The following is a 55,050-nucleotide window of genomic DNA, read 5'->3' on the forward strand; positions in this document are numbered from 1 at the left end:
CCCACGGTCCAGTTCTGCGCGGACGTCCCGTTGCAGTCGTAGAGCTGTACGGCCGTACCGTTGGCGGTGCCCGCACCGGCCACGTCCACACACTTGCCGCCGAGTCCGGTGATGCGTCCGGTGGCGGCAGCGGCGGCGCTCGCCGGGACGGAGTGGAGACCTGCCAGGAGGGCGGCGACGGCCGCCGTGCCGAGCGCGCCGCGCAGCGCGGGTCTGTTCAGAAGCGTCGTGGTCATGAGTCACTGTCCTTCTTGCCGCCGATGCCCGGCACGCGGCGGCAGTACCGCCTCCGACATGTCCAGGACATGCCAAAACGGCTGCGGACTCCGTGACGGCGGTGCGGCGGCAGGTGGGGGAGAGGATAGGAAACCTTACTTACTTCAGTCCGTGATTTAAGGAGTGACTGAAGCGCCTGTCAAGTGTTTGGTCCAGTCCAACTCGCGCCCGCGGCGCAGGAGTTCCCGAGGCCGCTCCCCGCTGTCGGTGAACGGCGCCCGCGCCCGCATCGCGTCAGGCCCTCCGCGCTTGCCTGGTCTATCGAATTTCGATAGCTTCCCATCGTAAGTCGATCGAAGCGTCCGCCTTCGACGTCCCGAAGGAGCACTCCCATGCCCACAACAGCCCGCCGCGAGGCAACCGTCGACACGGATGTCCTGGTGGTCGGCGCCGGCCTCGCCGGCCTGCACGTCGCCACCCTGCTCGCCCGGCAGGGCCACGATGTGCTCCTGGCCGAACGGCGCACCGCCCTCGGCGGCGCGATCCGCACCACCGGCATCTTCGTACGCAAGACACTCGACGACTTTCCGCTGCCCGACGAGCATCTCGGACCGCCGATCCGGCGCGTGGTGCTCTATCCGCCCGGTCTGCGCCGCCCCGTCGCTCTGGTCAGCGACCGTGACGAGTTCCGGGTGGGCGACATGGGGCCGCTGTACGAAACGGCGGCCACGGCGGCGGTCGACGCCGGTGTGCGACTGGCACTGGGCACGCGCTATGCCGGCCGGGACGGCGACACCTTCCGGCTGGTGGGGCGCGGCGGACCGGTCGCGGTCCGGGCGCGCTTCGTCGTCGGCGCCGACGGGGCCCGTTCGAGCGTCGCCCGCGACCTCGGCCTCGACCGCAACCGACACATGCTGGTCGGCGCCGAGGAGGTCTTCGCCGTACCGTCGAACGGCGAACCGCCGACCTTCCACTGCGTCCTCGACCCCTCCCTCGCCCCCGGCTACCTCGCCTGGGTGATACACGACGGGGAGCACGCCCATGTCGGGGTCGCCGGCTATGCCGAACGCTTCCCCCAGGGGCTGCGCCGCACCATGGAACGGTTCAGCGCGTCGGCCCCCGGACTGGACGGCGTACGGCGGCCCGAGTCGGTGGAACGGCGCGGCGGACCGATACCCGTCGGCGGGGTACTGCGGCGCATCGCCTGCGCCGACGGACTGCTGGTGGGGGACGCGGCGGGCGCGGTCTCCCCGCTCACCGCCGGTGGTCTTGACCCGTGTCTGCGCCTGTCGGAACTGGCCGCTTCCGTCCTCGACGAGGCACTGCGGTCGGGCGGCGCGGATTCCCTCGCCCACTACGACGGGGCCGCTCTGCGCGCCCGGTTCCGGGGCCGGCTCGGTATGCGCAGGGGCCTGGCGTACCTCCGGGCACCGGCCGCGGCCACGGCGGCGTTCGCCCTGCTGCGCACACCGCCCGGCCGGGCCGCCGCCGCCCGGGTCCTCTTCGGCGACCGCTCCTTCCCCGACCCGGCGCCGGCCGGTCAGACGCCGGTGAGCAGGGCGTCGAGCGGGGCGGGCACCCGCTCGGGCTGAAGGGCCTCGACGAGGACCCGGCCGTAGCGGATCTTGCGGCCCTTCTTGGTGCCCAGGAAGCGCCGCAGCCGTTCCTGTGCGCTACGGTCCCGTTGCGCGGGCTGGTTGAGGAAGGTCCGCAGGGGCCGCAGTTCGCCCTCCGCCCGGACCAGTTCCTCCACCCGGTCGACCCCCAGCGCGCGGATCAGCTCGTCCTCCAGATCCGCGGCACAGACGAAGAACTCCGCCCGCCCGGCACCGGCCCGCTCGAGTCCCCGGGCGTAGTAGCCGCGTTCGCCCTTGTCGCACAGCCCCGTCAGCCGCAGGCCCAGACCGGGCGGCCCCAGCAGCCGGGCGAAGCGCCCGATGTTCATCGCACCGCCCATCGGCAGGACGCAGACCCCCTCGGCCGCCAGGTCCCGGCCGCGGCGCGCGGCCAGTGCCTCGACCGCGGCGGCGTCGCTCAGCCCTTCGAGCAGGACCGCCGTCCGGACGCCGAGCCGCTCCGCCAGTTCGCGCGCCGGGTCGCCGGGACCGCCGGCGGCCCACGCGGCGACCGCGTCCCGGAACACCCTCATGTCAGCCATGAGAGGAGTCTGTCCCCTCCGAGGCCGCCGGCGACAGGTAATTACGGCCGGAGGGCGACACCGGCACCCGCGGCACCGGTGTCGCCGTCAAGGTCCGGCTATTGCACGCAGCCGATCGTGCCCACGGGGAAGTCGTTGCCCGACGACGTGGCCGTGAAGCCGAACGTCGTACTGCCGTCCGGAGCGATCACCCGGTTGTGATCGACGTTCCGTACCGTCACCGTGCCGTCGGAGCCCTTCGTCAGCGAACCGTTCCAGGCACTGCCGATCGTGGTCCCGGTACCGGGCTTCCACTGCACGGCCCAGCCGTTGAGCGGTGACGTCCCGTGGTTCATCACCTCGACGGAGCCCTGGAAACCGCCGCTCCAGGAGTTCACCACGGAGTAGACGGCCATGCACTCACCGGTGTGCGGGGGATCCGTCGGGTCCGGGTCCGTGGGGTCCGGGTCCGGGGTGCCGCCGTCGTCGCCGATGCCGGTGACCTCGCCGTTGCCGCCGTCGAAGACGACGTCGGAGCAGGAGAAGAAGTTCTCCTGGCTGTCCGAACGCACCCACTGCATGAAGATCAGCGCGTTGCCGGAACGCCCGGAGGGCAGCTTCAGATCCCAGTGATAGTGGCCGCCGTTGGCGCCCGGCGAACCCTGCTGGGGCGGGTTGGTGACGGTCTGGATGAGATCCAGGTCGTTCCAGCCCAGCTGGGAGGTGGGCGACCAGCCGGGCTTGGTGATGTAGACCCGGAAGTCACCGGGGTGGGCGGCCCAGTTGCTGTACTTCACGTTGATCGTCGCACCGGACGTCAGATGCGTGCGGGGCCAGTCGGAACGGGCCGCGTTGTAGGCGGAGAAGTCGTACGGGGACCGGTCGCCCGCGCTGCAGAGCGTGCCGTCCGGGACATAACCGGCGCCACGGCCGCCCGCGTTGGAGTCGAGCACGGCGAACCAGTTGTACAGCGCCGTCGACCCGCTCTGGTTCAGCGCGGCCTGGCACGCGGGGTTGTCCGGGTCCAGTGCGCCGGTGCCGGTGATGGCGTCCAGCTGACAGAGGTAGGTGCGCGATCCGGGCATCATCGCCACGCCGTGCGCCTGCGCGTCGTTCTGCCAGAGGAAACTCAGTCCGAGCCCTCCGAGGAGGGTGGCCAGTACCGCTGCCAGGGAGACGAATCTGCGTCGTAAGACCATGGAATCTCCTGTACCGGTGGTGGATGGGCGGGGATAGGTGGAAACCCCGCCCGTCCGGGGTGGGTGCCGACCGGACGGGCGGGGGGCTCGGATGAGCGCGGGGCCCGGGGGCCCGCCCTGCCGGCGCAGGGGGGAAGGGCGGGGCCCCGGGCCCGGGGGACGCGGCGGGGACGCGGCCCGCCGGTCGTGTCAGGCGGTCGCGCAGACGGTGCCGTTCAGGCTGAACCCGTTCGGCGGGGTGAAGGAGCCGCTGTAGGTGCCCTGGAAGCCGAAGTTCGCGCTCGCGCCGGGCGCGATCCGCCCGTTGGTGTCGAGCCCGCTCGCCGTGACCGCCCCGGAGGCGGGGGTGACGGAGGCGTTCCAGGCGTTGGTGACGCGCTGTCCGGAGGGGAGGGCGAAGGCGAGCTTCCAGCCGTCGACGGCGGACGAACCGGTGTTCCGCACGGTCACATCGGCCGTGAACCCGCCCGGCCAGACGTTCGTGGCGTACGACACCGAGCACGCGGCCGGACCACCCGGCTCCCCGGGCTCCTGCGGGCCGCCGCCACCGGTGTTCACCGTGGACGAGAAGGAGTCGACCGACAGCCCCGCACCGTTCTGCCACGGCTCGAAGCCCGCCTGGACACTCGTCAGATACCAGTCGTTCTGAGCCATCCCGCGCGCCACGGTCGCCCGGACGAAGTCCATGACGTCGAAGCTCCAGCCGCTCATCGCCGACGGCGCCACGAACGACAGAACGTCGTTGGTGCCGTTGCCGCCCGCCCACACCTCCCAGGTGCGCCCGCCGACACTCGCCGTGCCGGCCCGGGAACCGATCGGCTGGATCTGGCCCACCTTGTTCAGCCAGATCATGATCTCGGTCCGGTTCACCCCGTCGGTCCGGGGCGTCGGGTCCAGCCAGATGTCGTACGAGGCGTTGTACACGGCGTTGTCGACGAAGCCGTACGAGATGCTGCTGGGCGCGCTGGAGATGCCGCTGATCCGTGCCGGGAGGGCGGTGCCCGGCGAACAGTTGGTGTAGTGGCAGCCGTTGAAGACCGACGGATACGACTTCGGGGCCCCGTTGGTCGGCACCGAACCGTCGGCCCGGGTGACGCGGAAGCCGCTGTCCGTGGCGGTGACGCACTGGGTGGCGCTGGTGCCCCAGCGGTTGTTCTGGACGACGTAGCGCCCCTGGATCACGGTCGATCCGAACTGTTCGCAGACCGTGGTGTCGGCCTGGGCCGGCGCCGTCCCGGTCACCAGCGCCGCGAGCACGGCGAAAGCGGTGAGGAGCGTCGCCAACAGGCCGCGCGGGACCCGGGGTTGGTTCGGTAACCGTCGCATGAGGGGGACCTCTCCAGGAGGATGCGGGGGACCGGGCGGGAGCGCTCCCCTCTCCCCATTGATGGGAGCGCTCCCAGTTGTGTTTCGGAACGGGACTGTAGGAGCTACCCATGTCCCTGACAAGGCCGTGCGCGGGAAACTGTCGAATTCTTTTCGAAGCCGCAGGTCGGAGAGTTGATCCATCACGGGTTACGGCCTCGGGAGCGCTCCCGAAACATTCGGTGTGACGCGCACGGGTCAGGCGGAGTCGCGCAGCACCAGTTCGGTGCGGAGGATGACGTGCCGCCAGGCCACCTCCGGCTGCTCCATCTCCTCCAGGAGCAGCCGGACCATCGTCCGGCCGATCTCCTCCAGCGGCTGCCGCACCGTCGTCAGCTTCGGCGCCGTGTGCTGGGCGAGCGGGAAGTCGTCGAAGCCGATCACCGCCACGTCCTCCGGCACCCGGCGCCCGGCCGCCCGCAGGGCGTCGAGCGCGCCCGCGGCCATGGTGTCCGACGCGGCGAACACACCGTCGATCTCCGGTGCGCGCTCGATGAGTTCGGCCATCGCCCGGCGCCCGCTGTCCGCCGAGAAGTCCCCCTCGACGGTCCAGGAGTCCCGGTGCCCGACGCCCGCCCGTTCCAGCGCCTCGCGGTAGCCGCGCAGCCGGCACTGGGCCACGTACATGTCGAGCGGCCCCGTGATGGTGCCGACCGAGCGGCGGCCGAGTCCCAGCAGATGCGCCACCGCGCCGCGGGCGCCGCCGGTGTTGTCCGCGTCGACGTAGGTCACGCTCTCCTCGCCCGAACGCCGCCCCAGCAGCACCGTGGGCAGGCCGACCTCGGCCAGCATGTCGGGCAGCGCGTCCTCCGCGTGCACGGACATCAGCATCACGCCGTCGACCCGGCCGCCGCGCGCGTACTCCACGAGCCGCTGCCGTTCGGCGTCCGTGCGGACCAGGGTGAGCAGCAGCTGCACCTTGGTGTCGGTGAGCGCGTCGCCGACGGACCGGACGATCTCCGAGAAGAACGGCTCACCGAACTGCCGCCAGTCCGGCTCCGTCATGACCAGCGCGACGGCGTCGGCACGCCGGCCCGCCAGTGAACGGGCCGCCAGATTGGGCACGTAGCCCAGTTCGGCGATGGCACGCTGCACGGCACGGCGCGTCGAATCCTTCACGCCCGCCGCGTTGTTGATGACACGCGAGACGGTGCCCCGCCCCACACCCGCGAGCGCGGCCACCTCCTCCAGCGTCGGTGTGCCGGGACGCTGCCTGCTCATGACCACCCCCACGAGATCACTAGATCCTACGGCCACCGACGCCCCGAACGGCCTGTTCGTCGGCACACTTTGTGGCCGGCCGGTGACGGACTCTGGACAGCGGCCCCGGCGCTGTGCTGTCATCCCGACTGGTTCTTACAACGTTATAAGAGCCAGCTCTGCGCACCTCCCGGCCGGATCCAGGACGTCGAACAGGAGCCCCCCACATGCCCCTCGACAGACGCACCCTCCTCAGCGCGGGCGCCCTCGGCGTCGCCGCGCTCGGCGGCGCCCTCGCCCCGTCCGCGTCCGCCGCGCCCCGGCGGCCGGCGGCGGCGCCCGCGCCCGACGCCTTCCGCAAGCTGCCGTCCGGCAGCGTCACCGCGCGCGGCTGGCTCGCCGGCCAGCTGCGACTCCAACTCGACGGCCTGTGCGGCCGGTACGAGAGCTTCTCCCACTTCCTCGACTTCACGGCGACCGGCTGGGTGCATCCGGAGCGCGGCGGCTGGGAGGAGGTGCCGTACTGGCTGCGCGGCTATGTGCCACTGGCCGTCGCCACGGGGGACACGGCCGCCCTGGCCCGTTCCCGCGAGTGGATCGACGCGATCCTCGCCACCCAGCAGAGCGACGGCTTCTTCGGACCGCGCTCCCTGCGCACCTCACTCAACGGCGGGCCCGACTTCTGGCCGTTCCTGCCGCTCCTGCAAGCCCTGCGCACCCACGAGGAGTTCACGCACGACGAGCGTGTCGTGCCGTTCCTCGTCCGGTTCCTGCGGTTCATGAACGCCCAGGGCCCCGGCGCCTTCGACACCAGCTGGATCTCCTACCGCTGGGGCGACGGGCTCGACATCGCCGTATGGCTGTACCGGCGTACCGGGGAGCCGTTCCTGCTCGATCTGGCCGCCAAGATGCACACCCACGGCGCCGACTGGACGGGCGCCACCCCCACCCGGCACAACGTCAACATCGCCCAGGGCTTCCGCGAACCCGCCCAGTACGGACAGATCGCGGGCTTGGACGAACTGACCCGGGCGACCTACCGCGCCTACGACGACGTCATGAACGCCTACGGGCGGTTCCCCGGCGGCGGCATGGCGGGCGACGAGAACTACCGGCCCGGATTCGACGACCCCCGGCAGGGCTTCGAGACCTGCGGGATCGTCGAGTTCATGGCCAGCCACGAACTCCTCACCCGGATCACCGGCGACCCCGTCTGGGCGGACCGCTGCGAGGACCTGGCCTTCAACATGCTGCCCGCCTCCCTCGACCCGCGGGGCCGTTCCATCCACTACGTCACCAGCGCCAACAGCGTCGACCTCGACAACAGGACCAAGACACAGGGGCAGTTCCAGAACGGCTTCGCCATGCAGGCCTTCCACCCCGGTGTCGACCAGTACCGCTGCTGTCCGCACAACTACGGCATGGGCTGGCCGTACTTCACCGAGGAGCTGTGGCTCAGCAGCCCCGACGGCGGTCTCGCCGCCGCGATGTACGCGCCGAGCCGGGTGCGCGCACAGGTCGCGGGCGGCACCACCGTGACCGTCACCGAGGACACCGGCTACCCCTTCACCGAGACCGTCACCCTCACCGTGTCCACCCCGCGCCCGGTGCGCTTCCCGCTGCGGCTGCGCGTGCCCGGATGGTGCCGGGGACCCGAACTGCGCGTCGACGGCCGCCTCTCGAGTGCGCCCGACGGTCCTGCCTGGGCCTCGGTGAACCGCACCTGGCACGACGGCGACGTGGTGACCCTGCGGCTGCCCCAGCGGACCGAACTGCGCCACTGGCCCGAGCAGCACGGCGCCGTCAGCGTCCAGCACGGCCCGCTCACCTACTCCCTGAAGATCGGCGAACGGTACGACCGCTACGCGGGCGACGACACCTTCCCCGAGTACGAGGTGCACGCCACCTCCGCCTGGAACTACGGCCTCACCCCCTCGCCCCGCCTCACCCTCGACCGCGCGGGCGGGCCCGTCCCCAACAACCCCTTCACCCACGACACCACTCCGGTCCGTATCACCGCCGACGCCCGGCGTATCGACGCGTGGATCGCGGACGACGAGCATGTCGTCGCACCGCTGCAGGACGGACCCGCGCGCAGCGACGCGCCCGTGGAGACCGTCACCCTGATCCCCATGGGCGCGGCGCGACTGCGCGTCACGGCCTTCCCCACCGCGTCGCCCGACGGACGGGCCTGGACGCCGGAACCGCCGTTCAAACGGCTGCAGAACCGGAACAGCGCGAAGGTCCTCGCCGTCGACGGGATGTCCACCGAGAACAGCGCACGCGTCGTCCAGTTCGACAACACCGGCACGGGCGATCACGCCTGGCAGCTCGTGGACCGGGGCGAGGGCTGGTACCTGATCCGCAACGGGCACAGCGGCAAGGTCCTCGGCGTCGACAACATGTCCACCGCGAACAGCGCACGCGTCGTGCAGTACGAGGACAACGGCACCGCCGACCACCTCTGGACGTTCGTCGACAACGGCGACGGCTGGTACCGCGTCCGCAACCGCAACAGCGGCAAGGTCCTCGGCGTCGACAACATGTCCACCGGCAACAGCGCACAGGTCGTCCAGTACGACGACAACGGCACCGCGGACCATCTGTGGCGCTTCCTGTGAGCCGGTGACGCCACGGTCCGCCCGGCACCTCCCCGCCGGGCGGACCACGGCCGGTCAGCCGCCGTGCGTGCCGGCGCTGCGATAGCCGGTGTACGTGTACGGGTTGTCCAGCACCTTCGTCTCGGGGATGCCCGGGTTCATACCGCGCTCCCACGCCTCGCCGCCCAGCCGGTCCCGGAGGTGCCCGACCGTCGCCTCGACCGTCCGGCGTGCCTTCACCAGGTCGACGCCGACCAGCCGGTGGTCGTACTTGACGACCCGGCCGTCCACGACGACGGTGTGCACATCCGCCCGCTGCGCCTGGAAGGCCACATGGCCGTACGGGTTGAGCAGCGGGAACATCACGGGCGAGTGGTCGTTCCTGATCAGGACGACGTCGGCCTTCCTGCCGGCCTCGAGCGAACCCACCGTGCCGTCCAGGCCCAGCGCCCGTGCCCCGCCGCGCGTCGCCCACTCCACGACCTGCTCGGCCCGCAGATGGGCGTGGGTCACCGTCTCGCCGACGGCGTGCGCCTCCAGATGCTCGCGTGCCCGGTCGGCGCCGAGGGTGGCCCGCATCGCCGAGAACAGGTCACCGCTCCACCACACACTCGTGTCCATGGACAGCGAGACGGGGATGCCGTGGGCGCGCAGGGCCCAGGTAGGCGGATAGCCCTGCCCGCAGCTCTGCTCGCTCTCCGTCGACACCGACACGGAGCCGCCCGTGGCCGCGATGCGGTGGTAGGAGTCGGCGTCGAGGGTGGCGGCGTGCACATAGACGGTGCCGGGGGTCATGAAACCGTGGTCGTGCATCAGACGGATGCCGTTGTCGTCGGTGGCGCCCCACACGCCCGCGTGCGTGGTCACCGTGGCACCCAGTTCGCGGGCCACCTCGAACGCGGCCTTCTCCGGGAAGGCGGGATCGCCGGTGACGTCGAAGGCCATCTGGAAGCCCAGCATGTCGTCACCGCGGAAGCGGCGGGCGACGAAGTCGCGGAACTCCGGTGCCGCCGACCACTCCCAGGGCGCCGCCTGGATGTTGCCGTAGGCGAGGACGAACCGGCCGGGCACCTCCTCCAGGGCGTCGACGGCGGCGTCCGCGTGCTGCACCGTCTGCAGACCGTGCGACCAGTCCACGGTCGTGGTCACACCCGCGTCCAGTGCCTCGATCGCCGACAGCAGGTTGCCCGCGTACACGTCCTCGGGCCGGAAGTGCCCGCCGTGCTCGAGGTAGTACCAGACGAAGTACTGGGTGAGGGTCCAGTCGGCGCCGTAGCCGCGCATCGCGGTCTGCCACATGTGCCGATGGGTGTCGATCATGCCCGGCATCACGATGCCGCCGGTCGCGTCGATCTCGGCGGTGCCCTCCGGGACCGCCAGGGACGGGCCGACCGCCTCGACACGCTTTCCCACGACCAGGACGTCCGCCCCGGTGAGGACGGTCCTCCGGTCGTCCATGGTGAGGACGGTCCCGCCCCGGAACACCACGGGTGAGCCCGGTGCGGGGGCGCTCCCGCTTCCGCTCGGACCACTGGCCACGTTCATACGAATCCTCCGGGTCGGTGCCGCCGGGCCGCAGGTGGTGCGCCACTCCGCCCATCGGCGCGGACGATTGTCCGTGTGTCGGACAACGGAGCGATGGCGTAACGATGTGTCGGTTCCACGGAGCCTGTCAATACTCCGTGCGGACCCGCACCGCCGACACCGGCCGGGGAACGGGTGCACGGTCCGCCCTGCGGACGGCGCGGCCCCGGGGGAGCTACGCTCGGGTCCGGGCGCCCGGCGGCGTCCGGACCCCCGAGCACCAGGAGCTCCACGTGCCGCGTCGCGACGACGACCCGAACTTCATCGAGGCGATCGCCCGCGGATTCGACGTCATCAAGGCGTTCGATCCGCACACACCCGTCATGAGCCTCACCGAGGTGGCCACCGCCACCGGCCTGGCCCGCCCCACCGCACGCCGCATCCTGCTGACCCTGGAGTCACTGGGCTATGTGCGCACGCTCCCGGCCGGCGGCTTCACCCTCACCGCCCGTGTGCTCGAACTCGGACTCACCTATGTACAGGCCATGGGGTTGTGGGGGGTCGCCCGTCCGCACATGGAGCGGCTGGTCGCCCGTACCCATGAGTCGACGTCCGTCGCCCAGCTCGACGGTTCCGACGTCGTCTACGTCGCCCGGGTCGCCGTACCCAAGATCATCGCGCTGGCCGTGAGCATCGGCACCCGGTTCCCCGCCGCCCAGACCTCCCTGGGCAAGGTGCTGCTCGCCGGACTGGAGCCGGAGGAACTGGACGAGGCGCTGGCCGAGCCGAGCCGGTCCGCGGCCCTGCCCCGCCACCGGTTCGACCGCGCCGGACTGGACGCGACCCTGCAGGAGGTACGGGCCAGGGGCTGGTCCCTGACCGACCAGGAACTCGCCGCCGGGATCCGCTCGGTGGCGGCACCCCTGCGCGACGGCGACGGCCGGGTGATCGCCGCGATGAACGTCACCGTCCACGCCGCCGAGACCCCGGTGGAGAAACTCCGGGACGAGTACCTCCCCCTGCTGCTGCGGGCCGCGGGGGAGGTGAGCGCCGACTTCGCCCGCTACGGCGCGATCCCGCGCACCCCGGTGACCTGAATCTTCTGCCCCGCCCTTGACGGACCGCCCGGACCACTCCGACACTGCCGGTCAGCGGACAGTCGTCCGCACAGCGATCAAGGGAGTGCTCAAGGATGGCGGACGAAGCGTCTCGGTCCGGCGACGGCGGCGCCCCCGGGCCCCTGGACGGACTGCTGGTCGCCGACTTCTCCCGTATCCTCGCGGGCCCCTACGCCACCATGCTGCTGGCCGACCTGGGCGCCGACGTCATCAAGGTGGAGGGGCCGCGGGGCGACGACACCCGCACCTGGCTCCCCCCGGTGCGCGGAGACGTGTCCACCTACTACCTGGCCGTCAACCGCAACAAACGGTCCCTGGTCCTGGACCTGAAGGACGACACCGACGCGGCGCTGGCCCGGGAACTCGCCGCCCGCGCCGATGTGGTGATCGAGAACTTCAAACCCGGCGGACTCGACCGCTACGGCCTGGGCCACGACGCCGTCCGCTCCGCCAACCCGCGCGTCATCTACGCGTCGATCAGCGCGTTCGGCTCCCAGGCGGACCCCTCGCTGCCGGGATACGACCTGATGGTGCAGGCGATCTCCGGTCTGATGAGCCTGACCGGCGACCCGGACGGGCCGCCCTACCGGGCCGGCATCTCGGTCTTCGACGTGATGACCGGCATGCACGCCTCCATCGGCATCCTCGCCGCCCTGCACCACCGCGACCGCACCGGCGAGGGCCAGCACGTGGAGGTCGACCTCCTCTCCTCGGCCCTGTCCGGCCTGGTCAACCACTCCAGCGCCCATGTGGCCGGCGGCGAGGTCCCGCACCGGATGGGCAACGCCCACCCGAGCCTGTTCCCGTACGAGCCGCTGCCCGTCGCCGACGGCGAACTCATCGTCATCGCCGGGAACGACGGCCAGTTCGCGAAGCTGTGCGACGTACTCGGCCTCCCGGACCTCCCGGCGGATCCGCGCTTCGCCCGCAACCAGGACCGCACCGCCCACCGCGACCAGCTCCGGCCACTGCTGGTGGAGGCCCTCGCCGGGCACACCAGGAACGACCTCTTCCGCAAGCTGCTGGCCGCCGGTGTGCCCTGTGCGCCCATCAACTCCATCGCCGAAGGGGTCGCGTTCGCCGAGGAGATCGGCCTGCACCCGGTGGTCCAGGCGGGCGAGGGCCCGGCCGCGGTACCCACCGTGCGCCACCCCATCACCTTCTCGGCCACCCCGCCGCGCTACCGGCTGCCCCCGCCCGGCCTGAACGCCGACGGCGCGGAACTGCGCGCCTGGCTCACGGACCCGCGCCCGCCCGGCTGAACCGTCCCCGAACCTGTCGACCCGCCCTGCCGACCCGCCCCCGAACCCGTCGGTCCGTCCCCGAGGAGCAGCCCCCGTGCAGCATCCGGCCAACGGCCAGTCGCCGCAGTACCCCACGTCGCTGGGCACCTCCGACGCCGACACCATCACCCTGCTCGGCCACGACCTGGCCGGTGAGCTGATGGGACGGGTCGGCTTCGGGGAACTGGCGCTGTGGCTGGTCACCCAGCGCCGCCCCGAACCCGGCGAGGTCCGGGTCTTCGAGGCCGTCCTCGTCGCCCTGGCCGACCACGGATTCACCCCCACCGCCCTCGCCACCCGGCTCACCTATCTGTCCGCCCCCGACTCCGTCCAGGGAGCGCTCGCGGCGGGACTCCTCGGCGGCGGCTCACGCTTCCTCGGCGTGACCGAGGACTGCGGGGCCTTCCTGCACGAGGCCCTGACCGCGCACGAGGGACGGCTGCCCGGCGACACCGACGACGCGGGCTGGGACCGGCTCGCGCTGGAGACGGTACGGGCCGCGCGCGCCGAACGGCGGCTCGTCCCCGGACTCGGACACCCCGTGCACAAGATCCGGGACCCGCGCACCCCGGTCCTGCTGGCCATCGCGGAGGAGAACGGGCACAAGGGCCCCCATCTGCGCCTCTTCGAGGCCGTCGGCCGCGTCCACCCACAGGTGCTCGGCCGCACCCTCCCGCTCAACGGCGCCGGGGTGTGCGGCGCGGCCCTCGCCGACCTGGGACTCCCTATCGGTCTGCTGCGCGGATTCGCCCTGCTGGCCCGTACGGCCGGACTCCTCGGGCACCTCGCCGAGGAACAGCGCTCCCCGCTCGGCATGGACGTCTACCTCTCCGTCGACCGCAACGCCCGGTACGTCGCCCCGCCGGGCGACTGACCCACGTACGGCCGCGACGCGGCACCCGCAGGCACCACTCCCGACCCGTGCATCCCACGAAGGACACACCATGGCAGAGCTGGTCGCGGTCATCGCCTCCACTCATCACCCCTTCTACTACCGGGCCAGCACCGCGACCGGCGACGACCGGCCCCCGTTCGCCGACACCTGGGTGGCGAAGATCGAGAAGTTCCGGGAGACCCTGACCCGGGCCCGCCCCGACGTCCTGGTCATGGTCGGCTCCGACCACTTCCACCAGCTGTGGCTGGACAACATGCCGCAGTTCCTGGTCGGCAAGGCGCCGTTCTACGACGCCAACTTCTACAACGAGGAACGCGAGTTCGGACTGCCCCGGATGGTGCTGCGCGGGCACGAGGAACTCTCCGCGCATGTACTGCGCGAGGGCCTCGACGCGGGCTTCGACCTCGCCTTCAGCAACGAGCTGCGGATCGACCACTCGATCACCTGCCCGATCATCACCCTGCGGCCCCAGGCCGACCTGCCGATCGTGCCGGTGTACACCAACATCTTCGCGCCGCCGCTGCCCCGGCCGACACGGTTCGTCCAGCTCGGCCGCGCGCTGCGCGAGATCATCGAGAGCTGGCCGGCCGACCAGCGTGTCGCCGTCATCGGCACCGGACATCTCTCCCTCGAACTCGGCGGTCCCCGCCAGTTCGGCGAGCACGGCCCCGACCCCGAGTTCGACCGCAGGGCCGTCGAATGGATCGCGAGCGGCGACATCGAGGGCTGTCTCTCCGAGGTCACCCTCGACAGCCTGCACCGCCCGGGCAACGCCACCCACGGCTTCATGGACTTCATGCTGATGATGGGCGTCGCCGGCGAGGGCGTCCGGGCCGACCACGTCGACACCCTCGATCTGTTCCACACCATGGAGGCCTACTTCACCTGGTACCCGAAGGGGGTTCCGGCATGAGCAAGTACCTGGTGAACAAGTTCCTCTTCACCGTCGACCGAGACCCCGAGCTGGTCGAGCGCTACCGGGACGACCCGCGCGCCACCGTCACCTGGTGGGAGGCCACCCAGGCCAACACCCTGCTGAACTGCGTCGGCGCGGAGGCGTCGACCTGGCTGCGGTTCGAGGACGCGGAACGCGAGGCCCTCGCGACCCACGACCACCCGGCGCTCTTCGCGCTCGGCGCCCACCCCTTCCTCACCCTCACCCTCTTCATCGCCCTGTTCGAGCGCGATCACGAGGGGCTGGAGTACCAGAAGTGGTACGGCGAACGCCTGAGCCACTTCTCCCTCCCGTACCCGGACATCGCGACATGAACGCCGGTCTGCTGCTTCTGCGGCTGCTGCTGGCGGGACTGCTGGCCGGCCACGCGGCCCAGAAACTGCTGGGCCGGTTCCGTGGCCTGGGACCCGACGGCACCGCGCCCGTCTTCGAGAGCTGGGGCTTTCGCCCGGGCCGGCCTCTCGTCCTGCTCGCCGGCACCTGCGAACTCACCGGCGCCGCCCTGATCGCCTCGGGCACGGCCACACCGCTTGCCGCGTCCGTCGTCATGGGCACCATGATCGTCGCCGCCGCCCCCAACCACCCGAACGGCCTCTGGGCCCACCTCGGCGGCTACGAGGTCCCGTTCGTCTACGGCGCGTTGGCGTTCGTCCTGGCGACGACCGGCCCCGGCGCCTGGTCGGTCGACCACGCCGCCGGTATGGACGGCGCCTCGGGCCCCCTCTGGGCCCTCGCGGCCGCGGCCGTCGCCGTCACGGCGGCGATCCCCGCCCTGACCCTGCGCCGCCGCAACCTGCGCACCACGGCACCCGCCCCGGGAACGGCGGAGCGGGACGCATAGGAGCCCGGTCCTCTCCTACGGCCTGGCGAGCTGCTCGCGCACCCACGCGGGATCGGGGTTGACGTGCGTACGGCCCCCGACGACGACCGTCGGTACGGTCTCGTCGCCGTCGTTGGCCGCCCGTACCTCCGCCGCTCCCTCCGGGTCGCGCCAGATGTCGACCCAGTGCAGCCGCCGGGCGTCACGGCCCAGACGGGCGCGCAGGCGCAGACAGTAGGTGCAGCCGGGGCGCCAGTAGACGACCGGGCGGCCGTCGGCCGCGCTGCGGCGCCGGGCCTCCCGCGCGCCGACCGAACGCGGGAAGACCAGCGGCGAGTTCATGCCCGCGAACAGGAGCATCACCAGCAGGAGGGCCGCGCCCGCACCGGCACGGCCCGTGAGGAGCAGCCCGGCCGCGACGGCCGAGCCGCACAGCACCATCAGCATCGGCAGGATCCATGCGCGCATCATGAACACGCAGGCTACCGCCGGTCCCTCAGACCGCCCCCACCCGGAACGTGGTCGTGTACAGCCGTTCCTCGTCCGGCTCCAGGAAGGTCATCGTGCCGTCCTCGCGGGCCGCCGTCTCGCCCCGCACATGGTGCGTGGACGGCTCGAAGCCCACCGCGTAGGCGCCCTCGCGCAGATGCATCCACTGGAAGAAGGACGGGAACTGTGCCGTGTCGTACTCCAACTCGAAGTAGACGCCGAGGCGTTCGTTGACCAGCCGGGGCCTGACCAGGCCGGCCGCGTCCGGTTCCAGCGCGTGCTCGTAGACCTGCTCCACGAAACCCGGCAGCGGCCCCGGCAGGTCCGTGTTCGAGACACCCTGCTCGGCGACGCTGTCGCTCTGCCACAGCGTCCGGTGCGGCGGCAGTTCGTAGCGCGCGCCCTCGTCCAGGAAGGGCCAGCCGACGTTGACGTGGTACAGGTACATGTGCGGCGTCGGATCGAAGCCCGCGTTGCGCACCCGGTCGGTCAGCCGGATCTCCGTACCGCCGAGGTCGGCCTCGATACGGCGGGTGAGCCGCAGATGCTCGCCGAAGACCGCGGCCTGCCGCACCTCGCCCTCGGCCCACAGCACACAGCGGCCGTCGTCCTCCCACCGCTCGCCGTACCCGGTCAGCCGGGCCGGCAGATTGCCGACCCGCCCGTGCAGGGCGTGCACGGCCGTGCGCCGGGGCGGATAGCGGTACTGCGAGGCGTCCACCTCGGCGCCGAAGAGGGTGTGGTCGAGGCCCGCGGTGAGCAGCAGCCCCGAGAAGCTGCGCATCATCGACAGGCCGTCGTCGTCGCGGTACTCGTGCAGACCGGGGTGCCGGAAACCGGTCGCGGACCGCCAGCCGAAGCCCCGGCCCTCGAACTCCGCGCCGCCCAGGTCCATCGCCCGGTCCACCAGCACGTCGAAGGAGAGCCCCGCGCCCGTACGGAACTCCAGTGCGCGGATGCCGCGTTCGGTGCCGTCGTCCAGGACGACGGACCGTACGCCCCCCGCCGCGCCCAGATCGCCCGCGAGCCGTGCCAGCGACCGACGGTCGTAGGAACGTCCGTTCAGCTTCACGACATCACCCACCCTCCGTTGACCTCGACGCACTGACCGGTGACGAACGAGGCGTCCGGCCCGGCGAGGAACGACACCACCGACGCCAGCTCCTCAGGGCGCCCGCGCCGCTTCAGCGCCTGGTGGTCCAGCACATGCGCCCGGTACGCCTCCGGGTCCTCGTGGATCTCCTCGGCAGCCGTGGGGAACGCGCCGGGGGAGACGCAGTTGACGCGGATCTCCTCGGGCCCCAGCTCACGGGCGAGGGCGCGGGTGAACGCGACGGCCGCGCCCTTGGTGGAGACGTACGCGGCCAGCGAGTCCCAGCCGCCGTGCATCGTGATCGACGCGATGTTCACGATCGCCCCGCCGCCCGTGCCGGCCATGCGCCGCGCGGCGGCCTGCGCGGCCACCCAGTACGCGCGCTGGTTGACCGCCACCACCTCCTCGTACTCGGCGAGCGGCACCTCGAGGAACGGCCTGGCCGGATACACGGCGGCGTTGTTCACCAGGACACGCGGCGTGCCCAGCTCGGCCGCCGTCCGCTCGACGGCGTCCTCGATCGCCGCCGCGTCCCGCAGATCGGTGGTCAGGGCCAGTGCCCGCGCACCGGCCTTCTCCACCAGCGCGGCGGTCCGCTCCAGTGCCTCGGTGTCACGGTCCAGTACGGCGACGTCGTGGCCGTCGGCGGCCAGGCGGGCGGCGATCGCCCGGCCCAGGGCGCCGCCGGCGCCGGTCACGAGCGCTGCTCGGGGTTGTCTCATCGGTGGATCCCATCTTCCCGGTGCCGGCCGGGCGCCGAGGGGCGGATGCATGGCGTTGACACTGCGAGCGGTGCCCGCTTAGCGTGAATGTTAGCGCTACCGATAGCGCTAACAACAGGGTGCGGGACAAGGAAGGCGGCTCTCACGGGCCGCCGGTCCCGCCCACGCCGGTGCCGTCCCGCCCGCCCCAAGGAGCCTCATGACCTCGCGCGACAGACCCGGCATCCTCGCCGGGTACCGGGTTCTCGACTGTTCCATCGCCATGGCCGGCCCCTTCGCCGCCCAGCGGCTCGGCGATCTCGGCGCCGACGTCGTGAAGGTCGAGCCCGTCACGGGGGAGTGGCAGCGCCACGCCGCCGCGGGCGGGGCCGGCGGCAACCGGATCAACGTCTCCTTCCTCTCCCTGAACCGCAACAAGCGCTCCCTCGCCGTCGACCTCAAGGACCCGGCCGGCAAGGAGGTGCTGCGCCGGCTCGTCGCGGGCGCCGACGTGTTCCTGCAGAACTACCGCCCGGGCGTCGCCGACCGGCTCGGCGTCGACTACGCGTCCCTCGCCGCGATCAACCCGTCCCTCGTGTACGTCTCCATCTCCGGCTACGGCGAGGACGGCCCGTACGCCAAGCGCCCGGGCCAGGATCTCCTCCTCCAGGCGATGTCCGGGGCGATGCTCTCCACCGGCCGGGCCGGCGAGGCACCGCGCGCCGCGGGCCAGTACCTGGTGGACGCCGTCACCGCGTCCACGGCCTTCGAGGGGGTGCTCGCCGCGCTGCTGCACCGCGAACGCACCGGCGAGGGCCAGCTCGTGACGGTGAACATGCTCGACGCCATCACCACCCTGCAGATGCAGGAACTGTCGGTGCACACCGTCGGCGGACTGCCGCAGACCCGCTCCGCGCAGCCGCACGCCCACGTCTACATCCGCTCGCCCTACGGCGCCTTCGAGACCGCCGACGACTACATCGTCCTCGCGTTCCCGCCGCTGAGGACGCTCGGTGAGATCATCGGCGAGGACACCTTCCTGTCGATGGAGGACGAGGAGCACGGCTGGACCGGGCGGGACGAGATCTTCGCCCGCACCGCCGCCCGGCTGCTGACCCGCCCCGCACGCCACTGGCTCGACGCCTTCGCGGCCGCCGGCATCTGGGCCGGCCCGGTCTACGGCTACGCCGACCTCGTCCAGGACCCCCAGATCCGCCACAACGGCACCTTCGTCACCTACGACCACCCCACCGAGGGCCGCGTCACGGTGCCCGGCTTTCCCTACAAGTTCTCCGCCACCCCGCCGCGCGTCGACCGGGGCGCCCCGCTCACCGGCGAACACACCCGCGAGGTCCTCGCGGAGGCGGGCCTCGGCGAGCGGGAGGTCGAGGAACTGCTCGCCTCCGGCACCGTGGCGGAGACCTCGTGACCTACGCCGGACTCACCTGGGACCACCCCCGCGGCCACGACGCCCTGGCCGCCTCGGCGGGCGACCTGATCCGCTGGGACGTACAGCCCCTGGAGGGCTTCGAGTCCCACCCCGTCGACGAACTGTGCGCCCGCTACGACCTCGTCGTACTCGACCACCCGCACCTCGGCGAGGCCCTCGCGGCCGGCTGTCTGCGCCCCCTGGACGACCTGTTCACCCCTGCGGAACTGGCCCGCTGGGGCGCCGACTCCATCGGCCCCACCATGCGCTCGTACACCATGGAAGGCCGCCAGTGGGCGCTGCCCCTGGACGCGGCCACCCAGGTCGCCGCCACCCGCACCGACCTCGTCGGCGAGGCCCCCGCCACCTGGGACGAGGTGCACCGCCTCGCCCGCCGGGCCCCGGTCGCGCTCTCCCTCGCCGGACCGCACGCCTTCCTCACCTTCACCTCCCTCGCCGTCGCCCTGGGCGAGGAGCCGGCCACCGGCCCGGACGAACTGATCGGCCACCGCACCGGCCTCGCCGTCCTCGGCCTCATGGCCGCGATCGACGCCCTCGCCCCGCCCGAGACCCGCGCCCTGAACCCGATCGGGCTGCTGGAACTGATGACCGGAACCGACCGCCTCGCCCACTGCCCGCTGGTGTACGGCTACGTCACCTACGCCGACCGGATCGCGTTCACCGACGCCCCCGTCACCGGGCCCGGCGGACGGCCCGGCTCCACCCTCGGCGGGACCGGACTCGCCCTGAGCACCCGCAGCACCCCCTCCGCCGAACTCCTCGACCACATCCGCTGGTTGATGTCCCCCACCACGCAACGGGACTTCCTGCCCCGGCACAGCGGGCAGCCCAGCGCACGAGCCGCCTGGGCCGATCCCGGGACCGTCGCCGCCGACTTCTACCGCCGCACCGCCACCACCTGCGAACAGGCCTGGGTCCGGCCCCGGCACGCCGGCTACATCGGCTTCCAGGGCGAGGCCTCGGCCGTCGTCCGGGACGCCCTCGCCGGCCGCGCGGACCACCGCGACGCACTCGACCGGATGCGCGCCCTGTACCGGGCGAGCCGCACCCCGAAGGGACGACCCGCATGACCGGCACCCGACCCGCCCCGCCCGACCTGGGCACCGAACACGTACGCCTCGACATCGCGGACCGGGTGGCCACGCTCACCCTCGACCGGCCCGCCAAACTCAACGCCGTCACCCCCGAGATGTCCGCGGCCCTGGTCCGTGCGATCGAATGGTGCGACACCACCGACGACGTCCGTGCCGTCGTCGTCACCGGCGCCGGCGAACGCGCCTTCAGCGTCGGCTCGGACATCCGCGCACTCGACCGCTACGCCACCCCCTGGGACTTCCGCAACCGCGTCGACTACTGCGACGCCATCCGCGCCGCCCGTACCCCCACCATCGCGGCCGTCGGCGGCTACGCCCTGGGCGGCGGCCTGGAGACGGCCCTGTCCTGCGACATCCGGCTCGCCTCCGACAACGCCTCCTTCGGAGCCCCGGAGATCACGCTCGGCTGGATCGGCGGCGGCGGAATGGCCGCCTTCCTCAGCCGCGCGGCGGGCCCGAGCAACGCGGCCATGATGCTCCTGACCGGCGAACGCATCGACTCCGCAAGGGCGTTGGAGTGGCATCTGGTCAGCGAGGTCGTACCCCGCGCCCAACTGCTCGACCGGGCCCGCACCCTGGCGGCCGTGATCGCCTCCCGGGCCCCCGCGGCCGCCGAGACCGCGAAGATCAACCTGCGGGCCGCCGCCAACCTGCCCGAGGACCAGGCCCTCGCCTATGAACGTGACCTGCAGACCATCTGTTTCGCCACCGAGGACGCCGCCGAGGGCCGCCGCGCCTTCGCCGAGAAGCGCACCCCCGTCTTCCGCAAGCGCTGAGAGGAACCCCATGCACCAGTGGCCCGACGCCGCGACCACCCTGCCCGACGACGGCACCGAGGGAGAGCTCGTCGGCCGGGTCCATCGGCCCGGCCTCGGCCCTTCCGTCGTCGCCGTCCGCGAGGACGGCGTGTACGACGTGACCGCCGCCTTCGCGACCGTCCGCGACCTGTGCGAACTCGACGACCCGGCAAGCCGATTGCGTGCGGCGACCGGGGAACGCGTCGCCGGGCTCGACGAGTTGCTCGCCAACACCCCGGACGACACCCGCGACCCCGGACGGCCCCGGCTGCTGGCCCCGGTGGACCTCCAGGCCGTCAAGGCCGCCGGGGTCACCTTCGTGGTGTCGATGCTGGAGCGGGTGATCGAGGAACGCGTCCGCGGTGACGCCTCGGAGGCCGCCGCGACCCGCGAGCGGATCCGCGCCCTCATCGGCGACGACATCGCCTCCCTGCGGCCCGGCTCGAAGGAGGCCGCCGCGCTGAAGGAGATCCTGGTAGCCCAGGGGGTGTGGAGCCAGTACCTGGAGGTCGGCATCGGTCCCGACGCCGAGATCTTCACCAAGGCGCCCGTGCTGGCCGCCGTGGGCACCGCCGCCGACGCGGGCGTCCACCCCGCCTCACGGTGGAACAACCCCGAGCCCGAGATGGTCCTGGCCGTCTCCTCCACCGGCGACGTCGTGGGCGCGACCCTCGGCAACGACGTCAACCTCCGTGACGTGGAGGGCCGTTCGGCGCTGCTGCTGCCGCAGGCGAAGGACAACAACGCCTCGGCCGCCCTCGGACCGTTCCTGCGGCTCTTCGACGACGGCTTCGGCATCGACGACGTACGCCGCGCGACGGTCACCCTCACCGTCGAGGGCACCGACGGCCACCGGCTCGAAGCGGAGTCCTCGATGGCCGCCATCAGCCGCGATCCCCTGGACCTCGTCGGCCAGTTGATCGGACCGCACCACCAGTACCCCGACGGCGCGGTCCTCTACCTCGGCACGATGTTCGCTCCCGTGGAGGACCGCGACGCGCCGGGCCAGGGCTTCACCCACCACGACGGCGACCTCGTCTCCATCGCGACCCCCCGCCTCGGCACCCTCGTCAACCGGATCAGGCCGGGCGACGCCTGCACACCCTGGACCTTCGGACTCGCCGACCTGATGCGGTCGCTGGCCGCACGGGGAGCACTGTGAGTCCCGATAGTGTTTCCGGCGTGACCCAGCCGCCGCCCCGCCGTCCGCGCAAACGCTCCGCGACCCGTTCGGTGACCCTCTCGGACGTGGCAGCGTCCGCGGGGGTGTCGGCGCAGACGGTCTCCCGCGTGGTGCGCGACCCCCGGTCGGTGCCGGACGGGACACGCGCCAGGGTCGAGGCGGCCATCGCGGCGACCGGCTATGTGCCCAACCTCGCCGCCAGCAATCTGGCGTCGAACCGCAGCCGTACGGTCGCCGCCCTGGTGCCGCAGATCAGTTCCTCCGTGTTCGCGGACACCGTCCACTCCTTCTCCACGGCCCTGGCGGCCCACGGCTACCAGATCTTCGTCGGTACGACCGACTACCGGCCGGAGCACGAGGAGGACGTGCTGCGCAGCTTCCTGGGCCGCCGGCCGGACGGACTGCTCATGGTGGGGACGAGCCACACTTCAGGCACCCTGGCCCTGCTCGCGGCGGCCGGGGTGCCGGTGGTGGAGACCTGGGGCTGGTCGGACGACCCGGTGGACCTGCTGGTCGGCTTCTCCAACGCGGCGGCCGCCGCCGCGATGGTCGCCCACCTCGTCGGGCGCGGCCGGCGGAGGATCACCTTCGCCGGCCGGCACACCTCGGGCGACCCGCGGGCGGCGGAACGCCTCGACGGCTATACGACCGCGGTCCGCGATCTGCTGGGCGGCGCCCCGCGCACGGTGGACGCCGGTCCCGAACCGGTCGCCATGGACACCGGTGTCACCCTGCTGGACCTGGCGCTGGAGCGGTATCCGGACTCCGACGCGGTGATGTTCTCCAGTGACGTCTTCGCCGCCGGCGCCCTCCAGGCGTGCGTGCGGCGCGGGACCGACGTGCCGGGCACCCTCGCCCTGGCCGGATTCGGGGACTTCGAGCTGGCACGTCATCTCGTGCCGGCGCTGACGACCGTGGCGGTGCCGAGCGCCCGTATCGGCGAGCTGGCCGCCGAACTGCTGCTGACCCGAATGCGCGGCGCCCCCGTGGAGCGGCCGCACCGGGACGTGGGCTACGAGGTCGTCGCCCGAGAGAGCTCCTGACCGTGTCCCTCGCCACCCCCGCACCGCGCTCCCTTTCTCACCGCCCCTGCGGCGCGAGCCGCAGACCGGCGTCGTCCGGGCGGACATGGGGGCCGGCGGCGATGGACCACTGTCCGGAGGCGGTGCCGGCGGCGATCGTCTCCTCGTCGACCTCGATGCCCAGCCCCGGTGTGTCGCCGAGGACGATCCCGCCGTCGGCGATCTCCTGGTCCACACGCAGTCCCACCGGGGCGGACAGATCCTGCACCTCGGTGACCAGGTGGTTCGGCACGGCAGCCGCCGCGTGCGCGACCGGGTTGGCGTTGTAGCCGACGGGACTCACCGGCAGACCGTGGCCGAACGCCAGCGTGGAGACGCGCAGGAAGTGGGTGATGCCCCAGACACTGCCGGTCTGTACGACCCCGACGGCGTCCGCGTCGAGCAGCGGCCGGAAGTGCTCCAGGCCCGTGAGGTTCTCTCCCGTCGCGACGGCGGCACGGACACCGGAGACGACGGCACGGTGCCCGGCGACGTCCCAGCGCCGCACCGGTTCCTCGATCCAGGTGAGGTCCACCCGCTCCTCGACCTGCCGGGCGAGGCGCACCGCCTGGTGCCGGCCCCAGGACTCGTTGACGTCGTACATCAGCGCAGGGCGCGGGGAGTTGACGCGGAGCACGTCCCGGACGGCGGCGAGGCGGCGTACGTCACGGTCGACGTCGAGCCCGCCCTTGACCTTCGCGCCGGTGAAACCGCGCTGCGCCCAGGGTTCGTAGAACGCGACGAGTTCCTCGTCGGTGAGCGCGTACTCCAGCCCGGAGGCGTAGCCGGGCACGAAGCGGTCCGCGGCGCCGAGGGTCCGCCACAGCGGCTCGCCGGCCATCTTCGCCTTGAGGTCCCACAGCGCCATGTCGAGCGCGCCGATGGTGGCGAACACCTGCCCGCCGTGACCGGACTTGAAGACATGGGCGAGCATCCGGTCGTAGAGCGACGTGACGGCCCGGGGGTCCTGGCCGTCGAGCGCGGGGAAGACACGGTGGATGTCGGCGTGGCCGCCGAGGCCGACGCCGGTGAGACCCCCGTCGGTCTCCAGGAGCACGACCGGTACCTCGGTGACCCCGCCGGCGACGACACCGTTCACATCACCCACCGGGCGCCCCCACTCGTGCACCGTGGCAAGCAACCGGTATCCGGTGATCCGCATCGTGCTTCTCCGAGTCAGTCGTCACAGCCGGGCTATCACTCATAACTTGTGATACGAGTGATGACCTTAGCATGTTCCGCTAACCTTGGGCGTTGAACAGCGTGGACGGGCCATCTGCAGGAACAAGGGGAGTCTTCGACCACATGAGTAAGCCATCCGCGGACACCACCGCCGTGTCCCGACCGCAACGGCGCCGGCCGCCACTGGCAGCGGCCGTGGTCCAGAGCCTCACGACGGCCATCGTGCTGGGGGAGTACCCGCCGGGCTCGGCGCTTCCGTCGGCGGGTGAGCTGTGCGACCGGTACGAGGTGAGCCGGACGGTGATCCGCGAGGCGACGACGACGCTCGCCGAGAAGGGGCTGGTGGCGACCCGTCAGGGCTGGGGGACGGTCGTCCTCGACCAGGAGCAGTGGAGTCTGCTCGATCCGCTGGTCCTCGACGCGCTGTTCCAGCGCACGGACCGGCTGGTCTTCCTGGACAACCTGATCGAGATCCGTACCACCCTGGAGTGCGCCATGGCCGCCCGCGCGGCCAAGCGCATCGACGACGGCCAGGCGGCGGCGCTCGCCGCCAAGCTCGAGGAGCTCGCGGAGCTGCGGGACGACGCGACGGCCTACTCGCGCGCCGACATCGAGTTCCACGAGATCATCCACCGCGCCTCGCAGGACGCGTTCGGGCGGGCCATCGTCTCCAGCATCCAGGGCAAGGCCGTGCGCTCCCCGCAGTACAGCGGCGATCCGAGCCGCGAGCACATCGACGCCACGCATCAGGCGCACGAGCGCATCGCCGCGGCCGTCCTCGACCGGGACGCCGACGCGGCCGCCGACGCGATGCGCGAGCACATCACGTCGGCATGGGCCCGCCGCCGCCCGGTCGACCCGCCGGAGGCGTAGCGGCACGGGGGCGTCCGCCGCACGACGGACGCCCCCCCCCGCGAGGCCGTTGCTACGGCCGTCCGATGCCCTTCGTGGAGACGGACCGGTTCCACTCGTCGACCCACTTGGTTCCGTACGCCTCGGCCACCCGACCGGAGCGCGAGAACTTCAGCGTGTCGGGGTCCAGCCCCGTCTCCGCCACCGAAGTGGCCATCACCGCATGGGTGTTGACCTTGTCGCTCCACCGGGACAGGTTGTACACCGACGTGGGCCCGGTGAAGGTCGCGGTCGTCTCGACGAACCCGGTGTCACCGACGACCACCGCGTGGTCGATCTCCACCCGGGACGGCGCCCAGACGGAGTTCGGGTCGTCCCACACCGTGGCCCGGCCGCAGCCGTTGGTGCCGGTGGTCGAGTAGTCGGCCGCCCTGCAGTCCTGGCCCGTCGCCGTCACCCGCGGCACGTACCAGCGGGTGATCTCCGGGTACGCGATCGGCTTCCCGTCCGCGTACTTGTGTTTCCCTTCGGTGTAGTGCCGGTGCCACGCGGCCACATGTTCCGGGGTCGCGCTGTACTTCTCGCCCTCACGCACGTCGAGGAACGAGTCGAAGCGGCTCAGCAGTACCCAACTGTTGTCCAGCGGCAGCGACTTCTCGCCCTTGCGGTGGTAGATGCCACCGTGGCCGGCGTGCTTCACCCCGATGAAGACGTTGTCGTTCGCGGTGTTGCTGTGCCCCGAGTTGAAATTGACCCCGGAATGCGCGCCGTCGACCACGTTGTGGTGGAACCGCACACCGGACGCGCCGTCGTCCAGGTACAGGGCGTCGTTGGTCCCGCCGATCTTCTCGAAGTGGTTGTACGCGACCTCGTTGCCGAGGTACGTGAAGTCCCGTCCGGCGTAGACGACACCCTGGTCACCGGCGTTCTTCACCACGTCGTAGAAGTGGTTGTGACTGACCCGCATGTCGTTGCCCATGATCTGCACGGCCATGTGCGGGGCGTCGTGCACGTAGTTGTACTCGAACGAGTTCCCCACCCCGTACAGATAGCCGGCCGGGGTGTACGTCGCGAGCTTCGAGAAGCGGGTGATCTCGTTGTGGTGGGCGATGTTGTCGCCCCGCTCCAGGGTGGCCCGGTCCCCGCCGCCGAGCAGCACCCCGCCCCCGCCGAGGTCGTGGAGGTAGGAGTTGCGTACGACGTTGTCGTGCCCGCCCTGCACGGTCTCGTAGTCCGGCATGGTCGTGATGGTGTCCGTCGTCCGCCCGATACGGATCGCGTCCATGCTCACGTTGGAGATGTCGACCCCGTCGATGAGGGTGCCCACGGCGTCCAGGAGCTGCACGCCGCTGATGAGGGACCCCGTCATCGCGAGGCCCCGGAGCGTCACTCCCTCGGTGCCGTCGAGCAGGAAGAAGTTCTTGTCGAAGGTCTGCAGCGTGGTGACCTCGCCCTCGACGGTGCCGCCCTCGGGCTTGTAGTAGAGGACGTCGTTGTCGTCGTAGCGGTCGATGTAGTACTCACCGGCCGTGTCCAGCTCCGACAGGACGTTGAGCACCTTGACCTTGGTCCACGCGTCCTGCGGGATGTACATGGACGGATACTTCGTGTACAGCCGGTCGCCGCTCCACGACAGGATCCGCACCATGTCGTTGGCGTAGTTGTTGCCGAAGTACCCGGACAGCCAGCCCTCGGTCTCGTCCTCGGTGTTGTCGATGCCCTCGGTCCAGCGCGGGTCGAGCTGGACCGGAACGTCCGTGTAGTCGCCGAGTCCGCGGGTCCCCAGGTCGTCCACCACGGGCTCGGCCTCGGGCGCCCACCGCCGGTAGCGGTCGCCGTCGAGCGCGCGGCCGCCGACCGTGAACACCGACGGCGTCATGCGCCGCATCTCCTGCGGTGACCAGGTGTCACGCTGCCCCGGGTCCCCGAGGAGCTGTTTCTTGTCCTCGAACTGCGCCCTCGGCGTCGTCCCGGAGACGTTCCAGTCGCGCTCCGGGCCGAAGCGGCCCTCCAGGTCCACGTTCATCAGGTCGCGGGGGGTCTCGGCGTCCCACTTGTCGCCGGTTCCCCACAGATGGCAGTCCGTCCCGGTGGTGGAACACCCGTCGCCGTTCGGGTACTCGGCGAGGGTCTGGGCTTCGCCGCCGACGACCAGTTCGGGCGCGAACGGCTGCTGCACCCAGTTGAAGCCGTTCTTGTACAGCGTTCCCGGGTCGATGCCCGCCGCCCCCAGGTCGTAGACCCACACCCCCTCCCGCGACTCGGAGGTGGCGAGCCGGGAATGGGACGAGTACCGGGGCTCGGCGAGCGTCCCGGCGGACAGATCGGTGAGCCTCTTCCAGCCCTCGGCGGGCAGTTCGTGGGACCCGGTGACGGTCACCTTCTCGTCGCGGTACGCGGCATAGGTGACCCACGAGTTCTCCGGCCCCGTAAGCCGGACCGTGTCGTCGAGGACGTAACGGCCGCCGCGGATGTAGACCGTGCCGCGCGCCTCGGCCGAGGTGCGGCCCGCCAGCGCGTCACGGGCGGCGGTGACGGTGCGGAAGGGGTCCTTCCTTCCACCGCTGTTGCCGTCGTCGCCGTCGGTCGCCGAGACGTAGACCGTCAGTTTTCCGGCCGCCGCCCGGCCCGGCGCGGCGGCGGCCGGTCCCGCGAGGGTCGTCATCAGCGCCAGTGCGACGCCTGCTGCGGCGATCCGCGCCGCCCTTGGACCAGTTCTCACCATGGAGAAGCCTTTCGAACCGTGCAGACACAGAACATGTATGACATGTGCACAGTAGGGTCCGGAGGGGCCGGGGACAAGCGCCAGGACGGAAGAAGACAGAAGAAGGAAGGGGCGGGGACCACAAGTCCCCGCACCGCCCCGCACCGCCCGTTCAGTTCTCCCCGGCACGCAGCCGCAGTCCCTGCATCCCGCCGTCGACGGCGAGCGCGGTACCGGTGACGGACGCGGCCGCGGGGGACGCCAGATAGGCGATCGCCGCCGCGACCTCCGCTGCCGACACCAGCCGGCCCGTCGGCTGCCGTGCGTGGAGCGCGGTGCGCTCCGCCTCCGGGTCGTCGGCGCGCGACAGCAGCCGGTCTATCCAAGGGGTGTCCGCCGTACCGGGGTTGACGCAGTTGACGCGTATGCCCTCACGCAGGTGGTCCGCGGCCATGGCGAGCGTCAGGGACAGCACCGCCCCCTTGCTCGCGCTGTACAGCGCCCGCTGCGGCAGCCCCGCGGTCGCCGCGACCGAGCATGTGTTGACCACCGCCGCGTGCCGGGAGGCGCGCAGATGCGGGAGCGCGGCACGCGTCGTCCGCACCATGCCGAGGACGTTGACGTCCAGCACCCGGGCCCACTCGGCGTCGGCGTTGTCCGCGACCGTCCCCTGAGCGCCGATGCCGGCGTTGTTCACCAGGATGTCGAGGCCGCCCAGCCGGTCCACGACGTCCGCGACGGCGGCCCGTACCGAGGCGTCGTCGGTGACATCGCACCGTACGGGCAGCAGTATCTCCATGTCGTCGGCCGGCAGGGCGTCCGGATCGCGGTCGAGTACGGCGACCCGGGCGCCGCGCGCGGCCAGATGGCGGGCGGTGGCGAGCCCAATCCCCGACGCCCCTCCCGTCACCACGGCCCTCAGACCGTCGAACTCGGGGGGCGGGGGAGTGGGGGTGTGCGTCATGTGCGTGTTCCTTCGCTGTGAGGGTGACGGTCGGCCCCGCGGTCAGTCCAGGTGGAAGAGCTCCTCGCCGTCCACCCATCGCTCCCCGGACCCGGCCGAGTCGAGGGGCTGCTGGCAGGGATCGGTGAGGGTCCACCAGTGCCGGGTGCCGGGATCGGCCGCGACGGCCGCCATGTCGGCGTCGTAGTCGTCGCCGGTGTACTCGTAGTAGGCGAACAGGGTGTCGTCCCGCAGGAAGATGGAGTAGTTGGTGATGTGGGCGCGCGACAGCGTGTCCAGCACGGGCTGCGGCACGGCCCGGTGCAACTCCCGGTAGCTGTCGGCGTGTTCCGGCCGCAGCCGGATTACGGAGGCGACACGGCGGGGCGTACGGCGTTCGGGCATCGGCTATCCCTTGACGGCTCCGGCGGCGAGGCCGCTCATGATGTGCCGCTGCATCACGATGAAGATCACCAGGATCGGGATCACCGCGAGCAGCAGGGTCGGGAACACCTTCGTGTAGTCGGTGGAGTACTGGCCGACGGCCGCGTACACCCCCGTGGTGACGGTGTAGACGTCGCTGCCGGGGCCGAGGATCATCTGCGGGCTGGCGAAGTCGTTCCACACGCTCAGCGAGTTCAGGATGAACACCGTGGCGATGATCGGCCGCATCAGCGGCACGATGATCCGCCACAGCGTGTAGTACTTGCCGGCCCCGTCGATGGCCGCCGCCTCGTCCAGGGACCGGGGCAGCACCCGGATGTACCCGAAGAACACGAACAGCGTGAACGGGATCGTCGTGGCCGTCATGAACAGGATGAGGCCGGGCAGCGTGCCCATCAGCCCCACCGCCCGCAGCACGAAGATCACCGGCACCAGGATCACCTGCGTCGGGATGAACATGCCGGCGATGAAGAAGAACAGCAGCAGCCGGGAGACGGGCCTCGGGGTACGGGCCAGCGCGTACGCCGCCGGGGCGCACACCGCCATGGCGATGGCGTTCACGCTCAGCACCAGCGCGAACGTGATGCCGTAGCCCTTCAGAATGCTGAAGTCCGGGTTGTTCCAGGCGTCCGCGAGGTACTGGAACGTCGCCGTGCCGAAGGCCGGCGAGAGCGGGTCGGCGAGGATCTCCTGCTGGCTCTTGAAGGTGTTGATCACCAGGATGTACATCGGCACGAGCATGCCGAGGGACACCAGGGAGATGAACGCCACCCGGACGACGGCGGACGGGGAGTGTGTCTTTTTCATCCGATGGACTCCGCGTCGTCCTCGGCACGCCTGCGCAGCACGAGAACGGTGAGGGCGAGGACCGCGGCCGCCAGGATCAGCAGCACGGCCTGCGCCGAGGCGACGCCGATGTTCCGCTGGGGGAAGGAGACCGCGAGGATCGAGTAGGCGAGGGTCTTGGTGGACCCGGCGGGGCCACCTCCGGTCAGTGACACGACCACGTCGTACGTCTTCAGCAGCGAGATGCCCGAGGTGATGATCGCGACCGTCACCGTGGACGCCAGGGACGGCCAGGTCACGGCACGGAACGTGCGCCACCTGCCCGCACCGTCGATCCGCGCCGCCTCCAGCAGATCCGCCGGCACGGCCTGCAGCCCCGCCAGATAGAGGATCAGCTGGACGCCGAACAGCGACCAGACGATGACGAGGATCATCGACCACAGCGCCCAGTCCGGGTCGCTGAGGAACGGCAGGGCGTCCGTGCCGACCTTCTCCAGCATGGTGTTGACGACACCCTGGGGGCCGAGGATGGCCTGCCACAGGAAGCCGACCACCAGCGCGCTCAGCACATGCGGGTAGAACATGACCACCCGGCCGAAGGTGTTGAACCGGTTGGTGCGCTGCAGCAGCAACGCCAGGCCCAGTGCGGCCAGATTGACCACGACGGCACCCGCCACCGCCACCACGGCCGTGATCACCATGGTGTCGGTCATGTCGGCCGAGCCGAACACGGTCCGGTAGTTCTCCAGACCGATGAACTCCGGGACCCGGGTCGGGAATCCGTTGTACTCGGTGAAGCTGTAGTAGAACGCGTAGATCACCGGTACGACCAGCAGAGCGACGTAGATGAGCACCGCGGGGAGGACCATGCTCACGCCGGCACCGGCGTTGCGCCATCCCCGCGGCCTCACGGGAGTTTTACGTTCCATCGATCAGCGGTTCTCGTCGACCCACTGGTCGATCGCCCCGGCCGCGTCGGCCGGGCTCGCCCCCGTGTACAGGCTCTGCGCGACCTCGGTGAACTTCGGGTTGAACCCGGTCACCGGCAGCCTGACGTTGCCCTGCCCCTCACCGACGGCCACCAGGGCCGGCGCCTCGTCGAGGACGCCCTGGATCTGCGCGTCGATCTCGGTCTGCTCCAGCCCGGAGTCCTTGCGGAACACCCCGTCGGAGCCGAGCTGTGCCTCGATCGCCTTCGGGTCGGTGACCAGGTACTCGACCAGCTGCTTGGCACCGTCCTCGTCGGCGACGCCCTTGCGGATCATGTACGGGTTGGCCATGGTGGCGCCCTGCGGGCCCGGGTGGGCCTGGCCGTCCGCCGCCGGAGGGGAGAACACGCCCACCTCGAAGGGCAGGTCCTTGGACTTGTTCAGCGTGGCGGCGAACCAGCTGCCGTTGGTGTAGAGCCCGACCTTGCCGGCGATGAAGTTGCCGTCCGCCTGCGAGGGGCTGAGCCCGACGTCGCTCTTGTTGATGTAGCCGGCCTCGATCCAGTCGGCGTACAGCTGGAACGCGGGCTTGTACGCGTCACCGACCGAGAGCTTCTCCTGGTCCACCGCGGTCTGCCACTTCGGGTGCAGCTGGTTCAGCGTCGGGTGGTAGATCTGCTGCAGCTGCAGGCCGGTCTGGTAGTCACCGGCGGTCTGCATCGGCGTGTAGCCGGCCTTCTTCAGATCGGCCAGATCCTCGGCCAGCTCGTCCCAGGTGGTGGGCGGCTCACTGATCCCGGCCTTCGCGAAGGCGCTCTTGTTGTAGAAGACGAGCGACTGCGTCTGGGTGCCGACGCCGACCGCGTAGTGCTCCTCACCCATCGCGTACTCGTCGAACATGGGCGTGTCCTTCGCCCACGCCTCACCGCTGAGGTCGATCAGTTCGGGCGCCGTGTCGTCGTCCGGGAAGACCGACTGGATGACGTCGGGCGCGGTGCCGGCGGCCAGCTGCTGAGGGAAGGACTCGGCGACGGACTTGCCGGTCGGACCCTCGATCCTCACCTTCAGCCCGGTCTTCTCCTCGAACGGCTCGACCAGCTTCTCCCAGTAGGCCTGGTCGAGGTTGTCGGTGAGGTTGACCAGCATCCGTATCTCGCCGTCCTCGCTCCCGGAGGAGCCGCTGCCCGACGAGCAGGCCGCCACGAGGAGCAGCGGAACCGCGGCGGCGAGCGCGGTACCGCGCACGGTGCGCCCTCTGTTGACTGACGTCATTGTCATCTCTCTTTTCCTCGAAGGGGGAAAGCCGGCGGTACGGTCACTCGTCACAGCCGCCCCCGGTAGGGCAGGGGGCCGACGGTGGTAATGTCGGTGGGCGCCTCGCCGCCGTCGACGCGGTGGATGCCTTCGCCGGAGACGAAGAACTCGGGAACGTCCGGGTAGCGCAGCTCCTCGGGCAGCGGTTCCCGGTCGGTCCAGGCGAAGAACTCGCGCGCGAAGACGGCCCGGTCCTTACGGCCGTACAGGTGCAGGTCACCGGCGGTCAGCGGGCTGCGGACACACCAGTGGACGCCGGACTCGGCCCAGAACGCGCGGTCGCTGACCAGCACCGACTGCCGCTCCCGGGGGGCGAGCACCCGGTCCCAGAAGCCGTCGCCGGGGCCCAGTTCGGCCATCAGGAACAGCAGGTCGTGGGCGTGCCAGGCGGTACTGGGCGCGATGTCGGCCTCGTTGTGCCAGCCGCTCGCGGAGGCGAAGTAGCCGGCCGGGGTCTGGTAGCCGGCGTAGGTGGCGAGGCACGCCTCGGTGAAGGCCTCCAGCTCGGCGTCGGGGCCCTCGGCCAGCACCTCGTGGATGCCGTACAGGGTCAGGCCCATGCCGGCGATCAGCATCGGGGTGTCCGTCTTCAGCGCGCGCTCGCCCTTGACGTACCAGTAGCGGTGGTAGCGGACCGCGCCGGTCGCGTCGGTCCAGGCCGAGCGGGCCACATGCCGGCACAGCCGCCGCGCCTCGGCGAGCAGTTCCGGGTCGCCCTGGGCGCGGTAGCCGAGCACCAGGGGGACGATCATCAGGCCGTAGTACTCGGCCGGTTCGAGGATGCCGCCCTCGGCCCGGTCCCGCACGGTGCGGAAGGCGCCGGCGCTGTCCGCGTCGGGCACCCCCCGGTGGTGGAAGAGACGGACCAGTTCGGCGAGGTCCTCGGGGATCTCGTCGGCGTACGTCGTGTCGTCGCTCAGCTCGGTGTAGAGCTGCTTGACCCAGACCCGGGCGTACTCCTGGTTGCAGGTGCCGTCCTCGCCGGGGCGGCCGCCGCCGTAGATCTCGCAGGCGTCCAGATTGCGCCGTACGGCCGCGAGCACGGCGGCCACCTCGTCGGCGGGCAGCAGATGGCCGGCGTGCCGCAGGGCGAGCAGCATGCCGAGGCTGCCGACCGCGTTGTGGATGAGACCGGTGGTCGCGGACTCGCCGACCTGGAAGCCGATGTGCCGGTACTGGCCGTCGGGCTGTGTGGCGGCGGCCTGGTACCGCAGCAGCCTGCGCAGCAGGCCGACGCCCCGTTCGTCCGGCTGCCCGGCGAGGGCCTGGGCGTACGCGCCGACGGCCGGGCCCGCGAAGGTGGTGTGCCCGCTGGTGAAGTCGACGAAGCTCGCCGGGTTGGTGCCCCACACGCTGTGGTTGTGGAAGCCGTTGATCGCGCCCTCCTCCGTCACCCAGCTGTGCAGCCAGCCGGCCAGCGCGGCCGTGTCCGGCGTGGCGGTGCGGTGTTCCATGACGTTCCTTCCGGAGCGGTTCACACGGCCGCTTCGCGTGCGGTGTCGAGCAGGGCGTCGTCGATGCGGTAGAAACGGGCGGCCGTCCCGCCGAGTACATCGGCCCGGTCGTCGGGCGCCAGCGGCGCGAGGAGTTCCCGGACGGCCTCCCAGGTGCGGGTGTAGCCCCCGGCCAGCACGGAGATCGGCCAGTCGCCGCCGTACATCAGCCGGTGCGGCCCGAACAGCTCCAGCGCGTCCTCGACGTACGGGCGCACCCCGTCGGTGGTCCAGGAGTCGAGGGCGCCGCGGGCGGAGTAGAGCCCGGAGACCTTGGCGTGCACCTGGGGGTGGCGTGCGGCGGCGGCGAGGAGCCCGCGCCAGCGGGCACGGTCCTCGGGGCCGCCGCCGACCGGCGGCTTGCCCAGATGGTCGACGACCAGCCGCAGTCCGGGATGCCGTGCCGCCAGCTCCGGTATGTGCGCCAGGGCCTCGGGCGACGAGGTGACGTAGTCGAAGGTGAGACCGTGCTCGGCCAGCAGGGCGAGCCCCCGGCCGACGTCGGGGCGGACGATCCAGTCCGGGTCGAACTTCTCGTGGATCAGGGCGCGTACCCCCACCGTGTGCGGGTCGCGGCGCAGTGCCGCGAGCCGGGTCGCGGCCCGGCCGGGATCGTCCAGCGGCAGCCAGGCGACCACGCCGACGATCTCCGGGTGCGCGGCGGCGGTCGCCAGCATGTGGTCGGTGTCCGCGTCGTGGTCGGCGGCCTGTACGAGGACGCCCGCGGTGACCCCGGCCGCGCGCAGCTTTGGCCGGGCGTCGGTGAACCGCATCGCGCGGTCGATCGGCGACAGGGCGGGCCCCAGCCAGTCGTAGGGGGCGCGGGTCGGGTCCCAGACGTGCAGGTGGGCGTCGATGACGGTCATCCGAGTCTCCTGTCGGCACGTGCCCCGGGGCCGTCGGGCACCAGGTCCAGATCCGCCAGCTCGTCCCAGAGAGCGTCCGGTACGGCGGCCGCCAGGCGCCGCGCGTTGGTGCGGGACTGGCCGGCGTCGCGGGCGCCCAGTACCACGGACACGACCGAGGGGTGGCGCAGCGGATGGGCGATGGCGGCCTCCGGCAGGGTGACTCCGTGACGTTCGCAGACGTCCGCGATGGCGGCGGCGCGGTCGGTCAGCTCCCGGGAGGCGGGCAGATAGTCGTAGGTGGCGTCGGCCGGCGGGCGGGGCGCGGCCAGCAGTCCGGAGTTGTAGACGGCGGCGGCGACGACACCCACACCGCGCTCCTCGGCGAGCGGCAGCAACTCCTCCTGCGCGGAGTGGTCCAGGAGGGTGTGCCGGCCGGCCACCATGACGAGGTCGACGTCGCAGCGGCGGACGAACTCGGCGAGCATCGGGGCCTGGTTCATGCCCACCCCCACCGCCTTCACTAGCCCCTGCTCGCGCAGTTCGACGAGGGTGTCGACGCCGGTGGTGGAGGCCTCCTGCCAGTGGTCGTCGGGGTCGTGGAGGTAGACGACGTCGACATGGCCGAGACCGAGACGCTCCAGGCTGCCCTCGAAGGAGCGCAGGATGCCGTCCCTGCCGAAGTCCCAGGCCCGGCGGAACGCGGCCGGTACGGCGAATCCTCCGTCGTCCTGCCGGTGGGCGGTCTCCGGGCTGGGCACCAGCAGCCGGCCCACCTTGGTGGAGACGGTGAACTCGCCGCGCGGCCGGTGCGCGAGCGCGGCACCGAGTCGCCGTTCCGACAGCCCCAGTCCGTAGTGCGGGGCCGTGTCGAAGTAGCGGACGCCGCTGTCCCAGGCCGCGTCGACGGCACCTTGGGCGTCCTCGTCGCTGGTCGTCCGGGCGAGGTTGCCCAACTGGGCCGCGCCGAGGCCGAGTTCGGTCAGCCCGGGGCCGCGTGGAGACGTACGGGAACGCATCGGCCTCACCGCACCCTCGTACGCGCGGAGGCCGCGAGGTCCTCCGGGTGGGCGAACGGACGGCCCGACACGAACCGTTCCACCTCGTCGGTGACGGCGTCGCCGACGCGGCGCAGTTCACCGCCCAGGGAGCCGGCCAGGTGCGGGGTGAGCACGACGTTGTCCAGCGTCCACAACTCGCTGCCGGGATCGGGCGGTTCGGGGTCCGTGACGTCGAGTACGGCGTCGATGCGTCCCGTACGCAGTTCCGCGATCAGGGCGTCCTGGTCGACGACGGCGCCCCGCGCGGTGTTGATGAGGGTGGCGCCGTCCCGCATCGACGCGAGCCTGCGTGCGTCGATCTGGTGGCGCGTCTGCGGGGTGAGCGGCTGGTGCAGGGAGATCACCCGGCTGACGGCCATGAGTTCGTCGAGCGGGACCGGGCGGGCACCGAGCTCCCCGGCCTGTTCCGGAGTGAGGGTGGGGTCGTACAGGAGGACGTCGAGGTCGAAGGGGCGCAGCAGGCCGAGGACGGCGCGGCCCACGGTGGAGGCGCCGACGATGCCCACGGTCTGCCGGTAGTTGCCGTGGTCCGGCTGCGGGGCGAAGTGGTCCGGGACCTTCCGTGATGCCCGGTAGGCGCGTTCGGTGAGGATGACCCGCTTGGTGGCGAGCAGGATCATCGCCAGGGTGTACTCGGCGACGGGACCGGAGTTCGCGGCGCGGGCGTTGGCCGCGACCACACCGCGGGCGGCGAGGCCCGCCGGGTCCTCCAGACAGGTGGCGGCGACCCCGCCCGCGTAGATCACGGCCCGCAGCCGGGGGAGCCGGGCGGCGCGGACGACGGGTGCCTCCCAGCCCGCGATGAGGATCTCCGCCCCGGCCAGCACCTCGCGTGACCGCTGCGAGTCCGGTTCGGCGACGACCAGTGCGGTGTCGATGTCGGTGGCACGCCGGAGCCGGTCCAGGGCGTCGGCGTCGAAGAGGGCGCCGGTCAGCCGCGGGTTCATGGCGAAGACGGCACGGGGTCGCGTCACGGCGTGCTCTCCCTCTCTGTGCGTCCGATGGGGGAAGGACGGTGGGTGGCACCGGTTTCCGGTGTGAGGCGCAGGCCGGCGCTCCGGGGCCGTACGTGCGGACCGTCGGGCCGGGTCCAGCCGGCGTCGGCGTCGGGTCCGGCGAAGGCCGGCTCGTCGACGGAGATGCCCAGACCGGGGGTGTCGCCGAGGACGATGCCGCCGTCCGCGAGTACCTGGTCCACGGTGATACCCACCGGCATCCCGGTGTCCTGCACCTCGGTGGCGAGATGGTTGGGCACGGCGGCGGCCGCGTGGGCCAGCGGGTTGGCGTGGTAGCCGACGGGGCTGACCGGCAGGTCGTGGCCGTGGGCCAGCGTGGCGACCCGCAGGAAGTGGGTGATGCCCCAGACGCCCGCCGTCTGCACCACCTGCAGCGCGTCGGCGGCCAGCAGGGGACGGAACTGTTCGAGCCCCGTGAGGTTCTCGCCGGTGGCCACGGGGGTGCGGCCGGCCCGGGCCACGGCCCGGTTGCCCCGTACGTCCCAGCGCCGTACCGGCTCCTCGATCCAGGCGAGTTCGACCCGGTTCTCGATCCGGGCGAGCAGCCGGACCGCCTGGTGCCTGCCCCAGGTCTCGTTGACGTCGAGCATCAGGGCGGGGGAGCGGGTGTTGCCGCGCAGTACGTCGGCGACCGCCTCCAGGCGCCCGATGTCGCGGTCCGTGTCGAGCCCGCCCTTGATCTTGGCGCCGGTGAAGCCGCGTCCGGCCCAGCCGGAGTAGAGCGCGACCAGTTCCTCGTCGCCGAGCGCGATGTCGAGGCCCGACGCGTAGCCGGGCACGAAGCGGTCGGCGGCGCCGAGGGTGCGCCACAGCGGTTCGCCCGCCATCTTCGCCTTGAGGTCCCACAGCGCCATGTCGAACGCGCCGATGGTGCCGAAGACCGAGCCGGAGTGACCGCTCTTGAAGGTGTGGGCCAGCATCCGGTCGTAGAGCGCGGTGACCGCCCGCGGATCCTGGCCCTCGACGGCGGGAAAGATCCGCGCGGCGTCGGTGTGGGTGCCCAGCCCCACCCCGGTGAGACCGCCGTCGGTCTCGACCAGCAGCACCGGAACCTCGGTGACACCGCCGGTGACCACACCGTTGGCGTCTCCCACGGGGCGGCCCCACTGGTGCACCGTCCGGAGGCTCCGGTAACCGGTGATCTTCATCTGCTCCCCCTCTGTGTGCTCGTTCGCGTCCCGTGCATGCGGCAGTGGTGGGGAGCGTGCCGGTGCATGCGTGGTGACGGGAGAACCGCGGGTGCGGCGGCTGTCGGGGCGGGACGTGTCACGCCCCCTCAACGCAGTCGTAACGTATCATACAAGTGATGAGTTGAGGGGGTCGTGATCCGGGATTCCCGGGGCTTCTCGGGCCGGGCCGCGTCAGTCCGCGGCGAGTGTCTGGCGCTGGCGTCCCAGGCCCTCGATGTCGATCTCCATGACGTCGCCGGCCTTCAGGTACGGGAAGCGTCCGGAGAGCGCCACGCCCTCGGGGGTGCCCGTGTTGACCACATCTCCGGGGTCCAGGACGAGGTACTGGCTCAGGTCGTACACGAGCTGCGCCACGGAGAAGATCATGTCCGCGGTGCCGGAGTCCTGCCGCGGCTCGCCGTTGACGAACGACCGCAGCCGGAGGTTCTGTACGTCGGGCACCTCGTCGGCGGGGACCAGGTGGGGGCCGAGGGGGTTGAAGGTCGCGGCGGACTTGCCCTTCGACCACTGGCCGCCGGAGTGCTCCAGCTGGAAGTCCCGCTCGGACACGTCGTTCGAGACGGTGTAGCCGGCGACATGCCCGAGGGCCTGCTCGGGGGAGTCCAGGTACTGGGCCCGCTTGCCGATGACGACGGCGAGCTCGACCTCCCAGTCGGTCTTCACCGAGCCGCGCGGGATCCGCACCTCGTCGTACGCGCCGACCACCGTGTTCGGCGGCTTGAAGAAGATCACCGGTCGGGTGGGCGGCTCGCTGCCGGACTCGGCGGCGTGTGCGGCGTAGTTCTGGCCGACGCAGACGACCACACCGGGCTTCGCCACCGGCGGGCCGACGCGCAGCCCTTCGGCGTCCAGTACGGGGAGGCCGCCCTCCGTCAGTGCCCGCCGGGTCCGCGCGATGCCGTCCGCCGCGAGGAACGCGCCGTCGATGTCGTGCGTGAGCGGGGTCAGGTCGCGGGTGACGCCCTGGTCGTCGATGACGGCGGGGCGTTCCCGGCCGGGCTCTCCGAGTCGTACGAGTCGCATGATGCGCCTTCCTGTGCGGGAGACCGAAATATCGAACGAATGTGCGTGCAAGGTGATATCCGCGGACAGTATCGGTGTACAGTCCGGCCAGTTGTCAATATGCTGCCGATCTGTCAACTGGTTGACAGTGAAGGGGAGGGCATGAGCACTCGGGACGGATCGGTATGGGCCAGCGCCGCACCGGCGCCGGCCGTTCTCAGAGCGGGGGCCATACTCGAGGCGCTGGCACAGGCCCGCGGCCGGACGATGACGCCCGCTCGGCTCGCCGCCGCCGCGGGGGGCATCCCGCGCGCCTCCGTCGTCAACATCTGCGCCGCGCTCCACGACCTCGAGCTGGTCAGAGCCGTGGACGGCGGATTCGTGCTCGGCCCCGGACTGCTGCGGCTGTCCCAGGCCTACCTCGACGCACTGGACCCGGTGCGGGCCTTCAGGGAGCAGGTGGGCCGCCTCGGCGACCGGGAGGAGACCCTCCAACTGGCCACCGTGGAGGGCGCGGACGTGGTCTACCTCGCCGTGCACGAGGGCACGGTGCTGATGCGGCCGACCAGCAGGACGGGCGCGAGACTGCCGGTGACCTGTACGGCGCTGGGCAAGGTGATGCTGGCCGGCCGCACCGACGACGAGGTGCGTGAACTGCTCGCGGACCGCGTGCCGTTCGAGTCCCGTACGCCCTGGTCGATCACCACCCTCGACACTCTGCTCGCCGAACTGCGCACGGCTCGCGCGGACGGTTACGCGGTCGACGACCAGGAGACCGCCGAGGGCATCGTGTGCGTCGCGGTCTCCGTCCCCGAAACGGCGACGGACGGCCGCCCCTTCGCCGTGAGCTCGTCCCTGCTCAAGTCCCAGGCGACGCCCGGCCGGGTGGCCGCGGTCGTCGAACTGATCGGCACCGTCGTCCGCCGCATGGACGGCGGGCGCGAACGGCTTCCCGGCGACGCGTGACGGCGGATGCGGGACTCCGGGTCCGGCCGGCGGCCGGTTCGGCGCCGGCGTACGGACCGTGCGCGGTCGGGTCGGAGTCCGGCCCGTGCGCCGGGCCGCCGTCCGACGGCAGGGGCGGCGGGTGTGAAGAGTGCCTCGGTGACGCGTGACCGCGTGCGCCGGCGCAGGGTCCGGCCGCCGGGCCGGGCCGCCGTCGGGCGGCGGGGCGGAGGGCTTCCTCGGTGGCGTTCGGCCGTGCGCCCGTCTCAAGGGGCGGCCGGTGTACCGGCCTCCGGCAGGTACCGGAGCACCTCGCCCGCCGCGTGGTCGGCGAACATCGGGCCCGCCGCCTCGGGGTCGCCCGAGCGCAGGACGTCCAGCAGTTCGGCGTGGTGTTCGGCCATCGCCGTCCAGCCGCCCACATAGCGCGGATCGCCCAGCACGTGCAGCTCCCACAGGCTGGACTCGATCATGCGCCACAGCCTGATCAGCGCCGCGTTGCCGGTGGCCTCGCAGACATGGCGGTGGAAGGACATGTCGGCGTCCCGGAACGCCCCGATGTCACCCTGGGCCGCCGCCCCGCGCAGCCGCTCGACGTCGTCGGCCAGCAGCCGGTCGTGCTCGGCGTCCAGAGCGCCCGTCACCCGGCGGGCCGCGTACTCCTCGAACATGACCCGGATGTCCCGCACGTCCTGCGCCTGCCGCTCGGAGATCCGCGCGACGTACGTGCCCCGGTGCGGCTGTGAGACGACCAGACCCTCGTGCGCCAGCCGCTTGATGGCCTCGCGCGGCGGCGCCTGACTGGTGCCGAACCGGCGGGCGATGTCCGACTCCACGAGCCGCTGCCCCGGTTCGAGCCGGCCGCTCACGATCCAGCCGCGCAACTGGGCGTAGACATGGTCGGAGAGCAGCTGACGCGGGACACGCGCCATGGGGGGCTCGCCCTTCTCCCGCTCCGCCTCCGGACGGTTTTGGGGCGGGCGCGGGGCCCGCGGCCCGGGCAGCCTCGCCTGCTGCTCCCGCCAGATCCGGGCGACCGTGGACTGCGACAGGTCCAGCGTCTCCGCCAGGGCGCGGGTGGACGGCACCGGCGATCCGCCCCCGGCCTGTTCGAGTACGCCCGCGATGTGCGCCTCCGCCTGGCGCCGGTCGGTGCTCCGCGGCCGCCCGGAACGCGGGGCGTCCCGCAGCCCCGCCACACCCCCGCCCAGGAACCGCTCCCGCCACTTGGCGACCGTGGCGGGACTGAGCCGCAACTGCAGGGCGATCTCCGCGTTGTCCAGCCCCTCGGCACACGCCAGGACGACACGGCTGCGCGTCCGGAGCGCCCCCGGAGGCCGCTCGGAGAGGGCGACCAGGGCCGCCCGGTCCTCCTCGCTGAGCCGGGGAAACACCGGCGGATCGGGAACGGTCATACCGCCGCCCTTCCAGGGACGTAGGGACTTCTGACTCGGACGGCCTCGGGAGGCCGCCCCGCTGACAGCAATTTATCGTTCACGTCCGCGTATTGACGGCCCTTCGGGGCGAACCTATTAACTATCGTTGCTCGATCAGTGACCCACTAGTCTGCGTGCGACGGCGTCGGGATCGAGCGTGAGCTCTCCGGGCGCGTGGGCCGGTGCGCCGGTCGTCGCGAACGACGACCGGCCGGTTCCGGAATTCCGGCCACGTGAAGACGCCCGACCCGACAACACACCCGTCCGCGGCAAGGAGGCCCCATGCCCTTCACCCCCGTACGAAGAAGAACAAGACTTCCGCTGCTCCTCGCGGCCGGCGCCCTGCTGGTCGGCGGGACGGCGCTGGACGTCCCGGACGCGAAGGCGGACGCGGCCCACTGCAAGGCGACCGAACTCTTCGTGGCCCCCGACGGCAGCGACGGGGCCAAGGGCACCAGGAGCCGCCCCTTCAGGACCGTCGAGAAGGCCCGGGACCACATCCGCGACAAGGGCCTCAACCGCCCCGGCCGGATGCGCTGCGACATCCACGTCAACCTGCGCGCCGGCGACTACCCCCTGAGCCGCACCGTCGACCTCGACGACCGCGACTCCGGCAGCGGCGGACACCGGGTCGTCTACCGCTCCTACGACGGCCCGGGCAAGGCCCGCGTGACCGGCGCCGAGCCCGTCACCGGCTGGACCGAGTACAAGGACGGCATCTACCGCGCCGACGTCGGCACCGACCAGCCCTTCTACACCCTGTTCGAGGACGGGAAGCGCGCCACCACCGCCCGCTATCCCAACCGAGGCTCCGACGACACCTGGTCCCCGTACCTGACCTCCGTACTCTCCGAACCGGAGAAGGAGGCCGTCCACCAGTGGCTCTACTCCAACCCCGGTGAGTGGGACGCGGACTGGAACCTCGACAACGCCCAGGTGGTGATCTGGTCCGGCGGAAGCTGGAGCTGGTTCACCGACACCGTCCCGATCCGGGACTGGAACGCGGCGAAGAACCAGATGACGCTCAAGCACTGGACCCGCTACGCGCTCATCAACTCCCGCGGCGGCTCACGCTACTTCCTGCAGAACTCCCTGGACTTCCTGGACCAGGCCGGCGAGTACTACATGGACTTCGAGAAGGGACAGCTGTACTATAAGCCGAAGGGTGACATCGACGACGTCACCGTGCTGCGTCCCACGGTGAAGACGCTGTTCAACCTGGCCGGGGCCGGCCCCGACCGGCGCGTCGAGGACATCACCCTCGACGGACTCGCCCTGCAGTACAGCGACTTCGTCGACTGGTACCGCTCGGGCTGGATCAGCGACGGCGACTCGGGCGACCGGCACAAGTACCCGGAGTACGACCGCCAGATCGAGATGCCCCGCAACCGCTTCGGCGCCGTCACGGTCACCAACAGCGAGGACGTCACCCTCTCCCGGCTGCACATGTCGGACACCGGCTACCACGCCGTCTACGCCCTGTTCGCCAACGACGGGCTGACCGTCCGCGACAGCCTGCTGGAGAACATCGGCGGCGACGGCATCAAGGTCGAGGGTCCCTACCCGGGTGAGGGCAACACCTCCAACGGCCATCTGCTGACCAACAACTACATCACCCACTACGGTGAGCTGGTCCCCGGTGACGCCTCCGGCATCGAGCTGATGAACACCGGCCACAACACGGTCAGTCACAGCCACATCAAGCACAGCGCCCGCTACGGCGTCAGCCTCGAGGTCCGCCCCGAGGTAGCCCCCGACGACAACTACGCCCGCGACAACACCTTCGAGTATCTGCGCATCGACGAAGCCGGCCTGGACAGCGGCGACATGGGCGCCTTCTACACCTACGGCGTCAGCAACGTCGAACCGCACACGGTCGACAACCGTGTGCGCCAGGTCGTCATCGGCGACGTCATCCCCGACGCGTCGATGCCGGACAGCGGCACGCGCGGCATCCACATGGACGCCGGCGGCTGCGGCTTCGCCTTCGAGGACATCGAGGTCGGTAAGACCACCGACCAGTCGTACCAGAGCTACCAGTGCAACACCGTGGAGAACGCCAACTGGGAGGACGGCTACGACAAGTCCCGTATGGAGTACGACAGGATCGGCGTCACCGCCGGCTTCCCGTACCCCCTGCCGGAGGGCGACACCCAGTGACGGGTGACTGACCCGGCCGGTCGTCGCGGCGCCGAACGGCGCCGCGACGACCGGCTGTTCGGGAAGAGGCGCGCACCCAGCGGCCGCGGCCGGTCGGCCGGATCCCGCGGCGGCCGAGGGTCGTGCGCCGCGACGACGACGCTCGCATCCGGCTCATGCCGACAGCGGCGGTACCCGCGTGTCCTCCCGATCTCCGCTGCGGGATCATGACGACCATGGCTCTCCCCCCGGCACCCCGCCCTCGCTCGGACACCACTGCGGCACGGACCCGTGCCACGGCGGCCGTGGCCGCGCTCGTGACCGTCGGCGCGGGGCTGGGCCTGCGGGCCGTGACGACGGGGGACGTGGCGAAATACGGAGGTGACGCCCTCTACACCCTGCTGATCCTCAGCCTGGTCGTCCTGGCGGCACCGAGGGCGACGCCCCTCAAGGCCGCCGGTGTCGCGCTGGCCGTCAGCTGGGGCGTCGAGTTCCTGCAACTCAGCGGCCTGGCGGCGGACCTCTCCCGGCACAGCACCGCGGCCCGCCTGATCCTCGGGTCCACCTTCAACGCACCCGACCTGTTCTGGTACGTGATCGGCGCGATCGCCGGCGGGCTCGTCATGGCCGCCTCCGCCCGGCATGCGGGCGGACGCCGCGCATAGCACGCTGGTGCCATGGCGAACGACCGGTCGATCGTGATCTACCCACCCGGCGAGGACGGCGGCCGGCGCGTCCGCGCGGGCGAGCGGTTCCTGGGCATGGCGTACGGACCACTGGACGTCGTGGAGTTCCTGCGCCTGGCGGGCCTGGACGACGCCGACGACGACTGGCTGCGCCGCTCCGAGCAGGTGGAATGGCGAGGCGGCGGCCCGGACACATGGAAGACCCGCACCTGAGCGAAGGGGGCCCGGCCGGCCCTGGCGAGGCACTGCGGCCCCGCCAGGGGACGGGGTCAGCGGGTGAAGGTGACCCGGTGTTCCTTCAGGGACCCGCAGTTGGAGCCGTACACCTGGACGTACACGTTGTTGATGCTGCCGCCCCAGTCCACGCAGTGGCCCTTGCCGTAGACGTAGACCGGTCCCGCGTACGACGTGAAGCGGCCCGCGTCCTGGGCGTTCTCGTCGGTGTCGGTGACATAGATCCACGCGGACATGTCAAGCCTGGTGCCGGGGTTGGTGCGGATGGTCGCGACGCAGTTCTCCCCGTTGGCGGCGTTGTACGTCAGGTAGACGGTGCCGAGGGAGCCGACGGCCGCCGAGTTCACGGTCTTGTAGGCGCTCCCGCAGACCTTCTGCGGTGTGGTGTTGGGTGCGGCCGAGGCCGGCGACGCCAGGGCGGTGGTGGCCCCCAACGACAGGGCGGCCATGGCGGAGGCGGCCAGGACGGAACGGCTGAGTCTCATATTTCCCCCTTGCGGCTCTTGGAGCGGTTGCTCCTGACTGGTGTGACCCGCGGCCCGCGCGAATGGTTGTGCCGTGTTCGGCGGCGAATGCCGGGTCCACGTCACGTGGGGGTTTTCGCCGGGTGTGTCACAGCCGGGGCCCCGGTCCGGTCTCAGTGAGTGCACAGCCTTTCGGAACCACCGCGCTGAAGGAGTACACATTGAGTGACAGCATTCTGGAACCCGCCGCCCGCGCGTTCGCCGACGCCGCCGCCGAGCCGCCGCTCCTGTACGAGCGCGGCGTCGAAGGCGCCCGCAAGCTGCTCGACGACGTGCAGGCGCAGCCCGTCGAGAAGCCCGACGTGGACGAGAAATGGCTCACCGTCCCCGCCGGGGCGGGCGACGTACGGGTGCGGGTCGTCAGGCCCGCCGGGAGTACCGGTGTCCTGCCCGTGATCCTCTACGTGCACGGCGGCGGCTGGATCCTCGGCAACGCCGGCACCCACGACCGGCTGGTGCGTGAACTGGCCGTCGGCGCGAAGGCCGCCCTCGTCTTCGTCGAGTACGACCGCTCCCCGGAGGCGAAGTACCCCGTCGCGCTGGAGCAGGCGTACGCCACCGCGCGGTGGATCACCGTCCACGGCGCCGAAGAGGACCTCGACGCCTCCCGGCTCGTCGTCGCGGGCGACTCCGTCGGCGGCAACATGGCCGCCGCCCTCACCCATCTGGCCAAGCAGCGCGGCGACGTGACCTTCCTGCACCAGTCGCTGTACTACCCCGTCACCGACGCGGCCCAGGACACCGGGAGCTACCGCACCTTCGCCGACGGCCCCCACCTCACGGCGAAGGCCATGGAGTGGTTCTGGGACGCCTACACCACCGACCCTGCCGAGCGCGCCCGGATCACCGTCTCCCCGCTGCGCGCGACGCCGGACGACCTGAGGGGTCTGCCGCCGGCGTTCGTCGTCGTCGACGAGAACGACGTACTGCGCGACGAGGGCGAGGCCTACGCCCGCAAGCTCCTCGAGGCCGGTGTGCCGACCACGAGCATCCGCTACAACGCCACGCTGCACGACTTCATGATGCTGAACCCGGTCCGCGGCACCCAGGCCTCGACCGCGGCGATCGAGCAGGCCGTCCACGTCCTGCGCACAGCCCTGCGAACCGGCTGACCGACCCGTCACCACCGGTCGGCACCCGTCACCACCCGACAACACCAGGAAGGCCACTCCCATGAGTGCACAGCAGCCCACCATCGTCCTCGTCCACGGCGCCTTCGCGGACTCCTCCAGCTGGAACGGCGTCGTCGACGCCCTTCAGTCGCACGGCCACCGGGTCGTGGCCGCGAGCAACCCGCTGCGCGGACTGTCCACCGACGCCGAGTACGTCAGGCAGCTCGTCGCCTCCGTCGACGGACCGGTCGTCCTCGCCGGACACTCCTATGGCGGCGCCGTCATCAGCAACGCGGCGAAGGGACTCGCCAACGTCAAGGCCCTCGTCTACGTCGCCGCCTTCATCCCCGACGAGGGCGAGAGCGCCCTCACCCTGGCGGCCAAGTTCCCCGGCAGCACCCTCGGGGAGGCGCTGCGCCCGGTACCGGTCACGCTGCCGGACGGCAGCCAGGTCACGGACCTCTACATCGAACAGGGCACGTTCCACCAGCAGTTCGCCGCCGACGTCCCCGAGAGGACCGCGGAGGTCATGGCCGCGACGCAGCGGCCCGTGACCGACGCCGCGCTGGCCGAGAGCGCCGCCGCCCCGGCGTGGCTGGACATCCCCTCGTGGGTCCTCGTGGCCACCGAGGACCGGAACATCCCGCCGCAGACGCAGACCTTCATGGCCGAACGCGCGCGGGCCAAGGTCGTGAGCGTCACCGCCTCCCACGCGGTGAGCGTCTCGCACCCCGGCGACGTGGCGCGCCTGATCGACGAGGCCGCGCGGGCCGCCGCCTGAGGACCGGAACGCCGTCACCCCGGAGGGACTCCATGGACCCGGACAAGCAAGCCGCTCGCGGCCTGGCCGACCTCGAGGCCTACCTCTACCGGGAGGCGCATCTCGGCGCCGCCCGGCGGCGGGTCGCCGCGTTCACCTCACGGGCGGACGGGCTGACCCGTGAGCAGTGCGGCGACATAGAGCGCTGGTATCTCGACGAACAGCGTCATGTGGCCCGCATGGTGACCCAGCACATCGCCGAAACCATCAGCACGGCCGAGGAACACCACCGCGTCCGGTTCGGACGCTGGCTGCGCGGCACGCTCACGGCCATGACGCTGATCACCGTCGCCATGGCCGTGTGCGCGGTCGTGGCGGTGGGCATCGTGGCCTGAACACCGCTCCCGGGCGGCCGGCGGTCACCGTGCGTACCGGCGGATCCGGTAACCCGGCCCGGACGCGGAGACCCGCGGGCCCCCGTCCTCGACGACCTGCCACCCCGCGTCCAGTGCGGGGGCGTAGGTGTCGCCGTCCACCGCCACGTCGACCTCGGTCACCGAGAGCGTCGTGGCGTACGGCAGGGCGGCGCGGTAGATCTCGCCGCCGCCGATCACCCACACCGTGGTCGCGGAAGCCTCCGCCGCGAGCCCGATCGCCCGGGCGACCGAATCGGCGCGCTCCGCACCCTCCGCGGACCAGCCCGGATCACGCGTCAGCACGATGTTGCGCCTGCCGGGGAGCGGGCGGAAGCGCGCGGGCAGCGAATCCCAGGTCCTGCGCCCCATCACCACCGGATGCCCGAGCGTGACCGCCTTGAAGTGCGCCATGTCCTCGGGGAGCCGCCAGGGGATGCCGTCGTCCGCGCCGATCACACCGTCCGGGGTCTGCGCCCAGATCAGCCCGACGTTCACACCGCCACCGGCGCCTTGATGGCCGGGTGGTGCCGGTAGTCGACGATCCGCACGTCGGAGTAGGCGTAGTCGAAGAGCGACGCCGCCCGGCGCAGTTCCAGCGCGGGGAACCCGTACGGGGTGCGCGACAGCTGCTCGGTGACCTGCTCGACGTGGTTGTCGTAGATGTGGCAGTCGCCGCCCGTCCAGATGAAGTCGCCCGGCTCGAGACCGGTCTGCTGCGCCACCATATGGGTGAGCAGGGCGTAGCTGGCGATGTTGAACGGGACACCGAGGAAGAGGTCGGCGCTGCGCTGGTACAGCTGGCAGGAGAGCCTGCCGTCGGCGACGTAGAACTGGAAGAAGGCGTGGCAGGGCGCGAGCGCCATCCTGGACAGCTCGGAGACGTTCCACGCGGACACGATCATCCGGCGGGAGTCCGGGTCGCGGCGCAGTGTGTCGAGCACGTCGCCGATCTGGTCGATGTGCCGGCCGTCCGGGGTGGGCCAGGACCGCCACTGGGCGCCGTAGACCGGGCCGAGGTCACCCTTGGCGTCCGCCCACTCGTCCCAGATGGTCACGCCGTGCTCCTGGAGCCAGCCGACGTTCGAGTCGCCGCGCAGGAACCACAGCAGCTCGTAGACGATCGACTTGAGGTGCACCTTCTTGGTCGTGACCAGCGGAAACCCCTGGGAGAGGTCGTAGCGCAGCTGGTGCCCGAAAATGCTTCGGGTACCGGTGCCCGTCCGGTCGGCCTTGGGCGTCCCGGAGGTGAGCACCAGCCTCAAGAGGTCTTCGTACTGTGTATCGGCCACGGAAGGCGAGTCTACCGGCCGCCCGGCGAAGCCTGGCCGGACGTGGCCCCGACGGTGGCCGGCGTGGTCCCGCCGCGGGAGAACAGGCCCGACAGGGACAGGGAGCCGGGGCCGAAGAAGACGAGGAGCAGGAAGCCCCAGCAGAACAGCGCCGGTGACAGGCCGCCGTTCTGCAGCGGGAACAGGCCGTCCTTCTGGTGCTCGGTGAAGTAGGCGAAGGCCATGATCCCCGAGCTCAGGAACGCCGCGCCGCGGGTTGTGACGCCGAGGAGGACGAGGGCACCGCAGACGAGCTCGATCACGCCCGCGTACCAGAACGGCCAGTCACCCACGGGACTGGCGTCCCGGTCCAGCACACCGAAGACCGTGGCGGCGCCCTCGCTGGTGAACAGCAGGCCCAGGACGATGCGGAACAGCCCCAGAACGAGCGGTTGGCCGCCGGTCAGCCGGTCGTTCAGGCGTGTGGTGCTCATCGTCGCGTACTCCTCGGTTCGGTCGGTGCGGTACGGCGGCCCGGGCCCCGCGCGAGCGGCGGACCGTCCGTCCCTCTCTTACGCGCGTAAAGCCCCGACGGTTCAACGAACCGACGGATGACTGTACTTGCCCCTTCCACCGAAGCTCCCGGACGGCAAAGATGGCGTGACCGAGCCATGGGGGGCGAAGGCTGATGCTGGCCGACGAGTACGGGTATCAGGTGTCGCGGGGACCGGCCGCGTACTGGGTGGGGGCGAGACTGCGCCGTTCGCGGAGGACCTGTCTGCGGATGGCACTGTTCGGCACGGGGTTGCTGGCCCTGCTGGTCACGGTGGTGAGTCTGGCCGCTGCCTCTGCCTGGCCCTTCGGCACGGACGCGGCCATCGTGGTCGCCGCCGCCGGGTTCGTGCTCGGGAGCTTCTTCGCGCTGGGCGGCTGGCTGATGTACGCCAACGACGCGGCACAACTGCGCATCGCCGCCGCGCATCCCTTCCAGGCGTGGCCGTGTCAGCTGGAGCGGACGGCCGGCGGAAAGCGCCTGATCCTGCTGCTGGCGCCGGACGGCACGGTGGTCCGGGAGCTGGAGTCCACCGTGCCCGAGCAGATCTGGCTGAGCATGCGTGACGGCCGGGGCATGCTGTGGATCGCCGGTGACCTCCGCATGGAATGCCTGGTGGCGACGCCCGGAGCCCGGCTGACCTGGCGTGCCGAGGGACGGCCGTACGGGATGGCCTCGGGGGCCGGGAGGTCCGGCGGCCTGCGCGCGGTCGAGGACGAACTGCTGCGCACCGTGGCCGGCGAGACCTTCGGCAGGCTCCTGGGAGGCTGACGAGGCACACCCGTGGCGGCACTGCCTTTCGCCAACGTTGTTATGGAGAGTGTGTGCAGAAGGTGCCCTGCCGGATGTCCGGCGGGTGCCACGGCGCAGGCACCCGCGGGACCTCTGCTAGGTTCGTCGGGCATCTACTACAGGGGCGGCACACACAGGTGTTGACCGGATCTCAGGGCGGCCCGGCACGGTTACGCGTGCCGCGAGGTCCCGCGCCCCGACGATCCTCTCGCCCTCGTGTCGTCCACACCGCCGGCGAACAGTGTGTTCCGCCTGCCCGGAATCGGAAACCTCATGAGAAAAGACACGACATCCCGCCGGAAGCACGCCCTCCGGCGACGGCCCCTCGTACTCGGCGCGGCGGCCATAGCGGTGGCGGGCGCCATCACCGTCCCGGTGGTGGCGCAGGCGTCGGGGGAGAACCCCGCCGCCGGCACCGCGCTCCAGCAGGACTTCGCGGCCGCCGCCGAGGAGTACAAGGTGCCCCGGCAGGTGCTGCTGGCGGTCGCCTACCAGCAGTCCGCATGGGACACCCACCGAGGTGAGCACAGCGCGTCCGGCGGATTCGGACCCATGCATCTCACCGACGTCACACCGGAGATGATCGCGGGCGGCGCCGCCGGCATGGCGGGCCGCCCGGAGGCCGGGAAACTGGCCGAGGGCGAGGCCCGGCACACACTGCGGACCGCGGCCGAACTCACCGGTCTGCCGGCCGGCGAACTCCGTGACGACCCCGGCGCGAACATCCGCGGCGGCGCGGCCCTGCTGGCGTCGTACCAGAAGGAGCTGAACGGGACGACGTCCGACGATCCGGACGACTGGTACGGGGCGGTCGCCCGCTACAGCCATTCCACGGTGCGCCAGGGCGCGACCGCGTTCGCCGACCGCGTCTTCGCCACCATGAGGAAGGGCGCCGCGCGCACGACGTCCGACGGCCAGAACGTGAAACTCGCCGCCGACAGCGGGATCGCCCCGGCCACCACGCAGGTGAACAAGCTCGGCCTGCCCTCCGCGCCCGACACGGACACCGAGTGCCCGCCCACGCTGGACTGCGCGTTCGTCCCCGCCGCCGCGCGCAACGGCCAGGCCTCGGACCGGCCGGCCAACGGCATCCGGATCGACCAGATCATCATCCACGACACCGAGTCGCCCTACGAGTCCGCCATCGCCACGTTCCAGGACCCGGCGAGCAGCACCGCCGCCCACTATGTGGTGCGCTCCTCGGACGGCGCGGTGACCCAGATGGTGCCCACGAAGAACCTGGGCTTCCACGCGGGCAACTACTCCACCAACCTGCACTCGGTCGGCATCGAGAACGAGGGCTACGCCGCGCACGGCGCGACCTGGTACACCGAGTCGCAGTACCACGCCACCGCGGAACTGGTGAAGTACCTGGCCGAACGGTTCGACATTCCGCTCGACCGGCAGCACATCATCGGACACGACAACATCCTGGCCCCGGCCGACCGGTTCATCCACGACCAGCACTGGGACCCGGGCCCGTCGTGGAACTGGGAGCGCTTCATGGCCATGGTGGGCGCGCCGCCGAAGGGACGGCACGGCGTCGGCCCGGTCGGCTCCGCCGTGACCATCGCTCCGGGCTTCGACCGCAACAGGCAGACCATGGAGGTGTGTCCGCAGGACGACGGCAGCGGCGCCACCGAGGAGTGCGCGGACGTCCGCCGGGCGGCGAACCTCGTCCGGCTGCGGACCGAGCCGCGTGCCGACGCGCCGCTCTTCGGTGAGCAGACGATCCACCCCGACGGCCCCGGCACCGACCGGATCAGCGACTGGGGCGCCACGGCCCAGGCCGGGCAGCAGTTCGTCGTCGCGGGCAAGCGGGGCGCCTGGACCGCGATCTGGTACAGCGGCAGCAAGGTGTGGTTCCACAACCCGCACGGCCGCAACACCGTTCCGGCGCGCGACGTCACGATCGTCGAGCCGGCCGGCACCGGGGCGCTGAAGGTCTACGGCACCAACTACCCGGACACCGCCGAGTATCCCGACGGCCTGTCGCCGTCGACGCAGGCACCGCTGAGCATGTACACCGTGCCCGCCGGTCAGGCCTACGTGTCCACGGCGGCACCGGCCCTGACGGACGACTTCTTCCCCTCCAGCGGCAAGGTCGTCTTCGGCGCCAAGAAGATGTACACCATCCAGTACGGCCACAAGACCGCGCTGATCTACGCCGACGGCGTGACGGCCGAGCAGCACTGACCCGTATCCCACGGGGGACCTGGAGGGGTCCGGCGGCCATGGCCGCCGGACCCCTCCGTCACATCGCTTCGCGTTCGGTGACGTGCTCGCCCACATGGTCGGCCACGGCCGCGGACAGCAGCGCCGGCAGCAGGCCGGGGAACCGCGCGTCGAGCACCTCACGCCGCAGCGTCACATAACACCGTGTGCCCTCCTGGCGGGTCCGGGTGACACCCGCCTCGCGCAGCATCTTCAGATGATGGCTGAGCGTGGACTTGGCCACCGGGGCGCACAGCTGACCCCAGCCGCGCTCGGCACCGTCGGACAGCACACGCACGATGCCCAGTCGTGTCGGATCGCTGAGGGCTCCCAGCAGTCGCGGCAGGGTGATCTCGGTGTCGGCGGGGGACGTGTGGTCGGGCATGCCCGTCATGTTACTCGCCCGTTCGGTAAGGGCGGAGCGCGCCGTCACCGCTGCCCACTGTCTGACAATGTTGTGCCCAATTTGACGATGTTGGCAACGGCTCTCTAATGTTCTATGTGCAACGAACATCGAACGAAAGGGATCCCATGACCACCGACTCAGCCGACCGCACCTTCTCCGGGCAGGTCGTGATCGTCACCGGCGCCGGGACCGGCATCGGCCGGGCCACCGCCATCGCGTTCGCCGAAGCCGGCGCGCGGGTGCTCGGGGTGGGCCGCCGGGAGGAGCCACTGAAGGAGACGGCGGCGGCACACGAGCACATCGACGTCCTGCCCGTCGACATCCGCGCCGACGGAGCTCCCGCCCGGGTCGTCGGCGAGGCCGTACGACGGTGGGGGCGCCTCGACCACCTGGTCAACAACGCCGGTGCCACGGCGGTGATGCCGCTGGCGGAGACGGACGAGCGGACGGTCCTCGACCTGCTGGCGCTCAACGTCGTCGCACCGAGCCTGCTCGCCCACGAGGCCCTGCCGCACCTGCGCAGGACCTCCGGGACGATCGTCAACGTCTCCAGCACCTACGGCCACCGCCCCATGGCAGGCGGCGCCCACTACGCGGCCACCAAGGCGGCCGTCGAGCAGCTCACCCGCAGCTGGGCCCTGGAACTCGCGGGCGAGGGCGTCCGGGTCAACGCCGTCGCCCCCGGCCCCACCCGCACCGACGTCATGCTGCACGCCGGCCTCAGTCCCGAGGCCGCCAACGACATGTACGCCTACGAGCGCGACCGCATCCCCACGCACCGCATCGCGGGCGCCGACGAGATGGCCCACTGGATCCTCCGGATGGCCGAACCGGCCGGGCGCCACGCGACCGGTCAGGTGATCACGGTCGACGGCGGTCTGGAACTCGTCTGAGGCCGCGGCGTTACTGTCGACGCATGAGCGAAGACTCCCAGCGTTCCGTGGTCGTCGAGCGCACCGCCACGGGCCACTACGTCGCCACCAACGTCCGCGGCGGCACGATCGGGTTCGGTACCGCCTCCGACGACGGCCGCGGCACCGAATTCACCCCGGTCGAACTGCTGCTGGCCGCGATCGGCGGCTGCACGGCCGCGGACGTCGACGTCGCCACCAGCCGCCACGCCGAACCCGACGCCTTCTCGGTCTCGGTGAGCGGCGACAAGATCAGCGACGAACTCGGCAACCGCATGACCGGCATCGAGGTCACTTTCCGCGTCACCTTCCCCGACGGAGAGGGCGCGGACCGGGCCCGCGCGATCCTGCCCCGCGCGGTGACGACGTCCCACGACCGCCTCTGCACGGTCAGCCGCACCATCGAGACCGGCACCCCCGTCACCGTGGTCGTCGAGAACACCTGAGCCCGCCGCGGCCGGCGGGCGCCGCCGACTTTGCCCGCTCTTTACAACCCGGCCCCGCGCTGCCTCGTCTCTTCGCACGATCCATGACCAACCCGCCCGGTCACCGGGCGGGCGGACCGACGAAAGAGAGCGATTCATGCGCCGAACCGTCCTTGGTGCCGCGGCACTCGCCTGCACCGCCGTGCTGGCGAGCGCCGTGCCCGCCTTCGCCGACGGGCCGTCGCCCGTCTCCGAGGCCACCGTGGTCCCCAGCGAGGCGGCACCGGCCCCGGTCGACGCCACCGAGCCGAGCCCGGTCCCGGCCCCGGTCGACGCCACCGAGCCGAGCCCGGTCCCTGCCGCGACCGACTCGCCGGACCGGTCCGAGGCCCCCGGCGAGGTCACCGTCATACCGAGCGGCGCCCCCGACACGGGCGTCGCGGCCCAGGAGTCCACAGCCCACGGCACGCTGATCGGCGGGGGTGCCGCCGCGGTGCTCGCCGCCGGCGGCGCCGTGTTCCTCGTACGGCGCCGGCGGGCGACCACGGCATGACGCCGCTCTCCAGGCGTGCCTTCGCCGCCGCGACCACGGCCGCGCTGCTCACCGGCTGCGGCGGCGGTCACGGGACCCCCCGGTCCACGGCCGGACACCCCACCGGCACGACGCCGTCCGCGCGGTCCTCCGCGAAGCCGGCGCGTGCGCTGGGGCGTTCGCTCCCGGTCGGACTGGAGATACCGGCCATCGGGGTCGACACCCCGGTGATACGGCTGGGTCTGGCCCCGGACCGAACGGTCGAGGTGCCGCCGATCACGGCGGACGACCGGGCGGGCTGGTACCGCCACTCACCGACGCCCGGCCAGAGGGGTCCGTCGGTGATCCTCGGTCATGTCACCGTCGGCGCCCACGGGGACGGTGTCTTCCGTCATCTCGCCCGTCTGCGCCGGGGGGACACGATCACGGCGCGCCTGGAGAACGGCACGGCGGCGGTGTTCGCCGTCGGGGACGTCCGGACGGTCGCCAAGGCGGACTTCCCGACCGAGGCGGTCTACGGTGCCGTGGACCGCCCGGAGCTGCGGCTCATCACATGCGGTGGCCCCCGCAGCGGCGACGAGTACCGCGACAACGTGATCGTGTTCGCGGCGCTGACCTCCGCGAGCCCCTGATCCGCGGCCGGATCCCGGGCGGGCGGGCCGTGTGCCCCCCCGGCCCGGGATCCGGTCCGTGAGCGGTTCCACGACACGACCCTGGAGAACGTTGAAACGGTCCCGCGAGCAGGCAGCGTCCGAA

At 71.5% G+C, this 55,050-nt stretch carries 56 protein-coding genes (1 of these 56 only partly in view); 28 read left to right on the forward strand and 28 right to left on the reverse strand.

Annotated features, from left to right (window positions below; translation table 11 throughout):
- The coding region (locus IF28_RS0123885; protein WP_030223950.1) for a ricin-type beta-trefoil lectin domain protein at window positions 1–236 on the reverse strand (236 nt) is incomplete at its 3' end.
- A gap of 372 nt (window positions 237–608) precedes the next feature.
- Between IF28_RS0123885 and IF28_RS0123890 the strand changes: the two genes are divergently transcribed.
- The gene (locus IF28_RS0123890) at window positions 609–1,808 is read left to right on the forward strand and encodes an NAD(P)/FAD-dependent oxidoreductase (protein WP_051713852.1); all 1,200 of its coding nucleotides are present in this window, start codon (window positions 609–611) and stop codon (window positions 1,806–1,808) included.
- Here the strand turns inward: IF28_RS0123890 and IF28_RS0123895 are convergent.
- From IF28_RS0123895 to IF28_RS0123910, 4 genes are all read right to left on the reverse strand, one after another.
- A complete protein-coding gene (locus IF28_RS0123895; protein ID WP_030223952.1) occupies window positions 1,757–2,374 on the reverse strand; it encodes a TOPRIM nucleotidyl transferase/hydrolase domain-containing protein in 618 nt (205 codons plus the stop codon). The genes IF28_RS0123890 and IF28_RS0123895 overlap by 52 nt on opposite strands.
- Window positions 2,375–2,472: 98 nt before the next feature.
- A complete protein-coding gene (locus IF28_RS0123900; protein ID WP_030223953.1) occupies window positions 2,473–3,552 on the reverse strand; it encodes a lytic polysaccharide monooxygenase auxiliary activity family 9 protein in 1,080 nt (359 codons plus the stop codon).
- A gap of 189 nt (window positions 3,553–3,741) precedes the next feature.
- Window positions 3,742–4,878, reverse strand: a complete 1,137-nt coding sequence (locus IF28_RS0123905) for a GH12 family glycosyl hydrolase domain-containing protein (RefSeq protein WP_030223956.1) — start codon at window positions 4,876–4,878, stop codon at window positions 3,742–3,744.
- A gap of 237 nt (window positions 4,879–5,115) precedes the next feature.
- The gene (locus IF28_RS0123910) at window positions 5,116–6,138 is read right to left on the reverse strand and encodes a LacI family DNA-binding transcriptional regulator (protein WP_030223958.1); all 1,023 of its coding nucleotides are present in this window, start codon (window positions 6,136–6,138) and stop codon (window positions 5,116–5,118) included.
- A gap of 206 nt (window positions 6,139–6,344) precedes the next feature.
- Here IF28_RS0123910 and IF28_RS0123915 point away from each other — a divergent pair, with 206 nt between their 5' ends.
- Entirely contained in the window at window positions 6,345–8,738 is a 2,394-nt protein-coding gene (locus IF28_RS0123915) for an RICIN domain-containing protein (protein ID WP_030223960.1), read from the forward strand.
- A 54-nt stretch (window positions 8,739–8,792) separates the two neighbouring features.
- Here IF28_RS0123915 and IF28_RS0123920 read toward each other — a convergent pair whose 3' ends face one another.
- Entirely contained in the window at window positions 8,793–10,175 is a 1,383-nt protein-coding gene (locus tag IF28_RS0123920; RefSeq protein ID WP_234325332.1) for an amidohydrolase family protein, read from the reverse strand.
- Between the two features lie 359 nt (window positions 10,176–10,534).
- On the opposite strand from IF28_RS0123920, the gene IF28_RS0123925 reads away from it, so the two are divergent.
- The 6 genes from IF28_RS0123925 to IF28_RS0123950 all read left to right on the forward strand — a co-directional run bounded on the left by IF28_RS0123925 (window position 10,535) and on the right by IF28_RS0123950 (window position 15,333).
- Window positions 10,535–11,338 carry an IclR family transcriptional regulator domain-containing protein gene (locus IF28_RS0123925; protein WP_030223964.1) on the forward strand — a complete coding sequence of 268 codons (804 nt, stop codon included), beginning with the start codon at window positions 10,535–10,537 and terminating at the stop codon, window positions 11,336–11,338.
- Window positions 11,339–11,433: 95 nt separating this feature from the next.
- On the forward strand, window positions 11,434–12,621 hold the full coding sequence (locus tag IF28_RS0123930) for a CaiB/BaiF CoA transferase family protein (protein ID WP_051713854.1): 1,188 nt from the start codon (window positions 11,434–11,436) through the stop codon (window positions 12,619–12,621).
- 76 nt (window positions 12,622–12,697) lie between these two features.
- The gene (locus IF28_RS0123935) at window positions 12,698–13,516 is read left to right on the forward strand and encodes a citryl-CoA lyase (RefSeq protein ID WP_030223967.1); all 819 of its coding nucleotides are present in this window, start codon (window positions 12,698–12,700) and stop codon (window positions 13,514–13,516) included.
- A 70-nt stretch (window positions 13,517–13,586) separates the two neighbouring features.
- Window positions 13,587–14,450, forward strand: coding sequence for an extradiol ring-cleavage dioxygenase (locus IF28_RS0123940; protein WP_030223969.1), 864 nt, complete (start codon window positions 13,587–13,589; stop codon window positions 14,448–14,450).
- On the forward strand, window positions 14,447–14,806 hold the full coding sequence (locus tag IF28_RS0123945; RefSeq protein WP_030223971.1) for a hypothetical protein: 360 nt from the start codon (window positions 14,447–14,449) through the stop codon (window positions 14,804–14,806). Before IF28_RS0123940 ends, IF28_RS0123945 begins: the two co-directional genes overlap by 4 nt.
- On the forward strand, window positions 14,803–15,333 hold the full coding sequence (locus IF28_RS0123950) for a DoxX family protein (RefSeq protein WP_051713855.1): 531 nt from the start codon (window positions 14,803–14,805) through the stop codon (window positions 15,331–15,333). The genes IF28_RS0123945 and IF28_RS0123950 overlap by 4 nt, the downstream gene beginning before the upstream one ends.
- A 15-nt stretch (window positions 15,334–15,348) precedes the next feature.
- On the opposite strand, the gene IF28_RS0123955 is transcribed toward IF28_RS0123950, so the two are convergent.
- The 3 genes from IF28_RS0123955 to IF28_RS0123965 are packed head-to-tail and all read right to left on the reverse strand — an operon-like array spanning window position 15,349 to window position 17,616.
- Window positions 15,349–15,783 (reverse strand): glutaredoxin domain-containing protein, encoded by a 435-nt coding sequence (locus IF28_RS0123955; protein WP_030223973.1) that lies wholly within the window; start codon window positions 15,781–15,783, stop codon window positions 15,349–15,351.
- Between the two features lie 25 nt (window positions 15,784–15,808).
- Window positions 15,809–16,873, reverse strand: a complete 1,065-nt coding sequence (locus IF28_RS0123960) for an aldose 1-epimerase family protein (protein ID WP_030223974.1) — start codon at window positions 16,871–16,873, stop codon at window positions 15,809–15,811.
- Entirely contained in the window at window positions 16,870–17,616 is a 747-nt protein-coding gene (locus tag IF28_RS0123965) for an SDR family NAD(P)-dependent oxidoreductase (RefSeq protein WP_030223975.1), read from the reverse strand. Before IF28_RS0123965 ends, IF28_RS0123960 begins: the two co-directional genes overlap by 4 nt.
- A 199-nt stretch (window positions 17,617–17,815) precedes the next feature.
- Between IF28_RS0123965 and IF28_RS0123970 the strand changes: the two genes are divergently transcribed.
- The 5 genes from IF28_RS0123970 to IF28_RS0123990 all read left to right on the forward strand — a co-directional run bounded on the left by IF28_RS0123970 (window position 17,816) and on the right by IF28_RS0123990 (window position 23,162).
- Window positions 17,816–19,024 (forward strand): CaiB/BaiF CoA transferase family protein, encoded by a 1,209-nt coding sequence (locus IF28_RS0123970; RefSeq protein WP_030223976.1) that lies wholly within the window; start codon window positions 17,816–17,818, stop codon window positions 19,022–19,024.
- Complete coding sequence (locus tag IF28_RS0123975) at window positions 19,021–20,115, forward strand: extracellular solute-binding protein (RefSeq protein ID WP_030223977.1); 1,095 nt, start codon at window positions 19,021–19,023, stop codon at window positions 20,113–20,115. The genes IF28_RS0123970 and IF28_RS0123975 overlap by 4 nt, the downstream gene beginning before the upstream one ends.
- The gene (locus IF28_RS0123980) at window positions 20,112–20,915 is read left to right on the forward strand and encodes an enoyl-CoA hydratase/isomerase family protein (protein ID WP_037893900.1); all 804 of its coding nucleotides are present in this window, start codon (window positions 20,112–20,114) and stop codon (window positions 20,913–20,915) included. Before IF28_RS0123975 ends, IF28_RS0123980 begins: the two co-directional genes overlap by 4 nt.
- A 10-nt stretch (window positions 20,916–20,925) precedes the next feature.
- On the forward strand, window positions 20,926–22,098 hold the full coding sequence (locus IF28_RS0123985) for a fumarylacetoacetate hydrolase family protein (protein WP_030223983.1): 1,173 nt from the start codon (window positions 20,926–20,928) through the stop codon (window positions 22,096–22,098).
- Between the two features lie 86 nt (window positions 22,099–22,184).
- Entirely contained in the window at window positions 22,185–23,162 is a 978-nt protein-coding gene (locus tag IF28_RS0123990; RefSeq protein WP_234325333.1) for a LacI family DNA-binding transcriptional regulator, read from the forward strand.
- Between the two features lie 37 nt (window positions 23,163–23,199).
- Here the strand turns inward: IF28_RS0123990 and IF28_RS0123995 are convergent, their stop codons facing one another.
- Entirely contained in the window at window positions 23,200–24,342 is a 1,143-nt protein-coding gene (locus IF28_RS0123995; RefSeq protein WP_030223985.1) for a mandelate racemase/muconate lactonizing enzyme family protein, read from the reverse strand.
- Between the two features lie 143 nt (window positions 24,343–24,485).
- Here IF28_RS0123995 and IF28_RS0124000 point away from each other — a divergent pair, with 143 nt between their 5' ends.
- Window positions 24,486–25,235: a FadR/GntR family transcriptional regulator gene (locus IF28_RS0124000; protein ID WP_030223987.1), complete on the forward strand. Its 750-nt coding sequence runs from the start codon at window positions 24,486–24,488 to the stop codon at window positions 25,233–25,235.
- 52 nt (window positions 25,236–25,287) lie between these two features.
- Here IF28_RS0124000 and IF28_RS0124005 read toward each other — a convergent pair whose 3' ends face one another.
- From IF28_RS0124005 to IF28_RS0124060, 12 genes are all read right to left on the reverse strand, one after another.
- A complete protein-coding gene (locus tag IF28_RS0124005; protein ID WP_106982129.1) occupies window positions 25,288–27,939 on the reverse strand; it encodes a right-handed parallel beta-helix repeat-containing protein in 2,652 nt (883 codons plus the stop codon).
- 151 nt (window positions 27,940–28,090) lie between these two features.
- Window positions 28,091–28,882, reverse strand: coding sequence for an SDR family NAD(P)-dependent oxidoreductase (locus IF28_RS0124010; RefSeq protein WP_037893902.1), 792 nt, complete (start codon window positions 28,880–28,882; stop codon window positions 28,091–28,093).
- A 42-nt stretch (window positions 28,883–28,924) separates the two neighbouring features.
- A complete protein-coding gene (locus tag IF28_RS0124015; RefSeq protein WP_030223992.1) occupies window positions 28,925–29,266 on the reverse strand; it encodes an L-rhamnose mutarotase in 342 nt (113 codons plus the stop codon).
- Window positions 29,267–29,269: 3 nt separating this feature from the next.
- A complete protein-coding gene (locus IF28_RS0124020) occupies window positions 29,270–30,112 on the reverse strand; it encodes a carbohydrate ABC transporter permease (RefSeq protein ID WP_030223993.1) in 843 nt (280 codons plus the stop codon).
- Window positions 30,109–30,960, reverse strand: coding sequence for a carbohydrate ABC transporter permease (locus IF28_RS0124025; protein ID WP_234325336.1), 852 nt, complete (start codon window positions 30,958–30,960; stop codon window positions 30,109–30,111). The genes IF28_RS0124020 and IF28_RS0124025 overlap by 4 nt, the downstream gene beginning before the upstream one ends.
- A 63-nt stretch (window positions 30,961–31,023) precedes the next feature.
- Window positions 31,024–32,298, reverse strand: a complete 1,275-nt coding sequence (locus IF28_RS0124030; protein WP_234325334.1) for an ABC transporter substrate-binding protein — start codon at window positions 32,296–32,298, stop codon at window positions 31,024–31,026.
- A gap of 44 nt (window positions 32,299–32,342) precedes the next feature.
- Entirely contained in the window at window positions 32,343–33,788 is a 1,446-nt protein-coding gene (locus IF28_RS0124035) for a hypothetical protein (protein WP_030224000.1), read from the reverse strand.
- Window positions 33,789–33,808: 20 nt separating this feature from the next.
- Window positions 33,809–34,693, reverse strand: a complete 885-nt coding sequence (locus tag IF28_RS0124040; protein ID WP_030224001.1) for an amidohydrolase family protein — start codon at window positions 34,691–34,693, stop codon at window positions 33,809–33,811.
- Complete coding sequence (locus IF28_RS0124045; protein WP_030224002.1) at window positions 34,690–35,691, reverse strand: aldo/keto reductase; 1,002 nt, start codon at window positions 35,689–35,691, stop codon at window positions 34,690–34,692. Before IF28_RS0124045 ends, IF28_RS0124040 begins: the two co-directional genes overlap by 4 nt.
- A gap of 5 nt (window positions 35,692–35,696) precedes the next feature.
- Window positions 35,697–36,707, reverse strand: coding sequence for a hydroxyacid dehydrogenase (locus tag IF28_RS0124050; protein ID WP_030224004.1), 1,011 nt, complete (start codon window positions 36,705–36,707; stop codon window positions 35,697–35,699).
- A complete protein-coding gene (locus IF28_RS0124055; RefSeq protein ID WP_051713857.1) occupies window positions 36,704–37,897 on the reverse strand; it encodes a mandelate racemase/muconate lactonizing enzyme family protein in 1,194 nt (397 codons plus the stop codon). Before IF28_RS0124055 ends, IF28_RS0124050 begins: the two co-directional genes overlap by 4 nt.
- Before the next feature lie 213 nt (window positions 37,898–38,110).
- Window positions 38,111–38,962: a fumarylacetoacetate hydrolase family protein gene (locus IF28_RS0124060; RefSeq protein WP_030224008.1), complete on the reverse strand. Its 852-nt coding sequence runs from the start codon at window positions 38,960–38,962 to the stop codon at window positions 38,111–38,113.
- Window positions 38,963–39,103: 141 nt separating this feature from the next.
- Between IF28_RS0124060 and IF28_RS0124065 the strand changes: the two genes are divergently transcribed.
- A complete protein-coding gene (locus IF28_RS0124065; RefSeq protein WP_030224009.1) occupies window positions 39,104–39,907 on the forward strand; it encodes an IclR family transcriptional regulator in 804 nt (267 codons plus the stop codon).
- 245 nt (window positions 39,908–40,152) lie between these two features.
- On the opposite strand, the gene IF28_RS38030 is transcribed toward IF28_RS0124065, so the two are convergent.
- Window positions 40,153–41,301: a GntR family transcriptional regulator gene (locus IF28_RS38030; RefSeq protein ID WP_051713858.1), complete on the reverse strand. Its 1,149-nt coding sequence runs from the start codon at window positions 41,299–41,301 to the stop codon at window positions 40,153–40,155.
- A gap of 303 nt (window positions 41,302–41,604) precedes the next feature.
- Between IF28_RS38030 and IF28_RS0124075 the strand changes: the two genes are divergently transcribed.
- From IF28_RS0124075 to IF28_RS0124085, 3 genes are all read left to right on the forward strand, one after another.
- A complete protein-coding gene (locus IF28_RS0124075; RefSeq protein WP_030224012.1) occupies window positions 41,605–43,482 on the forward strand; it encodes a right-handed parallel beta-helix repeat-containing protein in 1,878 nt (625 codons plus the stop codon).
- 215 nt (window positions 43,483–43,697) lie between these two features.
- Window positions 43,698–44,126, forward strand: coding sequence for a DUF2809 domain-containing protein (locus tag IF28_RS0124080; protein WP_051713859.1), 429 nt, complete (start codon window positions 43,698–43,700; stop codon window positions 44,124–44,126).
- Between the two features lie 12 nt (window positions 44,127–44,138).
- Entirely contained in the window at window positions 44,139–44,360 is a 222-nt protein-coding gene (locus tag IF28_RS0124085; RefSeq protein WP_030224016.1) for a hypothetical protein, read from the forward strand.
- A 56-nt stretch (window positions 44,361–44,416) separates the two neighbouring features.
- Here the strand turns inward: IF28_RS0124085 and IF28_RS0124090 are convergent, their stop codons facing one another.
- Window positions 44,417–44,866 carry a hypothetical protein gene (locus IF28_RS0124090; protein ID WP_030224019.1) on the reverse strand — a complete coding sequence of 150 codons (450 nt, stop codon included), beginning with the start codon at window positions 44,864–44,866 and terminating at the stop codon, window positions 44,417–44,419.
- A gap of 200 nt (window positions 44,867–45,066) precedes the next feature.
- Here IF28_RS0124090 and IF28_RS0124095 point away from each other — a divergent pair, with 200 nt between their 5' ends.
- The 3 genes from IF28_RS0124095 to IF28_RS0124105 all read left to right on the forward strand — a co-directional run bounded on the left by IF28_RS0124095 (window position 45,067) and on the right by IF28_RS0124105 (window position 47,172).
- Window positions 45,067–46,017 carry an alpha/beta hydrolase gene (locus tag IF28_RS0124095; protein ID WP_030224021.1) on the forward strand — a complete coding sequence of 317 codons (951 nt, stop codon included), beginning with the start codon at window positions 45,067–45,069 and terminating at the stop codon, window positions 46,015–46,017.
- A 61-nt stretch (window positions 46,018–46,078) separates the two neighbouring features.
- The gene (locus tag IF28_RS0124100; RefSeq protein WP_030224023.1) at window positions 46,079–46,798 is read left to right on the forward strand and encodes an alpha/beta fold hydrolase; all 720 of its coding nucleotides are present in this window, start codon (window positions 46,079–46,081) and stop codon (window positions 46,796–46,798) included.
- 32 nt (window positions 46,799–46,830) lie between these two features.
- The gene (locus IF28_RS0124105) at window positions 46,831–47,172 is read left to right on the forward strand and encodes a hypothetical protein (RefSeq protein WP_030224024.1); all 342 of its coding nucleotides are present in this window, start codon (window positions 46,831–46,833) and stop codon (window positions 47,170–47,172) included.
- 24 nt (window positions 47,173–47,196) lie between these two features.
- Here the strand turns inward: IF28_RS0124105 and IF28_RS0124110 are convergent, their stop codons facing one another.
- Genes IF28_RS0124110 through IF28_RS0124120 form a run of 3 tightly spaced genes read right to left on the reverse strand, consistent with a single transcriptional unit; the run spans window position 47,197 to window position 48,955 of the window.
- On the reverse strand, window positions 47,197–47,688 hold the full coding sequence (locus IF28_RS0124110; RefSeq protein ID WP_030224026.1) for a dihydrofolate reductase: 492 nt from the start codon (window positions 47,686–47,688) through the stop codon (window positions 47,197–47,199).
- Complete coding sequence (locus IF28_RS0124115) at window positions 47,685–48,482, reverse strand: thymidylate synthase (protein ID WP_030224027.1); 798 nt, start codon at window positions 48,480–48,482, stop codon at window positions 47,685–47,687. Before IF28_RS0124115 ends, IF28_RS0124110 begins: the two co-directional genes overlap by 4 nt.
- Before the next feature lie 11 nt (window positions 48,483–48,493).
- On the reverse strand, window positions 48,494–48,955 hold the full coding sequence (locus IF28_RS0124120; RefSeq protein WP_051713860.1) for a DoxX family protein: 462 nt from the start codon (window positions 48,953–48,955) through the stop codon (window positions 48,494–48,496).
- 194 nt (window positions 48,956–49,149) lie between these two features.
- Between IF28_RS0124120 and IF28_RS0124125 the strand changes: the two genes are divergently transcribed.
- Both IF28_RS0124125 and IF28_RS0124130 read left to right on the forward strand, forming a co-directional pair.
- Entirely contained in the window at window positions 49,150–49,785 is a 636-nt protein-coding gene (locus IF28_RS0124125) for a hypothetical protein (protein WP_030224033.1), read from the forward strand.
- Between the two features lie 294 nt (window positions 49,786–50,079).
- Window positions 50,080–52,002, forward strand: coding sequence for a peptidoglycan recognition family protein (locus IF28_RS0124130; protein WP_030224035.1), 1,923 nt, complete (start codon window positions 50,080–50,082; stop codon window positions 52,000–52,002).
- 58 nt (window positions 52,003–52,060) lie between these two features.
- Here IF28_RS0124130 and IF28_RS0124135 read toward each other — a convergent pair whose 3' ends face one another.
- Window positions 52,061–52,405, reverse strand: a complete 345-nt coding sequence (locus IF28_RS0124135; protein ID WP_030224037.1) for an ArsR/SmtB family transcription factor — start codon at window positions 52,403–52,405, stop codon at window positions 52,061–52,063.
- A gap of 146 nt (window positions 52,406–52,551) precedes the next feature.
- Here IF28_RS0124135 and IF28_RS0124140 point away from each other — a divergent pair, with 146 nt between their 5' ends.
- The 5 genes from IF28_RS0124140 to IF28_RS0124160 form a co-directional block, all read left to right on the forward strand.
- Entirely contained in the window at window positions 52,552–53,319 is a 768-nt protein-coding gene (locus tag IF28_RS0124140; protein ID WP_030224039.1) for an SDR family NAD(P)-dependent oxidoreductase, read from the forward strand.
- A gap of 23 nt (window positions 53,320–53,342) precedes the next feature.
- Window positions 53,343–53,783 carry an OsmC family protein gene (locus IF28_RS0124145; protein ID WP_030224040.1) on the forward strand — a complete coding sequence of 147 codons (441 nt, stop codon included), beginning with the start codon at window positions 53,343–53,345 and terminating at the stop codon, window positions 53,781–53,783.
- 136 nt (window positions 53,784–53,919) lie between these two features.
- Window positions 53,920–54,315: a hypothetical protein gene (locus tag IF28_RS0124150; protein ID WP_030224041.1), complete on the forward strand. Its 396-nt coding sequence runs from the start codon at window positions 53,920–53,922 to the stop codon at window positions 54,313–54,315.
- The gene (locus IF28_RS0124155; protein ID WP_030224043.1) at window positions 54,312–54,926 is read left to right on the forward strand and encodes a class F sortase; all 615 of its coding nucleotides are present in this window, start codon (window positions 54,312–54,314) and stop codon (window positions 54,924–54,926) included. Before IF28_RS0124150 ends, IF28_RS0124155 begins: the two co-directional genes overlap by 4 nt.
- A 91-nt stretch (window positions 54,927–55,017) precedes the next feature.
- Window positions 55,018–55,050, forward strand: the beginning of a protein-coding gene (locus tag IF28_RS0124160) for an RNA polymerase sigma factor (protein WP_030224045.1). 459 nt of this gene lie beyond the right edge of the window; the window shows 33 of its 492 coding nt (coding positions 1–33); the start codon lies at window positions 55,018–55,020; the stop codon falls past the right edge of the window.

The sequence above is a fragment of the Streptomyces sp. NRRL WC-3626 genome, assembly GCF_000718785.1.
Classification (GTDB): domain Bacteria; phylum Actinomycetota; class Actinomycetes; order Streptomycetales; family Streptomycetaceae; genus Streptomyces; species Streptomyces edwardsiae.

What these genes read in the sequence shown, in the direction of transcription:
- IF28_RS0123890 (WP_051713852.1), top strand. Translation starts at nt 609, where the DNA reads ATGCCCACAACAGCCCGCCGCGAGGCAACCGTCGACACGGATGTCCTG.
- IF28_RS0123895 (WP_030223952.1), bottom strand. Translation starts at nt 2,374, where the DNA reads ATGGCTGACATGAGGGTGTTCCGGGACGCGGTCGCCGCGTGGGCCGCC.
- IF28_RS0123900 (WP_030223953.1), bottom strand. Translation starts at nt 3,552, where the DNA reads ATGGTCTTACGACGCAGATTCGTCTCCCTGGCAGCGGTACTGGCCACC.
- IF28_RS0123905 (WP_030223956.1), bottom strand. Translation starts at nt 4,878, where the DNA reads ATGCGACGGTTACCGAACCAACCCCGGGTCCCGCGCGGCCTGTTGGCG.
- IF28_RS0123910 (WP_030223958.1), bottom strand. Translation starts at nt 6,138, where the DNA reads ATGAGCAGGCAGCGTCCCGGCACACCGACGCTGGAGGAGGTGGCCGCG.
- IF28_RS0123915 (WP_030223960.1), top strand. Translation starts at nt 6,345, where the DNA reads ATGCCCCTCGACAGACGCACCCTCCTCAGCGCGGGCGCCCTCGGCGTC.
- IF28_RS0123920 (WP_234325332.1), bottom strand. Translation starts at nt 10,175, where the DNA reads ATGGACGACCGGAGGACCGTCCTCACCGGGGCGGACGTCCTGGTCGTG.
- IF28_RS0123930 (WP_051713854.1), top strand. Translation starts at nt 11,434, where the DNA reads ATGGCGGACGAAGCGTCTCGGTCCGGCGACGGCGGCGCCCCCGGGCCC.
- IF28_RS0123940 (WP_030223969.1), top strand. Translation starts at nt 13,587, where the DNA reads ATGGCAGAGCTGGTCGCGGTCATCGCCTCCACTCATCACCCCTTCTAC.
- IF28_RS0123945 (WP_030223971.1), top strand. Translation starts at nt 14,447, where the DNA reads ATGAGCAAGTACCTGGTGAACAAGTTCCTCTTCACCGTCGACCGAGAC.
- IF28_RS0123950 (WP_051713855.1), top strand. Translation starts at nt 14,803, where the DNA reads ATGAACGCCGGTCTGCTGCTTCTGCGGCTGCTGCTGGCGGGACTGCTG.
- IF28_RS0123955 (WP_030223973.1), bottom strand. Translation starts at nt 15,783, where the DNA reads ATGATGCGCGCATGGATCCTGCCGATGCTGATGGTGCTGTGCGGCTCG.
- IF28_RS0123965 (WP_030223975.1), bottom strand. Translation starts at nt 17,616, where the DNA reads ATGAGACAACCCCGAGCAGCGCTCGTGACCGGCGCCGGCGGCGCCCTG.
- IF28_RS0123970 (WP_030223976.1), top strand. Translation starts at nt 17,816, where the DNA reads ATGACCTCGCGCGACAGACCCGGCATCCTCGCCGGGTACCGGGTTCTC.
- IF28_RS0123980 (WP_037893900.1), top strand. Translation starts at nt 20,112, where the DNA reads ATGACCGGCACCCGACCCGCCCCGCCCGACCTGGGCACCGAACACGTA.
- IF28_RS0123985 (WP_030223983.1), top strand. Translation starts at nt 20,926, where the DNA reads ATGCACCAGTGGCCCGACGCCGCGACCACCCTGCCCGACGACGGCACC.
- IF28_RS0123995 (WP_030223985.1), bottom strand. Translation starts at nt 24,342, where the DNA reads ATGCGGATCACCGGATACCGGTTGCTTGCCACGGTGCACGAGTGGGGG.
- IF28_RS0124000 (WP_030223987.1), top strand. Translation starts at nt 24,486, where the DNA reads ATGAGTAAGCCATCCGCGGACACCACCGCCGTGTCCCGACCGCAACGG.
- IF28_RS0124005 (WP_106982129.1), bottom strand. Translation starts at nt 27,939, where the DNA reads ATGGTGAGAACTGGTCCAAGGGCGGCGCGGATCGCCGCAGCAGGCGTC.
- IF28_RS0124010 (WP_037893902.1), bottom strand. Translation starts at nt 28,882, where the DNA reads ATGACGCACACCCCCACTCCCCCGCCCCCCGAGTTCGACGGTCTGAGG.
- IF28_RS0124015 (WP_030223992.1), bottom strand. Translation starts at nt 29,266, where the DNA reads ATGCCCGAACGCCGTACGCCCCGCCGTGTCGCCTCCGTAATCCGGCTG.
- IF28_RS0124020 (WP_030223993.1), bottom strand. Translation starts at nt 30,112, where the DNA reads ATGAAAAAGACACACTCCCCGTCCGCCGTCGTCCGGGTGGCGTTCATC.
- IF28_RS0124025 (WP_234325336.1), bottom strand. Translation starts at nt 30,960, where the DNA reads ATGGTCCTCCCCGCGGTGCTCATCTACGTCGCTCTGCTGGTCGTACCG.
- IF28_RS0124030 (WP_234325334.1), bottom strand. Translation starts at nt 32,298, where the DNA reads ATGACAATGACGTCAGTCAACAGAGGGCGCACCGTGCGCGGTACCGCG.
- IF28_RS0124035 (WP_030224000.1), bottom strand. Translation starts at nt 33,788, where the DNA reads ATGGAACACCGCACCGCCACGCCGGACACGGCCGCGCTGGCCGGCTGG.
- IF28_RS0124040 (WP_030224001.1), bottom strand. Translation starts at nt 34,693, where the DNA reads ATGACCGTCATCGACGCCCACCTGCACGTCTGGGACCCGACCCGCGCC.
- IF28_RS0124045 (WP_030224002.1), bottom strand. Translation starts at nt 35,691, where the DNA reads ATGCGTTCCCGTACGTCTCCACGCGGCCCCGGGCTGACCGAACTCGGC.
- IF28_RS0124055 (WP_051713857.1), bottom strand. Translation starts at nt 37,897, where the DNA reads ATGAAGATCACCGGTTACCGGAGCCTCCGGACGGTGCACCAGTGGGGC.
- IF28_RS0124060 (WP_030224008.1), bottom strand. Translation starts at nt 38,962, where the DNA reads ATGCGACTCGTACGACTCGGAGAGCCCGGCCGGGAACGCCCCGCCGTC.
- IF28_RS0124065 (WP_030224009.1), top strand. Translation starts at nt 39,104, where the DNA reads ATGAGCACTCGGGACGGATCGGTATGGGCCAGCGCCGCACCGGCGCCG.
- IF28_RS38030 (WP_051713858.1), bottom strand. Translation starts at nt 41,301, where the DNA reads ATGACCGTTCCCGATCCGCCGGTGTTTCCCCGGCTCAGCGAGGAGGAC.
- IF28_RS0124075 (WP_030224012.1), top strand. Translation starts at nt 41,605, where the DNA reads ATGCCCTTCACCCCCGTACGAAGAAGAACAAGACTTCCGCTGCTCCTC.
- IF28_RS0124080 (WP_051713859.1), top strand. Translation starts at nt 43,698, where the DNA reads ATGGCTCTCCCCCCGGCACCCCGCCCTCGCTCGGACACCACTGCGGCA.
- IF28_RS0124085 (WP_030224016.1), top strand. Translation starts at nt 44,139, where the DNA reads ATGGCGAACGACCGGTCGATCGTGATCTACCCACCCGGCGAGGACGGC.
- IF28_RS0124090 (WP_030224019.1), bottom strand. Translation starts at nt 44,866, where the DNA reads ATGAGACTCAGCCGTTCCGTCCTGGCCGCCTCCGCCATGGCCGCCCTG.
- IF28_RS0124100 (WP_030224023.1), top strand. Translation starts at nt 46,079, where the DNA reads ATGAGTGCACAGCAGCCCACCATCGTCCTCGTCCACGGCGCCTTCGCG.
- IF28_RS0124105 (WP_030224024.1), top strand. Translation starts at nt 46,831, where the DNA reads ATGGACCCGGACAAGCAAGCCGCTCGCGGCCTGGCCGACCTCGAGGCC.
- IF28_RS0124120 (WP_051713860.1), bottom strand. Translation starts at nt 48,955, where the DNA reads ATGAGCACCACACGCCTGAACGACCGGCTGACCGGCGGCCAACCGCTC.
- IF28_RS0124125 (WP_030224033.1), top strand. Translation starts at nt 49,150, where the DNA reads ATGCTGGCCGACGAGTACGGGTATCAGGTGTCGCGGGGACCGGCCGCG.
- IF28_RS0124130 (WP_030224035.1), top strand. Translation starts at nt 50,080, where the DNA reads ATGAGAAAAGACACGACATCCCGCCGGAAGCACGCCCTCCGGCGACGG.
- IF28_RS0124135 (WP_030224037.1), bottom strand. Translation starts at nt 52,405, where the DNA reads ATGCCCGACCACACGTCCCCCGCCGACACCGAGATCACCCTGCCGCGA.
- IF28_RS0124140 (WP_030224039.1), top strand. Translation starts at nt 52,552, where the DNA reads ATGACCACCGACTCAGCCGACCGCACCTTCTCCGGGCAGGTCGTGATC.
- IF28_RS0124145 (WP_030224040.1), top strand. Translation starts at nt 53,343, where the DNA reads ATGAGCGAAGACTCCCAGCGTTCCGTGGTCGTCGAGCGCACCGCCACG.
- IF28_RS0124150 (WP_030224041.1), top strand. Translation starts at nt 53,920, where the DNA reads ATGCGCCGAACCGTCCTTGGTGCCGCGGCACTCGCCTGCACCGCCGTG.
- IF28_RS0124155 (WP_030224043.1), top strand. Translation starts at nt 54,312, where the DNA reads ATGACGCCGCTCTCCAGGCGTGCCTTCGCCGCCGCGACCACGGCCGCG.